The sequence below is a fragment of the Streptomyces sp. P9-2B-2 genome, from assembly GCF_030406865.1.
In the GTDB taxonomy this organism is placed as follows: domain Bacteria; phylum Actinomycetota; class Actinomycetes; order Streptomycetales; family Streptomycetaceae; genus Streptomyces; species Streptomyces platensis.
Genome location: NZ_CP129126.1, coordinates 8,689,932 through 8,743,146, shown reverse-complemented (window position 1 = coordinate 8,743,146; position 53,215 = coordinate 8,689,932). Strand labels below are relative to the sequence as shown.

Below are 53,215 nucleotides of genomic sequence, written 5' to 3'. Positions count from 1 at the left end.
CGCTGCGCGCTATGCAAGCGAACTACCGGGCTTCGCCCGGTAGTTGCGCTCCGCCCGCGGGAGCAGGAACAGTGCGCTTCGCGCACCGCGCCCGGCAAAGCCGGGCCGGCCCATCCGCTCCGCTCCAGGGCCAACCGCAGTGCACACGGCTCGCGTTGCGGAGCGGAGCCGCGCTCTGCACGGCCCGACGGCCTCCGCTCCGCTCCAGCCGCTCCCCTGCACCGCGCCATCGACAACCACTGCCCCAGCGGGGCGGCAACGGCCCTACGGGCCAAGCCGACTACAGGAGAGGGGTGGTGACGGGTGGTCGGGCGGGCGCGGAGAGCGCGGGCCCGCAACCCAGCGGAAGGGGGGCCATTACCACCAGACGGTACCGTGGAGAAGTTGGAGCGGCCTGACTGGGGCTGCCCATTTGCGTAGATCAAGGCACCCTATGAAGATGCTTCCGATTCTGGAAGAAATTCCAGCAGAAAACCAAGATTCGTTCCAACGCGCCTCCATCAAGAAACTGGCTGGGCATCTAGATCCTTCCCTGCGTGTGCCGTTGGCGCAGTACTTGTCCGGCTCACACCCTCTCCTTGCGGCCGGAAATGTGCAGGATCTGATGAGTGCAGACGAGGGTGCAGCTGTTCCCTTCGGGTACTGCACCGACGGGGAATGGGTATGGCCCACATACTGGGGATACTTCGTGAAGGAGTACGGGGTGGAGGTTCCCGAAGAATTTATCGAACATGCGCGGAGGCGCAACTTCATCCCGGTCGCCCTGTCTGGCGAGGAACTGGACTTGGCGGAGCAAGAGTTTGAGGAGCGGTTTTTCAACTGACCACTCTTCATCATGCACGAACGGAGTGTGAGGGTGAAGCTCGGCTTCATCTGCATCATTTTTTATTTCTGGATAGACTCTGGATTCAGAGCACCCCGCCGTCGGAGCGCTCCAGGGCTTTAGCCAGCTCCTCGCAGGCCCCGTCAGCGTAGCGATCAGCCGGAGCAGTCACCCAGCCACACCAACCCGACCGTAGCCCTCGCGGCTCCTCTACATGCGGGTTTCCCGCTTCCCAGCATCCGACCCAACCGGGTAGCACCCAGGAAAAGGCAGACGGACATGCCGACCACCAACCGCCCTGATCAGCGCGAGGCCGCCCAGCGAGAAGCCATTGATGCGGTTCTCCGTGCTCTCGAATTGCCTGCAAGATCTCTTGTGCCTGAGCGAGGGCTCCGGACTCAGGTGATCATGGCGACCGGTTCCGGGAAGACCCGGGTCGCGGTCCGCAGCGCGGAGGAGCTCCACGCGGGCCGTGTGCTGGTGCTCGTGCCCAGCTTGGACCTCCTGGCCCAGACCGAGGCCGCATGGCGCGAGGGAGGCCGCCGGGGCCCGATGATCGGGGTGTCCTCGCTGCGAGCTGAGGAGGCGTCCTTCCCCAACACCACCGACGTGGACGAGCTGGTGGAGTGGACGCGGGGCCTAGACCAGGTCACCGTGTACGCCACGTACGCCAGCCTGGGCCTGGGCACGCTGGAGCGGGCGCACGCTGCCGGCCTTGCGGCTTGGGACCTGATCGTCGTGGACGAAGCCCACAGGGTTTCGGGCCGCATCGGGAAGCCGTGGGCGGTCGTGCACGACAACCAGAAGATCCCGTCCCTGCGGCGGCTGTACATGACGGCCACGCCCCGGCTGTGGCAGCTCGGGGAGGACGACGACGCCGGGGCGCCCGGAGAGTTGGTCGCGAGCATGGAAGACGACCCCGACTCTCCCTTCGGCAGCAGGGCGTTCACTTTGACACTCTCGGAGGCCATCGACAGGGGAATTTGTGCCCCTTACCAGGTCGTATGCGTGGATGTCACCGACACCCAGCTCCAGGCGGCGCAGCTCCTGGGTGCGGAGGGCCGTTCCGAGCAGGTCCGCGGGGCCCGGCTCGCTGCCCTGCAGACCGCGCTGGTGAAGGCGTCCTCGGAGGAGAGCTTCCTGCAGGACGCTCGTCTTCCACCACCAGGTGCGGGAAGCCGAAGCTTTCGCGGCTGGCCTCCCTGTCGTCGCCGCCCAGCTGCACGACGCCGATCCCGAGCTGTATCCGGCCACGATCTGGGCGGACTGGCTGTGCGGGGATCACAAGCCGCTCCACCGCCGCCGCGTCCTCGGGGAGTTCGCCGACGGGATCGCGACGGACGGCACCGTGGTGGAGAAGGGATACCTGAGCTCGGTGAAGGTACTGGGAGAGGGCGTCGACACCCGCGACTGCGACTCCGTGTACTGGGCCGACGTCCGGGGCTCGATGCCGGACCTGGTCCAGGCGGTGGGGCGCGCGCTGCGGATGCAGCCGGGCGAGGGCAAGCTGGCCAGCCTGGTCGTGCCGGTGCTGCTCGGGCCAGGCGAGACGGCGGACAACATGCTGACGTCCCGGGCGTTCGGCGGGTTGGCGAAGCTTTTGGAGGCGCTCAGGGCGCACGACGCCAGGGTGGTGGAGGCGTTGGCCGAGCAGCAGGCGCCGAGCCGCTACAAGCCCGTCCAGAAGGACGTCGAAGCCAAGGAGAAGAGCGGGGGCGGGGACGGCTTCGGCGGTCCGTCCGCACCGGCGAAGGCTCTGTTGAAGTTCTCCACGCCGCGCGACCCGGCGCAATTGGCCACGTTCATCAACCTGCGTGTCCTCAACCCCGAGCACGAGCACTGGCGGCGCGGTGTTGAGGCCGCCGTCATCTACGCCCGCGAGCACGGCGACCTGCGTGTGCCGTTCACGTACCGCGTCCCGGCCCGGGAGGACGCAGAGGCGGAAGGCTGGCCGGCCTCGCTTGCGCAGTTCCCGCTGGGGCAGTGGACCGCCGACGCCCGCCGCTTCTACGCCCGCGGCGACATGGACGAAGACCGCGTCGAGCAGCTGGAGAAACTCGGCATGATCTGGTCCCACTTCGACGTCGCATGGGAAGAGGGCCTGACCGCCGCCCGTGGATGGGCCGCCGAACACGGGCACCTCCTGGCCCCGCTGGACGCCACGTTCCAGGGCGCGGCAGTGGGCATCTGGCTGAAGAACGCGCGGGCCGCAGCGAGGAAGGCCGTGGAGATCGAGCAGCGGCGTGCCGAGGGGCTGCCGGTGGAGACGTCGGCCGGGGCCATGTCGCAGGAACGGCGTGAGCAGCTGGAGGAGATCGACGCCTCCTGGTGCCCGGCCTGGCCGGTGACCTGGCAGCGGTGCTTCCACCTCGTCCGACTGCACCTGGACGAGGGCGGGACCCTGCCCACCGCCGCAGGCGACGTCGTGCGCCAGGGCGAGGATCTGGGGCGGTGGGTGACGTCGGTCCGGCTCGGCTGGGACAAGCTCACAGGCGTGCAGCAGTGGATGTGTGAGCAGGTTCTCGGCATCGAACCCGCGACGGAGGACGAGAAGCCGAAGCCGCGGACCAGCCAGGCCGACAAGTGGGCCGCCAACCTCGCAGCCGCCCGACAGTTCTTCGAGCGCGAGGGGCACCTCCAGGTACCCCGCAAGCACATCGAGTCGGTCGTGGTGGACCGGGTCGGCGGCGATGACCAGGAGCAACAGGACATCCGACTTGGTGCGTTCGTGAGCAACCAGCGGTCCCGGGCCGCGTCGCTGTCGCCGGAGCGGGTGGAGCAGTTGTCCGAAGTCGGGATGCGGTGGTCGTGATGGGCGTCGTCGTCACCGCGCCGCCGCACTCGCGGCCGGCTATCTGCAGCATCATGACCCGGGACAACGTTCCCGTGCCCGTCCAGCCGCCCAGCCCCGCGCCCGTCCCGCAGCAGCCCGCTGCCGGTGCCAGCCTGACCGCCGCGATAGCACAGGGCGCCGCACAAGGTGCCGCCCGGTCCATCACGGCCCGGCTGGTGGACAAGTTCCTCACCAACCCGCCCGACTGGCTCAGAGCCCTGTGGCACGCGCTACCGAGGCCCTGGGAGTAGCCACCGCAGCCGGGCAGGGCCGTCCTGCCCGGCACCGAGGTCGTCAGGCGGCGCTGAACTCATGGGCGGGGCCAGAAGTGCCGTTCCCATGACAGCGGAACACGGCAAGGTGTATCGGCCCCATGACAGCCCCGCCCACCGCACACACCACCCCGGGTCAGTGACCTGACTCCCCAGGAACCACTCCACCAGCACCGACACACGAAACTGACATGCCGTCACTGACACTCATCCACTGACACCAAACCGGCACATCGCACCCAGTGGGTCGCGCGGGAAGGCGCGGACCGACCGGTCCCTAGGGCCCACGGCGAGGAGATCGCAGTCGAGGGCGAGGCGGAGCCGGTGGTCGTGAAGCTGGGCGTATGGGTCTCCAACACCAAGAGCCGGCGTGACAAGCTCACTGCCGACCAGCTCGCCGCCCTCGCGAAGCTGGGCGTGGACTGGGCGTGACACGCCACCTCGCTCGTCGTTGAGCTGGGAGGTCAGCGAAGTGGAGGCCCCGGAACGTCGTGACCCCCGGGGCCTTCGTCATGCACGGTGGCACCGGGCGCGCTCCGACCTCTCCCCCAGTGATGCCCCCCGGTGGTCGTCGGCGGCGCCTTGACCAGAACAGTGGAGCCCGGATCAGCCTTGGGCTGGCTGCGGCACTTGAGGCGGACCGGCGGGTGGCCGGTCAAGGAGCGTGGCGAAGAAGCTGGCGAGCAGGGGCTGGGCGCGGTCGCGGTCGCGGAGTTCGTCGTGGCCGAACCGGAACACCTCGTAGCCGCGAAGCTTCAGGTCGCGGTCGCCGGCCATGGTGGCGGCGTATTTCGCGCTGTCGGGCTCGGTTCCTTCGTTGCGGGTGTAGTGCTGCATGCCGTCGACTTCCAGCACCACGCGCCGGGTGCCTGGGAGCAGCATGAGGAAGTCCATGCGCAGGTTCTGCATGGCGTGCGCGCCGCGTTCGCGGAGGGTCTTGGGGTCCCAGTGCAGCCATATCTCCGGCAGCAGGGCGGGAACGTCGTTCAAGTGGTCCCGGTTGGCGTGGTGGTAGTGCCAGAACAGGTTCTTCTGTCCTGGGGACTTTGGTGGCAGTGAAGCCTCCATGCGGCTGTAGAGGGCCCGCGCCGCCTGCTCCTGGTCAGTGATATTCCGGGATTCCTGCCACCAGGACAGGAGGTGCCGCCAGAGCAGTCCCTCTTTGCCGATGGGGCGGTCGTAGACCAGCACCTCGTCGGCGCGTTCGGCTACCTCGATGTCGTTGTCGAGGGCGCTGGTGAAGCGGATGTCGGGCTTGCCCAGGGTGGCGAAGATGAGGTTGCGGGGTCGGCGTGCGGTTCCGCGGCCGTGCTCGACGAGCTGGAACTGGGGGTAGCCGTCCGCCTCTGCGTGCTGGCTCAGCTGGGCGCCCGCGGGGTTCAGGTGCCGGTTGGCCAGCTCGACGAAGCGGCGCTGCGCGGGCTCGTCGGGCAGGACAGCGGGGGATGCCAGGCCCTCGAGGAAGTGTCCGAAGCGGGGGTGCGGGGCTTCGAAGGCACCGAGCTGCTCGAAGAAGTGCTCGGTTGTCCAGTCGTCCGGGAACCGGATCACGTGGCGTTCGATCTGGCTGCGCAGGCTGTTGGTCGTGGTGGTCCAACCGCCGAGTGGATCGTTGTCCAGGTGCCATAGTCGGCTCAGCAGAGCCATGAAGCGGTCCGGGTAGCCGAGGTGGTCGGCTAGATCGAAGTCTCTGGCCAGCTCGCGCCTGGTCCGGCTCGGGATCTGCACGTGGTGGCGGCCGAGCCACAGAGCATCCTGCAGCGCCATTCGTTCGGCCTGGGCCAGCTTCTCCTGCTCAAGAACCGCGTCGGCGACGTCTGGCAGGCGGTCGTCGGGGCAGGCGTTCAGGCTGGCCACCAGGCGCTCGTGCTTGGTGTTGCCCTCGCTGGGCACGGGAAGGCCGAGGCGCTCGCACAGCGCCGGCAGTTCCTTCGCGGTGTAGCGCGTGTACAGCGTGAGGAGCACGCCGTCGATCAGCCTCCGCAGCAGCGCCATGTCCATCTGTTCCCCCATCCCCTGATGATGAGCGATGCCCGGACACGATTCCACCCTGCCCGTTCACCTTGTGGCTTCGTTGCTCTCTAGGAACAGCGTTTCTCGACAAGTTCCGGAGTCACTTAATGATCAGTGGGCCCGTGAATGTCGATGAGAAATGATGGACTGACGTGGCGGCAAACGCGGGACGGCCAGTCGCCCGTCAGGCGGCTGACCGTCGGTGGCAGGTAGCGGCAGGTGTCAGAGCCTGTGTCTGCACCCCTGATCTGTCACTTACTGTGACTGATAGGAAGGTTCCTCCACGATCGGTCTGCGCGGGGCATGTTCGAATGTGGGGGATAGTGTCGGCGGTACGCGAGAGCACTCGGACTTCCCTGATGCACGCCTGCGTGGAGCTGAGCTTGGTACTCGCTGTTTGTCAGCCGTAGCAACGAGCGTTCGGACCGGCCTGGCCGTCCTACGGGACGACCAGTATGCGGCCCAGCTGTGCACGGCTCTCCAGCAGCCGGTGCACCTCGGTGGTCTCGGTCAGCGGCAGCCGGGCGTGGACCGCTGTGCGTAGCAACCCCTGGGCCGCGTACTCGGTAAGTTCAGCCAGGTCCTTCACGGCGCGCTCGGCGTCGGCCGCATGCGCGGCTATGAGGGAGAACCCCATGACGGACCTCAGCGCGAACAGGTCGGTGACGGGGATGCTGCCGAGCTCGCCGCTCGCGGCTCCATACGTCACGAGCCGTCCGTACGGGGCCAGTACGTCCAGGCTGCGGCGCAGGATGTTGCCGCCGGCCGCGTCGAGGACGACGTCCACGCCGCCGGGCACGGCCGTGCGGACCTGCTCGGGCCAGTCCTCATCGGTGTAGTTGACGCCGATGTCGGCGCCGTGGGCGCGGGCGAAGTCCAGCTTGGCGGGCGTACTGGCCGTGGCGATGACCGTACCCGCACCGAGTACCTTCGCGAGCTGTACGGCGAGGTGGCCGATGGCGCCCGCGGCGGAGTGAACCAGTACGGTCTCGCCGTGCGCCAGCCGCCCGGCGTGCAGCACGCCCAGGGCCACCGGTGCCACCATCGGGAGCGCGCTGGCCGTGCCCGCGTCGAGCCCGTCAGGTACCGGGACGAGCCACTGTGCGTCCGCGAGGATGAGGTCGCAGAACGCGTCCTCGGAGGCCGTGGCGACCTGCTGCCCGATCAGGGCCGGATCCGTGTCCGGCCCGACCGCCTCGACCGTGCCCACCACGTCGCCGGTGAGGGACCTGGGTAAGGGCCGCGGGTAGAGCTCGGTCTGGGCCATGCCGCGCCGGAGCTGGGTGTCCACGAAGTTGGCGCCGATCGCTTCGGCCCGGATGAGCACCTGCCCCGCCTCTGGGACGGGAACGGGGACTTGTTCCAGGGTGAGGACTTCGGGGCCACCGTAGGAGTGGTAACGGATTCGTCGCATGGCAGATCTCCTTCAACAAGAGGGTGCTCTAAACTGGACTGGCGGTCCATTCGACCGTACTGGACCGTCGGTCCAGTTGTCTACGGATCATGGTCCTGGGTGAGGAGCTAGCTGATGGCGGAAGTCCGTCGTGAACGCGCCGACGCGGCACGCAATCGGCACGCGATCCTGAAGGCCACCGAGAGCCTCCTCTCCGAACACCCTCCAGAGCAGGTCTCGATGGAGCGCATCGCTGCCGCGGCCGGGGTCGGGAAGGGCACGGTGTTCCACCGCTTCGGCAGCCGCGCGGGCCTGATGCGAGAGCTGATGCTGGAACGAGCCCACGCCCTGCGTGAATCGGTCACGGAAGGCCCACCGCCTCTGGGCCCGGGGGCCCCTCCCCGGCAGCGGCTGCTGGCCTTCCTCGACGCGGTCGTGGACGTGGTCGGGCGGAACAAAGGTCTGCTGGCCGCTCTCGGGCAGGCAGCGACAGCCCCCCGCGACGCCCAGGAGGACTCGCGCGAACAGCACTCGGTCTACGGGTTCTGGCACGGCCACATCAGCGAGCTGATCACCGAGGAACGCTCTGACCTGGACGCCGAGTTGCTGGCCCATATCCTGCTCGGTGCTCTGCAGAACGGACCGATCGTGCGTCTGCTGGGGCAGGGAGAGGCTCAACGGCTTGCGGTGTCGCTACGGCTGCTGGTCACCGGCATGCTGGAGGCGTGACGGCCCGCCGGGGGCCGCGCCATCTCACGGTCGAAGACCGGTCATCTCCCACTCGGTTGTCACTAGTGCCTGTGTCAGCAGGCATCACCCGTTGGTACTACTGTCCCGGGCTCTTCGAAGCCCTGGGTCAGGACACCTTGTTGAGCAGCGACCAATTAGGGCCGGGGACTGGAGGCGGAGCATCAGCCACGGCGCCAGTCCCCGACCTGCTCAGCCAGCCTTGGCGGGTTCCTCGGCCCGGGCCCGCGTGGACGCGAGGCGGTAGGAGTCGGTGCCGGAGTTCGTCAGGCTCCAGCGCCTCCACCTCCCACTGCACCGGGCGCTCAATGTCGAAGCCGTAGCGGCGGGCGAAGGCCGGCCACCCCGGGTCGCCGCGCTTGCCCTCGGTCGCCGGGAGCCCGTACGCGCGCATCTGCTCGTAGGTGAGCAGCACCCGGGTCACCGAGCTCCAGCAGCCGGTGCGCTCCACCCAGTCCCGCTCGATGTCCTCGCCCGAGCAGTCGAAGTCGCCGACATTTCTCCGGGGCGCTGCGAGCGTGCGGTTCGAGTTCACGCAGCTCAGAAGCGGTCGGGACGACAATAGCGGGTGCAACACCTGTGGTGCACGGACTCGCTTCAAGGATCACTCGGCAGGCGGCAGGCCGCATCTGGCTCTGGACGGCTTGCTGTTCTCCCTGTTCTGGGCGAAGGGCCGCAAAAATGAGCGACAGATCCTGGTGGAGTCGATTCCCGCTCGGATCAGGGTGCCTGGAGCTTGCGCAGGCAGCACCCAGTGACGCGTTGCGGTATGCACTTCGCAGGTTCACGCTGGAAGTATCGGTAGAGAGTCTTTCATCACCAGCGTTCGAACCAAGAGAGATCTATCGGAGACTAGACCATAGATATCGATCGGACATGCCGATGCAGCCCCTTCCGAGCTATCAGCTAATTCCGTTCCTCGATTGGCTCCACCAACGGAAATTCTCTACTCAGAGAGCAAGCATAGACCAGCTTGACCATCTCGCCCTGGAGTTCCTTCGGAGCGGCGGCCGTAATGGCATGGTCGGCATAATGATCCTCTTCCAGACGTGTCCTGTTCTCAGCGAACCCACGGTCGAAGCCCAGATGGATCACTTTTCTGGTTGCGGCCGATGCATTGAGATGCTCCACGAAGAGAGCTTCGAGGATCGCCCAGCGGAGTCATTCCTTCGACAGCGTGCAACAAATCACCAGAACCTACACCCCTTCTTGTCTGGATTCGTTGACCGAATGGCGGGAACGGCCCTTGATGTTGCCGCAGATTGGAACTCTCCTCACCGCCGCTTCCAGAGGGAGCGGCCGCCCTCGTTCCGTCAGATTATCCAGTATGAAATTGGGTCCGATCTTCGCCAAGAATTCCAGGACTACCTATCCGAGGTCCGGATGGCGAACCCCGGACTAGTAGAGAACTATGAATCTTGGCGCTCGGGATCTAATCGAGCATGCCCGCCAAGTTCCGATGCGGAGGAGCGCCGGAAAGATCCAACCATTGATATCGGAGACAATGAATCTCTTCGCTCCTTCGCTCAAAGACTCTCCGCGTCTGCGCAAATCGCGATCCAGGATGGCTTCTACGATGAACAGATAGCCAAAGATTCCCATTTCGCACACATGGTAGCTGCGATAGGCGACGGTTCTGCCGATAACGCTGCCCAGATTCTGGAGTTCCTAAACTGGCTGCATCAACGGGCGCCCGAGCTCACTCCACCAGGCAATATTCCCCACGAAGAACTGGAGGATCTCGCCCAGAAGTTCTGCGAAAACCGCGGCTACACCAACGGGCTGACTTTCTCCAAAGAGGCTCAACGCTGGCTTTCGGGCGCAGGGTCGAAGAAGATAACTCGGCGTATCGCCAGATTCCTCGGCACAGATGGAGGCCGCAGCAGGACAGGCTCCCCAAACCCTTTGGATAGATATGCGGCGATCCGCTTCCATGGGCTCTTTATGTTTCTATCTTCGGGAGACTTTCCGAGATTCATTAGCGATCACTGGCGCGACCTTCACCATCTCACCGGCGATGACATCGACATCTACTATAGTCAAAGTGATCTCACCCGCCGGACAAGCGGCTACGAAATAGCGAATCACTTCCGCAGCCTGCAACTCAGGGTCGACGCATTGCCTGCTCTTCTACTATGGGAGGAGCAAATAGAGGCCAGCGGCACGCTCCCACTGCGCGATCTTGACCACATCGGCATAGTTGAGGTCATGAAAACCGTAGTACAAGCAATCCGCGATGGTTGCACTTTGGAAAATATCATAGAGCGCGCCAGCTCCCGCACCAACCAACTCTCCCGCAGCGGGGAGAAGGGCCCCACAGTTGAGCATCACGGATTGCTCGTCATTGGCAATGGAGGAGTTGTGACACACGAGACTCATAACATTAGCGGGAGTACAATCGGCGCCGTCGGTTCCCATGCGGTCGCACACGACAATGTATTCTTCCAGGATGCTAGGTCGGCTTTGTCCGGTAGCGAGCTGACCCCCTCGGATTCTCCTGCAGTTTCACATCTGGCCGAGCTAATCGCGTCTCGCAAGATCGAGGGTCTTGGGCTAAGTGAACGTCTTGAGGGGGCGTATCACTTGTCAGCATTGGCGGATGCTGCAGCCCAGCATCAGGCTCAAGAAGAGCCATTGGCGGGTTGGAAGAAATGGATTACTACCTTGGGCGACCGTGGCCAGCGGGTACTCACCTTTCTCGCAAGTTCAACAACAATCGCCGCGCCGATCGCCAGGCTCTTGGGCGTGCCTGTGTGACGCCAAAGCCGGAGCCAGAGGTTTCACCGGCCTTTGCCGGTTAGCTCGGCCCCGCGGTTGAGCTGGGCCATCAGCTCGCGGTTGGCGGCGCGGGCAGCGGCGAGGTCGTCGTCGCGGTCTTGGAGCTTCAGTTCCAGGTCGACGACCTGCTGTTCGAGGGTGGTGATCCGGGCCTGGAGCTGTTCGGTGTCGTCGGGGCCGCCGATGCCCGACTCGCGCCAGACCTGTTCGCCCAGCACCTCGCTGAGCCGGCCTTCGAGGCGCCGGATGTGTGCGGCAAGCCGGGCGGTGCGGGCGTCAGCTGCTGCCAGGTCGGTCTGCAGCGAGGCCCGGCTGACGGCCGGTCCCCGGCCGCCGGGGACGGTGGGCGGCTCAGCGGCCTGCGCGTGGATCTGGCCGAGCAGGTCGCGGTGGCGGTAGAGGAAGGTGCGGTCGACGCCCGCGCGGCGGGCGATCGCCGCGACGCTGGTCTCAGATCCGTCCTTCGCGGCCTCGGCCAGGGCCGCGAGGACGCGCTGACGGCGTCGGCCGGTGTCAGCCCGGCGGCCTTCCAGCATGGCCTGGACGGCGGGGTCGGGTGGGGTCATGCGGGTCGCTCCGGTCGTAGGTCGGGCAGGGGCTGGGGAACGCGGGGCATGCCGAGGAAGCCCTGGCGGGTCTTGCGGACCATGGCCGCGGCCTGCTGGATCTCGGCGCGTTCGGCGTCGGTGAGCTGGTCGACCTCTTCGGTAACGCGACGAATCAGCCGCCGGACGCGGGAGATCTCTTCCTCCGACGGAGTGGCCTCGGCGCGGGCCCAGTCGTCGGCCTCGGTCATCGACCGCAGCCGTTCACGCTGCCGCAGCAGACCGTCGAGGTAGGCGGCTAGTTCGGGGAGGTGGGAGACGTCGGTGGAGTAGTGGTCGCAGCCCATGCAGCGGAACCGCAGGGGGCAGGCGCCGCCTCCGGCGGCGACATTGGAGGGCTCAGAGCAGGTGCCGAATGGGACCTGGACCGACCCGATCGCCAGGCGGACACGTTCGGCGTCCAGCAAGGTGGTGACCGCTCCCCAGACGCGCTGTCCATGGCGGTCGAACTGCATCGCGGTGACCTTGTCGACGGCCTCGCGCAGCCTTACTTCCTTGACCCGTAATGGTGGAGTCGGGTATTGGAACCGTCCGAATGCCTCAGCCGCTGCGGACCCCATCGCCCGGGCCGGCTGTCGAATCGCCTCACTTGGTGCCGAATGTGAGGACGTCTCCGGGTTGGCAGTGGAGTTCGCGGCAGATCGCGCTGAGGGTGCTGAAGCGGATCGCCTTGGCGCGGTCGTTCTTGAGAATGGACAGGTTCGCAACCGTCACTCCGACGCGTCCCGCGAGTTCGGCGAGGGTCATGCCGTGGTCGGCCAGCAGTCGGTCCAGGTGGCAGTGGATTTCGTGCGGGTCCTCCGGGGGCATCAGACCAGTCCCTCCGTGTCTTCGCGCAGTCGCGCCCCCCGGCGGAAAGCCGCAGCCGCGGCTGCGGTCAGCAGGGCCCCGAACACTGCTGCGGTGCTCATGGCATAGGGAGTGAGGACAGCCTGTTCCACCGGCGAGCCCTCGACCAGGAGTTTCGTCGTCAGGACATCCAGGGCCGGGGGGAGCGTACCGACCAGGAGAAGGGCCCCGGCAATGACGAGCAGGCGGCGCGTGTTCTGCGGGACGAAGAAGTCCCCTGCGTGGAAGGTGCGGGCCATGAGGAGGAGGACGTAGAAGATCACGACCAGTAGGACCGCGCCCGTCAGGCCGGGCAGGATCAGTAGCAGCCGATCTCCAAGGCCCGGGTCATGGAAGGCGAGGTCGGCCTGGCCGGTCCCACGCAGTGTCACCGGCCCCGAGGCCGTCGCGTCGGGCGCGGCTGCGGCGACGCTGACCGCGCGGGTGTCGGTGATGGGTGGGAGCGGGCCGACGACCCCGAGGATCGGGAACACGACCTTGAACAGGCCCACCAGTAGCAACCCCAACCCCAGGGCCGTCTCCAACACATGATTGTTGGCCCGCACCCACCAGGGCGATGTTTCGGACATGAGGATCCCCCTTGCTCAGCCAGTTACATATCGCTATTCGATACTATCGATAAACGATATGGGACTGTCAAGGTAGGCCGCGCCTCGCTCGGGTCAGGCCAGGGCGCCCGGGGGCGGTGTCTCGCCGGACCGCCTTGGCGAGTGCCTGCGCGGAAAGTCATGATCGGACGGGAGCCCCGCGTGGGCGTTGGCTGACGTCGGCGGCATAGGCGGCCCAGTCTCCGGCTGCGGCTCGCTGCCATTTGACGGCGACGGTGATGTCGATGCCGAGGGTCCGGGCGAGGACCGCAGCAGGCAGCTCCGTGGCGAGTTGGAAGAGAGCGGTTGAGCGGGTCTCGGCGAGGCGGATGCCGAGTTTGCGGAGCCGTTCGCCCATAGCCCAGGCACTGATCGGGCGGCCGGGTTGGCCGCCAGGGAAGAGCCAGGGTGACTCTGTCCGGCCGAGGACGGCATGGCTGCGGCGGGCCGCGACCTGCTGTCGGGCCAGGTCAGCGACGGGTGCGGGAAGCTCGACCGGAACGGCGCCGAGGCGGATGCGAACGGCTCCGTCCGTCTCCTCGATGTGGCCGATGGTGAGGCGAGAGATCGCCGCGGGCCACTGGGCATAGAGGAGCAACAGCAGTCCGGCCAGGCGGTCTTCAGGTTTGAGAGTGTCGTCGTGCAGCAGGCGACGGGCTGTGTCCCAGCGGGCCTCGTCGTCCATCGCCTGGGAGGGGCCGTTCCATCGCTCGGCAGGGAAGCTGAGATCGCGGGCGATCTTCTGGGAAAGGGCCCAGCGCACGAAGTGTCCTGCCTCCCGGCGATGGCGGACATCGTCGCTGGTCATCCAGCGTTCAAGGTCGGCCTGACGGCAGGTTGAAAGGGTCAGATTCTGCTCCTCGAGCCAGTCCAGGAGATGAACTGCCGCCCGCAGATGTTGCCGTGCGCCCGCGAGCTGGTAGTGCGTAATCTCCTTGCCGCGGCTGCGTCGGCGAAGCCGACGCAGGAGATGCCAAGTCGCGTACCGGTGCAGCATTTTCCGGCCCTCGGCCGTCGCATGGGAGGCGACGAGGTCCTTCACGTGCCGTTCGAGACGGACCATCTGCTCGTCCCGCCGGGGCAGGACTCCGGTGGCGACGAGAACGCTGCGGATGTGCTCGACGACCTTGCCTTCGGGGAGCACGTCCAGGGCCTCATGGGTGAGAGGCCGATGACCAGAACCAAGATCGGACAGGACGGTGGCGACGATGCCCTTGGAGAGCCAGCGCATCGCGGTGCCGGCCCGTTCGGTGTCGGCCAGGGCGTCGTGAAGGGACTGTAGCTTCGGGTTTATGGAGCCGGTTTCATCGGCGAGGAGTTCGTGGAGCCGCTGCTTGAGGGTGCAGCGGGGGCACGGTCCCGGCGCGTGCAGCCGTTCGGCTTGTCCGCAGGTGGGACAGGGGCGCCAGAGCTCGGCGTCCGGCGTGGTGCAGGGGCCGCAGACGGGGGCGTCGGCGGTGCCGGAGTGAATGCCGCGCATTCGTCCGCAGACGGTGCAGTGAGCTTGGCGCCTGTCACAGCCGCCGCAGCGGGGCAGGCCGGTGAGCTTCGAGAGCATGCAGGGTGCGGTGCGGCCGCAGATCGAGCAGAGCAGGATGGGCAGGGGACGGCAGTTCGGGCAGATCGGCCCGTCTGCGGTGCGGCTGCTGACCATGCGTGACTCGCCGCAGACGATGCAGGTCTCCAGGTTCGCCGGGTCCTTGACCAGGCAGCTCGGACACAGCGGTCGCCTCTCGGCGTCGCGGGTGGCCGGCTCGCGCCGGGCACCACAGCGTACGCATTCTTCGAAGCGGGACTTGGCGATGCAGTTGCGGCAGACCCGCTGCCCGTCGAGCGGCTTGTCGATGCGGACCACCCGGTGGCAGCGAGGGCATGCGGGCCGGACGATCCCGGCGACACCGGCCTCGTGTAGCAAGTCGATGAACCGCAGGATGGCACGATGCGGCGCCAGATAACCCTCCCCGGTCAGCAGACGAGGGTTGTCCTCCAGGGCCCAGACCACTCTCTGGCGATAGTGAGGACGGTGGGGCGCCGACCGGCGGAGGGCCTCAGCGACCGCATCACGGTCGACGCCCGGGGCGATCGTGGTGATCAGTTCGTGGACGACCGCGGCTGGATCACGATCGTCGTTGTCGGGACACATCGAACAGCGCGGCAGGCCCTTGCGGTCCCGGAAGCTGACACGTCGGACGTTTCCGCAGGCGGTGCACTCGGCTCTCTCCTGCCCGCAGACCGAGCAGTACCAGTCCTGGCCCTTGCGCTGGAGGGTTCGCAGCTGCTTGCCGCACTCCGCGCAGACCGGTGCCGCGATCGCCGAGGCGCCGGCCTTGCGGAGCTCGATGAGCAGATCGCCGATCGCCCGGGGTGCCGGGGACCGGCCGTCGGTCAGGACGGCGGACCGCATCGCCAAGGCCTTGGCCACCTGGCGCGACTTCGCTCGGCCGCCCGCGACCGCGGTGACCACGGCCCGGATCCTCTCGGCGCCGAGTTCCTTCTCGACATCGGTGACGAGGTCTGTGATCAGGCCGATCGGGTCCGTGACGGCGCGATCAAGCTGGTCAGCCGTGGTCAAGACCGGTCAACTCCTCTGATCCGAGCACGCTTTGGACGCAGTCCGCCGAGTCCCTCCGCATCGGGTGCCGAGCCGCCGGCGGCTGCCTTCTTCGGCTTCTTCACGGCCCCGGCCGCCACGATCGGCTCGATGAGGTCGTCCATGGTGCAGTCGAGGATGTCGAGCAGGGCCATGAGGATCTTCAGGCTCAGTCGCTCCGGTCGCTCGACGACGAGCCGGTAGACCTGGCTCGTGGACAGCGTGATGCCGCGCTCCTTCAGCGGCGGGAGGAGGTCGGTGGTGGAGAACATCCCGCGGTCGGCCATGACTTTGCGCAGGTGCCAGTGGTAGTCGAGCTTGGCGGCCATCGCCGGATCCCTCCTGTCAGGCCCCGGCGAACGCCGGGGCCAGTGCCTTGTGCAGGGAAGTGTTCATGAAGTCGTCGCTGACGTGCGTGTAGATGGCCAGGGAGCTGTCGCACTCGTGGCCGACCTGCTGCTGGATGAAGCGCCGGTCCACCCCGTCCTCGGTCAGGTGCGTGACGTACGAATGCCGAAGACTGTGCGGAGTCAGCTCTTTCGTCAGCCCGAGAGCGTCCCGGTATGCCTCGAACCGGTCGTTGATCGAGCCGGGCTGCAGGCGGCCCCCGCGCTCGGTGATCCACAGAGCAGAGTGATCGGGGAACCCGAAGCGCGGCCGGACGTTCTCGACGTAGTCGGCGACCGCCTCGACGGCCCAGTCCATCACCGACAGCACGTTCCGCCGACGCGGCGACTGGCCCTTCTTCGCCTTGCCGTAGCGGACGTTGAGCGTGCCGTATCGGCCGAACTGGCGGGCCTGTGGGTTGCGCCCGAAGTCGACCACATCGAGCTTGGACGTCTCGGTCCGGCGAAGTCCCCACCCGTAGATCACCTTGAACAACGTGGCGTCGCGGTAGGCCGCCAGGGCTCCCTTGCGTTTCGCCCGGACCGCTCGTTCCACTTGGTCGTCGGCGTAGTCGAGGAAGAGCTGCAGCTCTTCCCGCGTGAAGGGCCTCGCCTCCGGGTCTCCTTCGTAATCCTGCAGGTGAGGCAGGGTATTCCACTCGTGGCAGATCGCCACCGGGAAGGTGCCGAAGGCTTCCTCGCAGGCCGGGACCCAGCCGTAGCGGGCGTCAATGAGGAGCTCGGTGAACAACCGGACGATGCCCTGGTAGCTGCGGACCGTGGACGGCGCCAAGTGTCTCTCGCTCGTCAACGACGCCGACCACTCGTCCAGGTGGGCGGGCGTCCATCGCCACGGGTACTCGTTCGTGAAGTCCAGAAACCGGCGAATTAGCCGTTCCCTCGGGTCAATCGTGTCGTCCTTCAGGCCTCGCGACTTCTGCTGAGCACGCCAGCCCCGCAACATCGCGTCGAACATCGCGTCCTCGGGACGCAGCTGGACCACCCCGGAGACGAGCTCCAGTTGAGCCGACCCGGCCAGGGCCACCTTGCGCTGATGCACCACTCCAGACCCTCCCTTCTGGAGGGCAGATCATGCATCAGAAGGGATCAACTCGGCAACACGCCTGCTCAGGCGGCCAGTCCATAGACCCCACGAACTCGTTCCACTTCCCGCATCGACCACGCGACCTGCGGTTTCTCGCCCGTCTGATGCAATTCCCGAGGGTTGTAGTAGCAGCGGGTCGACTGGTAGGAGTCGTGGTCCATCAGGGGTGAGAGGACCTCGATAGGGACGCCGGCGTCCGCGTGGCGCTGGGCGAAGGAGTGCCGGTAGGTGTAGGGGAAGATCTTCTCCTTGTCGAAGACCGTGCCGTCGTCGAGTCGGAACTCCGGTAGGGCGGTGACCCATTCACGGTGCACCCCGCTGAAGTGGGTGGAGTCGATGCCCTTGGCCCCGAGCTGGTTCATCACCGATGACGGCAGCAGAGCCAGCTGGGACAGCGGCTGGCTCGGGTAGAGGAGGCGGACGCGTTCTTGCTGCTCGCGGATCACCTGTGCGGTGGGTTCGTGGATCGGCAGCTCACGGCGGATCCGCTGTTCCTTCCAGTTGTTGTAGACCAGGACGGGCTTGCCCTGCCGGTCCCGGTTCAGGCAGTGGAATTCCAGCTTGCAGATCTCCTCCGGGCGCCGGCCGGTGTCCATCATCAGCTCCACCGCGACGCGCAGCTCCCGGCACGTCATCTCCTCGAACAGGTCCAGGTGCGCGCAGAGCTGCCGCATCACCTCCGGCGGCAGGTCCTGGCTCTCCTCCGAGGGCTCTGGTGGTTTCGGGACGTCGTGCCGGGTGATCACGAAGTCGTCCGGCAGCCCGGCCATGGGCCCGGCTGCCCTGGTCAGGCCCATCACGCGTGCCTGCCGGAGGACGTTGCGGGCGGCTCTGACGTAGGTGGTGCGGGTGTCGGCGGCGATGCGGCCATTGGCCTCCAGGAACGTCATGCGGTTCAGATGGTTCTCGATGTCAGACCGCCCGAGCGCCGCCGTGTCCATGCCGTGGTCCTGGCGGGCGTAGAGGCTCCGGGACAGGAAGGCCAGTCCGGTCAGGTGCTGGCGGGCGTGGGAGGACGTGCTGCGCGAGCGAGCGCGGGTCAGGTAGTCGCGGGCCCAGCGCTTGGCGGTCTCCTTCAGCCAGGGCTGGTGGATGTCGGTGAACTCCACCGATCCGCGGTGCCCGAAGACGGCCAGGTCCCAGATGTCCTTGCCGTACTCGCCTTCCGGGGACTTGAACGCCCGCAGCGCGTATGCGGTCAGGCGGTTGAGCAGCACCTTCGCGGTGCTGTTCGCCTCCAGCCCGGGGACGTCCTCCAGGCAGCCTGCCAGGGAGGGACGGATGGTGCGGTCGATGAGCGAGCGCAGCCCGCCGATGTCGGTCTTTGCACCGCGCCGGCAGCGGTGCTGCAACCCGAACAGCAGCTGCGCGACGACCAGGTCCGCCAGGCCCCGGAAGCTGATCTCGGAGCCGCTGCATCCTGACGGCACGGTCCGCAGCCACAGCTGCTCGTCGAGGTCCGCCTCTGTCTTGCGGAGGTGGTTGAGCTGCTTGCCGTGTGGATGGCAGAGCCGGTGGCCCACGGCGGTCACGGCCTGCCGGGTGCAGGCGAGCACGCCGCAATCACCCAGACGCGGCAGGGCCAGGGCCGCGGGGCTGGCGAGGAACTCCGTCAGTGTGCCGCCGAACTGCTGGTAATGGTGCCAGTGCGAGCGACACAGCGGCTGGCTGCGGGAGTTGATCCAGGTTCGCTCGCATCCGCCGACCCGGCACGCGCCCGGACCCACCCGCGGGGCCGTGCGCGGGAGCGTGACGAACTCCTCCAGCGGCAGTCCCGACTTTCGGTGCTGGTCCTGGCATGTCCGGCACAGACCACGGCCCTTCGACGGCAGATCACACTCCGGCACCGGGCAGGCCCGCATGCCCAGCATGGGATGGTCGACCGGCGCGCTCAGGACGCGGCGCCCAGCGTCCCAGCCGACCTCTGCGAAGAACTTCGGCTCGATCAGCGACCACAAGAACGCCGCCCGCTCCTCCTCGCCGGCGCCCGGGGCCGGCGGCGCCGCCGGCAGCGTCACCGCCGCGGTCATCGCTCTCCTCCAGCCAGGTCGCGCGGCGAAGGCACCCGCTCCACGGCCCGGCGCAGCCGGTCCGGGTCCGGGTGCAGATACGGCTCGGCGCTGGACAGCCGCTCGTGATCGAGCAGGGCGGCCACCTCGTCCAGGCTGCCGCCGGCGTCCGCGACGTTGCTGGCCATCGCGTGCCGGAGCATGTGCGGGGTCACGATCCTCGACAGCCCTGCCCGCTTCGACAGCCGCTGAAGCAGCTCGGTGATGCCGTCCGGGGTCATCGGGGCGCCCAGCGGCTCGGCGAACAGGTTCACCAGCACGAAGTCGCTCGCCGCCCCGTGCTGTAGCGCCATCCGCTCGATCACGTACTGGTCGTGGGCCTGGACCACCAGGAAGTCGACCGGTTTGGCCTTCCCCGGCCAAGCGGACCGCTGGCGCTTGGCCCACGCCCCGTTGGCGTTCTCCCGCCGCAGGACGTGCAAGTGGGAGCCGGTCACCCGGCAGCCCAGCGCGGTGGAGTCCGGCATGAAGTGCATGTCCTCGCGCCGCAGGCCCGCCGCGGTGCCGCGGCGCAGTCCGGCCCGGGCGAGCAGCAGCACGATGAAGCGGTCCCGGGCGTTGCGGCAGGCCACGAACAGCGCGACCGCTTCGGCGTCCGTGGCCCGGTCCCGGCGCTTGCGCGGGACCTGCACGCGGTGGCGGGCCTTGAGCCGGTAGCTCATCCCCTCGCCGCGGGCCTCCTCGGGCAGGTCCCAGTCCTCGGCCACCTCGTAAAGCTGGACCAGGACCTCCGAGGGCACGGTCTTCGCGGTGATGCCGTGCAGCAGGAACTGCCGCACGCCGGTCAGCACGTTCCCGATCCGGCCTGGCTGCCGGCGGGGCTCCGTCCCGGGCCCGGCCATCACCACCCCGCGGCCTGCGACCGGCCGCTCGATCCCGGTGGCCTCAGGTGTCCCGTACTTCAGCCACACGGTGAACAGCCCGAGGTCCACTGCGGCGGTCCGCCAGTCGCGGCCGGTCCGGGCGCACCAGCGCAGGTACAGCGCGATGTGCCCGGCGTACGTACGCGTCGTCAGCTCCGCCTGGTCCCTGCCGAACCGTACGTACCGCAAGAATGCGTCCGCCGCCGGCACCACGGCCAGTTCCTCGTCCAGCACCGTCCAGTACCCGGCACCCGAGGGCAGCTGCACACGAAACGCCCGCAAGGTTTCCTCCACTCCATCTGCAACGTGTCGCAACGATCACGACAGCTCCAGAGATGCGAGGAAGAACCCCAGCTCACACGGTCAGACGCAGCGTCCTACGACACGTCGAAGCGCCAGGGAGAACGACCACCAGGAGCACGGCGTCGCGGGGGTCGGCGGTGACTCGGTCGCGGACGACGTCGGCGTAGGACTGGGAGCCGAAACCCACAACACACCAGGCCAGCCGGCACCCCACGCACCAACAAGCCCCCTCCGAGCGTCAGCATTTGACCATCCCTGCGGCGGGTCCTCAGGGGCAGCGGTGGCCCGGGGCGGGGTGGGCCATCCATACCGCGACATCGGCGACCCGTAGCGCGCTGACCGTCTCGGGCAGGCCCGCACTCTGCCGCAGGCCAAGGAGTCGGTGGTGCAAGGCCGCGTCGTCCTCGCGCAGGGCGGTGCGCAGATCGGTCCAGAACGACGGCGGGTGGCCGAGCGCACAGCGCACGACCCGGTCGTAGACCGGCAGCAGCCGCGGCCGCTTACGGGCTAAGAGCTTCCCGGCGATCACCCACCCAATCTTGTACTGGTCCTCCAACAAGCACCAGGCCCGGTACGCTGGCGAGCCGTCCGCGACGACCGAGGCATCGGCGTCGGACAGATCAGTGTCGGAAGGGATGCCTCGCAGCAGTTCGGACAGTTGGGTGCCCAGCGGGCCTTCCAGCAGGTCGAGGGCGACGGGCGCGGGGACGGTCACCGACAGGGTCTGCACCGCCACCAGGTCCTCTGCGGTGAACCTGTCCGCGACCTGCCGACGGTCACCCCCGCCCGCCAGGTGCTCGAACCGGCCCCCCGTGAACGCGCCGGCACCCGGGGGCAGACCGATCCCGAAGTAGCGGCGCAGGTCGTCCACCACCCGCTCCGCATCCAGAACGACGTGCAGGCGCTGCCCCACCACGGACGGCTCGCCGTCGGAGGAACCAGGCCCCGCGACGAGCTCGTTCATCTCAGATACCTGTGCCCTCATCTGTGTCAGTTGTGGCCGGTGGCGTCGACTGGGCCGCCCATACCTCGCTGATCAAGGTGAAGGACGTAGTGAGCATTCCGGCCCCCCAGCGTGGGGGCATGACGGAATGAGCCCTCTGGCCGTGGGCGATGCGGTTGCGGAGCTTGCGCCCCTCGTGGAGGAACTCCGTCTGCCGCTCGGTCAGGAGGCCACTCTCCTTGCCCTGCTTGATGAGAGCGTGGAGCGGCTTCGTGCCGGAGTCAGGGATCTTGGCCCGGAGGACGATCTCCATCGCGATCAGGGCGTGCAGGAGGGCCACGGCGGAGAACTCGTAGCAGAAGTACGAGTGGCGCAGGAGCTCGCGGGAGGTGTGCAGCACCGTTGCCGCGGACTGCGGGATACCGGAGGGCACCGTCAACCCGGCGACGACGTCGTGCATGTCAGCGTACTGGGTGACGAAGTGATGGGCCCGGGGGTCGGGCACGGGGAACGGCAGGCGCTGATCGGCGGCGGCGTTCCACGGCAACTGGGAGGTGGGGTTGCCGCCGTCCTCAGCGCAGCTATTTGGTGACGGTGGGGTCGATCCACGCTCCGTAGCCCTCATGGGTGCTGAAGGACTCCAGGGTGGTGAGCTTGATGCGGAAGGCTTCGCTGATGTCGATGGTCACCTTCTTCACGGTGTCCCCGGGGGCCATCGTGAACTCTTTGACGATGACGTCGTCGACCTGCACGGTGAAGGTGATGACGTCGCCGGAAGGCGTGCTGTCCGAGACACCGGCGCTGGCGGTGAAGGTCGAGTACTCGCGGTTGAGCTGCCAGGTGCGTTCGGCCTCGAACGCGTACAGGTCTTGGGGTATTCGCGAGTATTGACGGTCAGGGCGCCGGCAGTGAACGAGCGCTTGGTGCCCTCCGGGTAGACGTCCATCGGCACCAGATCCTCGATCAGCGACCAGCTGTGCTGCTCCGGCGCGGGCGTACTCGGCGTCGCGCTGGCCGAGGGAGCCGTGCGGGAGGGCATTGGCGCGGAGGACCTGGTGGTGCCGGGCGTGGCCGACACCGGCGACGCGGCCCGGTTGTTCGCGTCGTTGGTACCGGTCGCCCAGATGCCGACCGCGGCGCCGCCGCCCGCCAGGAGCACGACGGCCACCGCGACGCCGATCAGCACAGGAGCCCGCCGGCCGCCGCCGGACTTCGACGGCTCCGGCACCGTGGGCGGCTCGGGAGGCAGGGGCGGCACCGACGCCTGGTGCACTCCCGCACCGGCCCCGGTTCCCGCCGGCACCAGGTCGCCCGAGCCCTCGGCCGCCTCCACCACCGCCAGACGACCCCGGCAGTCGTCCAGCTCCGTGACCAGGGCACCGCGGCGGTGGACGAGCTCGTCCCTGCGTTGCGCCAGGGCCCGGCTCTCCTCCTCGAGCCGGTGCCGGCGTTCCTGGCCCCCGGCACCGGGCGAGGCCTGGACCCGGCGGGTCTCCTCCTCCAGGTCCAGACGGAGCTGGTTCTCCCGCGCACGGACCTCGGCCAGATCGTCGCGGAGCCGGCGCAGCGCCTCCTCGCCGTCCAGGAGGCGCAGCAGGAGGGAGTTCTGGTCGCTGCCGCGGACGTCGGCGCCGGTGTCGACGAGGACGGTGCGGTAGGCGGTGAAGAGTTCCGTGTGGCGTTGAGGGGCGGCGGGGTCGTCGGTGCGGCGGGCGACTTCGGTGAGCAGGTCGTGGAGGAAGTCCCACGGCGGCAGGTTCGTGCCCAGGGTGTACTTGCGGACCGTGGAGTCCTTGTATGCGGGGAACCGGGCCGCGAACTCGCGCGAGCTCAGGCCCGTGAGGTCCAGCAGGACCTTCAGCCGGGCGCCGAACTCGGCTTTCAACCGGTCCTTCTCCTCACGCGCCTGCCGACGCGCGAGGATCCCGTCCTCCCCGCCGCCGTCACCACTGTGTGCCACCTGTGCTCCCCCTCACCAGAATCCGGTGCCGCCCGGCACGGAAACAGTTGGTCTGGCGCAGTCGCCCACCACCAGGCCCAGCGGTCACTGTAGGGCCAACTCAGCACGTCGCAGGGCTGGTTGAAACGGCATGGGCCGTTTCGTCCTCGCCCTGGCCTGAACCCGCACCCCCGAGGTGCCCGGTTGCCCGCAGGAGGCCCGCCATGACCCACCACCCCCGCCCGGGGCGCACCCACGACACAGGAAGCGAGGCCTGACCATGCCCGTCTCGCCGAACCTCGTGCCCGCGTCCGTCACCGCCGTCTCCGGCCTGGCGACCGTCATGGCCGGCGCACCCTGGTGGGGCGTCGTGATCTGCCTCGTCCTCGCCCTCGCCGCCACGTCGATGCAGACGCTCTTCCCGCAGGACTCCCCCGACCGGCTCACCTGGTGGACCAACCACCGCGAGCACCGCCACCTCCGCCGCACCCAGCACCAAAACCGCCGTCGGTGTGTTCGTCCTGGACCACCCGCCTGACGGGCCGTAGCCCCGGCAGACAGGCCGCGCGGGGACACGGCCTCCCAGGTCGGCCTCCCAGCTCCACGACGAACACCACCACCAGGCAGGGCTTCGTGCGCGGACACGGCTGTACCGGATGGCGGCGGTTGCTGTCAGTCGTATGCCGATTCCGGTCAGTTGGGTGCCAAAAGGCTGGGATACCTGGAACCCGGACGGCAGACCGTGCTGTCCCGTACTCGGCGGAGAGGGGCCGCACATGCCGGGAAGCCGTGGCGAGGATCCCGTGGGCGGCCCCGCGAGCGTGTTCCCGCCCGAGTTGGGGCGGGCAGCGGCGATGCCCCGGCTGCTGGACCTCGACGGGCGCGGTGAACTGGCATCCGCGCACGTACGTCTGGTAGCCCAGGCGTTGGGGAAGTCAGAGCGGACGGTATGGCGGTGGCTGGCCGCCGCCCGGGAGGATCATCGCCTCGCCCGGGTGGAGGCGTCCCATTTCACGGTCACCACAGAAGTCCGGCGGCTGCTGGCACTGTGGGGCGGTAACGCCTCCCGGGTCCACGCCGAGCTGGTGCAGCGGGCGGCCGAAGATCCGAACGCGCCCGCGGTGCCGTCCCTGTCGACGTTGCACCGGGCGATCCGCCGGGACCTGACCCGCGGTGAGCGGGCCGGACTCAAGAGCGGGGAAGCCGCCCGCCGTGCTCACGACGTCTTCGGGCAGCGTCCGCCGACGCACCGCAACGCGGCGTGGGAGGGCGACCACAAGCACGTGCCCGTCGAGGTCGACGTGGAAGGTGAGCTGGCCACGCCGTGGGTGACCTGGTTCATCGACTGCGCCACCAAAGCGATCACCGGGGTCGCGGTCACCGCGCACGCGCCGAGCCGCGACGCGGTGCTGGCGTCCCTGCGGATCGCGATCACCCGCACCGAGCCATTCGGACCCGTGGGCGGGCTGCCCGGTCAGATCCGGGTCGACCGCGGCAAGGAGTTCCTGTGCGCAACGGTCACCGCGGCCATGGGCGCGCTCGCCGTCCCCGTCACCGATCTGCCCGCCTATACACCGCACTTGAAGGGCACCATCGAGGCGTTGAACGACGCGGTGGAGGAGATGTTCCTCGTCTCCCTCCCCCGCTACACCGGCCGACAGAAACTCACCGGTGGCCGGATCGCCGACCCCGATGCCCCGCCGCTGGCCTATGAGGCATTCGTGGGGCTGCTGCTGGACTGGGTGGCCTGGTGGAACACCCGCCACCACCCGTCCGCGTTGAACGGGAAAAGCCCCGTCGAGGCGTGGCAGGCCGATGCGACGCCGCTTACTGATGTGTCCGCGGGGCAGCTGGCGACGTTCGCTCTGGAGGACGACGGTCGTACTTACACGATCAGTACCAGCGGGGTGCGGTGGCGGCGCCGCGATTACCTCGCCCCGTGGATGAACGGCCGTACCGGCACCAAGGTGTCGGTACGGCATCTGCCCCATCACGACGACACCATCGAAGTCTTCGACGCTACGACCGGCCGCCACCTTGGTTCGGCGTTCCTGGCCACTGCGGCGAGCCGTGAGCAGATCCGTGCCGTCCAGGCGGCACGGACCGCGGCTGCCCGCCGTCTCAAGGCCGATCTGAAGGCCGCGGAGAAGCTGCGCCGCCGGCGCTTCGAAGCCTCCACCACCGCCGCCCCGCCCAGGCCTCTCACCTCCTCGACCTCCGCCCAAGCCGAAGAGGAGCTGGGCGCGGCTGCGCAGACGGACCGCCGTGCGCTGGCCCGTCCCGACTTCATTCCGCACGGCCCCGCGCCCGATACCTGGGCCCGCCCCAGGCCCCCGCGCACACCTACTCCTGATGAGGACCACCGCTGATGATCGCCGATCTGGACTACGGACTGCTGCCCGACGAGAGCGAAGACCACTTCCTGGGCCTGGAGCAGGCGCAGCTGGTCGGCACCGACACACTGCTCACCACGCGGGACAACATCGAGGCCGTCATCGAGGCCAAGGCCATGATGTGCGTCTACGGGCCGGCCGGATCCGGCAAGACGATGTCGGTGAACTCGGCCCTGCGCCACCTCGCCCCGGACATCACGCACCGCCTGGAACTGCGGGCCGGACCGACCCCGCGCGACATCCGCCATGGTCTCTTCCAGGCGCTGGGGCTGCCGGGAGAGCCGCCGGCCCGCCCGATCGAGTTCGACACCCTCCTCAAGGAGGCGCTCGCCGAGGAGTTCCGGGTCCTGGTCTGTGACGAGGCACAGTGGATGAAGAAGACCGGGTTCGAGTTCTGGCGCCACCTGTGGGACGACAAACGCACCAACATCGCGGTGATCTTCGCCGGGGGCGACGGCTGCTACAAAGTCCTGCGCCGCGAGCCCATGCTGGCCTCCAGGATCTTCATCTGGCAGGAGTTCGCCCGCATGTCCAAGGACGAGGTACGGGCCACGATCCCCGCCTTCCACCCCGTCTGGGCGGACGTCGACACCGCGCTGATCGACGCGATCGACAAACAGGCCGCCCACGGCAGCTTCCGCAACTGGGCCAACATCACCACCCACATCCTGACCGGCATGAAGAAACTCAACCTCAAACAGGTCGACGAAGACCTCGTGCGCTGGGTCTACAGCAAGATCGGCGGCATGTAGTGAAGGTCAGCAGCGCTACCCCGGTCACCGCCATCATCGACCAGGGCGACCACCCCGCCTGGACAGCTGCCGCACACGCCGCACACGATCCGGACCTGGGCCGTCTGACCATCGACCCCAGCCCCGCCAACGGCGCACCCGCCGCCCTCGCCCACGACCTGCTCTACGCCCTGGGCAAACGACTCCCCTCGGGCGGAGAAACGTACGGAACGTGGGCCGACTCCCAGCGCCCCGCCTGGGACGCAGTCGCCGCCTGGATACTCACCCACCACATCGGGCACCTCATCATCTGCCGCACCGACCGCCTCACCACCGCCCGCCAGAGACAACTACTCGCCCTGCGGGAGCGCTGCGGCACCCGCCTCACCCTCCTCTGGCACCGACCGGTCACCCCCGCCCTGAAAACGCTCCTCGAAGAAACCCCACACCACCTCATCGACAGCCTCCCCCAGGCCCGTATCGCTCTGGACCGGACGGAACACTCACCTACCGGCACACCAAGCGCCGGACAGAAGCGACCCGCCGAACCAGCCCCTTGCCAGGACGCCGGGCAGTGGATCACCTCCCCGGCACCGTCGGACGGTGAAGTGACAGACCGTCCGAAACGTGCCCGGTGCCAAGGCGCACCCGAGCTCGCCCTCACGATGAGCGACGCACCGGCCGCGCGAGGACATGACCGCATACCAGCAGACGTCCTCGCCGCCCGGCTGACCACAGTGGCGCACCCGCTCCACGCGACAGCCCTGACCATCCACGCGGTCACTGGGGCAGACATCAGCCGGCTCGCGCTTATCCGCGGTATCGACATCAACGAAACAGCGACCACCGTCAAAGTCCACGACAGCACAGCCCACCGCAGATGCCAGGTCTACCCACTACCCACCTGGACACGCCGCCTCATACGCGCGGCAGGCATTCACGGACAGCTCAAGGACCGTGCCCCAGACAGCCCGCTCTTCCCGCTCATCACGGTCCAAGACGGCGAACAACTCCGCCTCACCGCAACAGGAATCCGCTACAACCTGAAGCCCACACCGTAGAAGGCGACACCGTCCGCCCCGCCCCCAACTCTCGGCACCCAGCACCTGCCACCACAGCCCTGACCAGCGATTACACACCCCACGCTGTACCGATCGGCAACCAACTGACCTGCATAATCACCAAAAACGTCAGCACCAGCTCGGCATCCATGACAGCAGTCGAGCCGCCCACGACAACCCACTGAACGGCAGAGAGTTCGTTACTTACCCACTGACATCACAACGCCGAACTACCACCGACAAAAACCCGCAGATCATCAGACACCGCCTGTGACCAGGGACGGCTCTCCCCCACCTTCTGGACCCGCAAGCGCCTGACGGGGGTGACCACCGAGGTCCTCAAGGACGGTGCCCTCACCCCGGTCGACTCCTGGGCGCTGGCCCACCGCTGGGGCACGGCCGACGTCGACTACCAGCTGGAACTCGAGTCCATCCAGCACACCGGCTACACCGACACCACGCCCCTCACCCTGCCGAAGACCACCTTCGCCTACACCCAGCTCGCCAACCGCCTCGACAAAACCGGCGACGGCTACGCCCCCTACATAAAGGACCGCCTGTCGACCATCGACGACGAATACGGCGGCCAGACCGACGTCAACTACTCCAAGCCCGCCTGCGCGTTCAACAACCTGCCCACCCCGGAGTCCAACACCACCCGCTGCTTCCCCCAGTTCATCGGCGGCAGCTCCAGCGACGACATGGACAAGGAGTGGTTCAACAAGTTCGTCGTCGACTCCGTGACGACCACCGACCGCACCGGGGGCGCGCCGGACCAGGTCACCCGCTACGACTACCTCGATGATGCGGCCTGGCACTACGACGACGATGACGGGCTGACCAAGGAGAAGTCCAAGACCTGGTCCCAGTGGCGCGGCTACGGTCACGTCCGCGTCCGGACCGGCGGCCAGGGCACGGGTGCGGACGCCATGAAGACGCAGGAGGACAGCTACTTCCTGCGCGGCATGGACGGCGACCGCAAGACCGCGAGCGGCGGCAGCAAGGACGTCAAGGTCGCTCTGGAGGACGGTGAGGGAGAGCCGCTCACGGACGACGCCTCGGCGGCCGGCTTTCCCTACAGGACCGCCACGTACTCGGCTCCGGGCGGGAAGGTCCTCACCAAGACCGTCAGCCGACCCTGGCACCACCAGTCGGCGAAGAAGACCCGAGACTGGGGAACGGTCACCGCCAGCTTCAGCGGCACGGCCAGCACCCGCTCCTGGACCTCCCTCGACGACGGCGCCGGCGCGAAGTGGCGCACGACCACCACCGCTTCCACCTTCGACACGGTCGCCGGCCGCGTCACCGAGGTCAGCGACCGCGGCGACGACTCCACCACCAACGACGACCGGTGCACCCGCACCACCTACGCCACCAACACCGACAAGAACATCCTCACCCTGCCCGCCCGGGTCGAGACCGTCGCCACCGAATGCGGCAGCAGCCCGGACCGGTCCAAGGACGTCATCTCCGATGTCCGCACCGCCTACGACGGCGGCAACTACGGCTCCGCGCCCATCAAGGGTGATGCCACCGCCGTCGCCACGCTGAAGAAGCACGACGGCACCACGGCCACCTATCTGGAGACCGGTACCGCCTACGACAGCTACGGACGCCCGGAGAAGGTCACCGATCTCACGGCGAACGTGGTCGCCATCGGTGACAGCGCGCCGACCCGTACCGCCCGCGCCGACGGCCGCACCACCACCACGGTCTACTCCCCGGCCGCCGGCTTCCCGGCCAAGACCGTCGTCACCACACCGCCCGCCGTCGCCAAGGACAGCACCACCGCGCAGACCACCACGACCGAACTCGACCCGCTGCGCGGCCAGCCCCTCGCCATCGTCGACACCAACAGCAAACGCACCACGCTGAAGTACGACGCGCTGGGCCGCTCTGTGAAGGTATGGCTGCCCGACCGCGGCTCCATGCCCACCTACCAGTTCGCCTACTTTGTCGAGGAGGGCAAGCCGACTGCCGTCGCCCAGTACACCCTCAACCCCACCGCCCAGTCGCAGACGGTCTCCTACACCCTGTACGACGGCTACCTGCGCGCACGCCAGACCCAGGCCCCCGGCCCTGACGGCGGGCGGCTGATCAACGACACGTTCTACGACGAACGCGGCCTGGCCGCGAAGGCCTTCGCCCCGTACTACGTGTCCGGGAAGCCTGAACGTGTGCTCTTCAAGCCCGCCGATGCCCTGAAGGTCGAGACCCAGACCTGGAAGACCTACGACGGGCTGGGCCGGGAAACCGAGAGCCGGGACGTCGCCGGAAACGGCGAGGGCGGCAAGGTCCTGGCGGTCACCAAGACACGCCACGGCGGCGACCGAACCACCATCGTCCCGCCAGAAGGCGGCACCGCCACCACCACGGTTACCGACGCCCGCGGCCAGACCACCCAGCTCCTGCAGCACCACACCCGATCCGCCGACGCCCCAGCTGACACCACCCGCTACTCCTACACCCCGGCAGGCAAACTCGAAGGCGTCACCGACCCCGCCGGAAACAAGTGGGCCTACCAGTATGACCAGTTCGGCAACCAGGTCTTGTCCAAAGACCCCGACAAGGGCACAACCAAGGCGGCGTTCGACGACCGCAGCCAGCAGATCTCCAGCGAGGACGCCAACGGAGCCGTGCTGGCCACCGTCTACGACGGCCTCGGACGCAAAACCGAGCTGCACGACAAGACAATCGACGGCCCGCTGCGCGCCAAGTGGGTCTACGACACTGTCACCAAGGCCAAGGGACAGCTCGCCGAATCCACCCGCTACCTCGACGGCAAGCCCTACACCACCAAGGTCACCCAGTACGACGTCCTCTACCGGCCGCAGCGCACCGAGACCGTCATCCCCGACTCCGAGGGCGCACTGGCCGGCACCTACCAGGCCGGCACCTCGTACTACGAGAACGGCTTGCCGAAAGCGCGCAGCTTCTCCCGCATGGGGAACCTTGCCGGCAAGGGGTGGAACTACAGCTACGCCAACGACACCCTGCGGATGACCACCGTCTACGGCGAAGACATCCGCTCCGACGCCACATACACACTCGCGGGCCAGCCCCTCACCTACAAGATCGTCGGAAGCGGCGGCAAGCCCACCCAGGTGACCAACAGCTACGAATTCGGCACCCAGCGCCTGTCGAATTCCCGTGTCGACCGTCAGGACGTCGCCGGTGTCGACCAGTCCGCCACCTACGGCCACGACCCGGCCGGAAACGTCACCTCCCTTTCCGACGTCTCCCGCACCGGCACCGACACCCAGTGCTTCACCCACGACTACCTGCGCCGGCTCACCGAAGCCTGGACCCAGGACGAGAAGACCTGCGCCGACAAGCCCGCCGGCAGCCTGATCGCCGGGCCGGCCCCCTACTGGCAGTCATACGGCTACGACACCGCCGGCAACCGCACCATCCTCACCCAGCACGACCCCACCAGCGACGTGGCCAAGGACACCAAGACCGCCTACCGCTACCCCAAGCCCGGCACACCCCAGCCCCACACCCTCACCTCCATCGACACCACCGGCCCCACCGGCACCAGCACCTCCACCTACGGCTACGACAACACCGGCAACACCACCACCCGCACCCTCCACGGCGACAAACAAACCCTCACCTGGGACATCGAAGATCACCTCACCAAGGTCACCGAACCAGCCGGCGACAAGGGCACCAAGACCACCAGCTACGTCTACGACGCCAACGGCAACCGCCTGATCACCCACACCGATGACCGGACCACGCTCACCCTCGGTGACCACACCGAACTCACCCTCGACAAGGGCGCCGACAAACCCAAAGCCACCCGCTACATCCCCCTCGGCAGCGGCAACCAGGCCGTCCTGGCCGACGACGGCACCTACACCATCACCCTCGCCGACCGCCTTGGCACCGGCCAACTCGCCATCAGCGCCGCCGACCAGACCCTCACCCAGCGCCGCCAACTCCCCTTCGGTGGCCTCCGCGGCACCAAACCCACCAACTGGCCCGGCTCCAAGGGCTATGTCGGCGGCACCGACGACTCGGCGGACACCGGCCTCACCCACCTCGGGGCCCGCGAATACGACCCGGAAACCGGACGCTTCCTCTCCGTCGACCCCGTACTGGACCCGGCCGACCCCCAACAGATCAACGGCTACACCTACAGCAACAACAACCCGCTCACCTTCAGCGACCCCACCGGCCAGCTCTTCGCCGACCCCGATGGCTCCGGACGCGGAACCGGCGTCGTCCACAACCGCCACGGCGGCATGCGCCTTTCCGGCTCCAAGAACTACATCCCCGGCCCCGGCGCCTGCATCCAGCCCTACTGCCACATCCCCTACAACGGACCAACTCGCTACGAAATCTACCCAGGAATATCAGCACCGTTCAGCTGGGGCAAAGCTCCCGAATTGGAGCGGGAGTTCAAGGAGGTCACCAGCCTATTCAAGCCGTGGGGCAATCCGCGCTTCGAAGACGGCCCGCTGGCCGGCGTACGCATCATGCACGCCCTCAGCGAAGCCTGCTATCGGCTCGAGGGCGGCTGCCCCGACGACGTCTACAGCTTCACCAAACACATTGCCATGGCAGGGGTAGCTGCTGTAACCGAAGGAGAACTCCCCGGCAGGATCACCGGGCGTCCCTCCGTCAAGGCCAGCGACTGCTTACACAGCTTCACCCCGGACACCGAAGTCGCCCTCGCCAACGGCAAGCGAAAGCGCATCGAGGACGTAAAAACCGGCGACAAGGTCATAGCCACCGACCCGGCAACCGGCAAAACCACCACCCGCCCCGTCGTCGCCACCATCGTCACCAAGGACGACAAACACTTCACCGACCTCACCGTCAAAACCCCATCCGGCGACTCCAGCATCATCGCCACCGACACACACCCCTTCTGGTCCGTCGACAAGAAGAAGTGGATCAACGCCGGCGACCTGCGCCCGGGCACCGAACTCCGCACCCCCCAGGGCACAACCGCCAAGATCACCACGGTCCGACACTTCCGCAAGCAGCAGCAGACACACGACCTGACTGTCGCCGGCACGCACACGTACTATGTGCTGGCGGGGGCCACGCCGGTCCTGGTTCACAACAGCAACTGTGACGTAATTCTGGGGTCGGGCGAGGGAACTGCTGGCGCCTTGAGGGCTTTCACCTCAACGAAGCCTGAGACTGAGTTCGTGTTCGATTCCGGTGCCGGAAGGTTTCTGGCGGGAGACCGTGAAAGAATTCCCGGAGGCCTCAGCCCCCACGAGCAACTAGCAGAAAAGGCGGGCATGGACAGAGGGACAGTGCTGGGTGGCACACTCTTCCGAGATAACGGCCGCCTAGTGTTCACGGAAAATAGTGGTCACTATGGCCACAGGTGGACGGACGCTACACGCCAGCAGTTCCAGAAGTTTATGGGCGATCAAGGGATTGACTTCGACTACAGGCCGTGGGGTTGAGATGGGAAACTGGACTCCAGTAGTGTATCGGGGAGATGGGGCGTGGATTGGGGTCATGCCCGATGGCCGGATCGGCGTAGGCGTGGAGTCAGAAGGCCGGTCCTCCCTTGAGGGATCGGGATTCGTTCCCATGTGGCCATATTTGGAGCGTGACCTCTCTGCATGCTTGGCCGAATTTTCCCGCTCGTGGGAGCACCTCGGTCAGGGTGGCGTTCCAACCCCTGAGAAGCTCATCGAACTGACAGTGAAAACGGCGTGGAAGTCCGGCCGGCCATACTGGATGGAGCTAGCCGCGATTTGGGCGATCGAGATGGTTCGGCGAGAGGGTTTTGACCGAGAGACCACTCGAATGCTTCTCCTCGAAATGGCCGTCTCGGAGGTGCTGTCGCCAGAATTGCGGGATCGATCTCGGGGCGCTGGCGGGTAGGTGACCCGGTACCCGAAGGGCTCCCAAAACCGGGATTGATCAGCCCTGAGCGCATTTCGAAGCTTTTGCTTCGGAAAACCTGAAGCCCCACCAGAGGTGCTTCGGTTCTAGTGGTCGTTGCAACACCCCAGTTCAAGGGGTGCGATGGGCTTCGAGATCCGCAAGGTCCGTAAGGCTCAGGGGCCTGTGAAGCTCCGAGCCGAGCGGGAGGAATACTTCCGGCTCGTGCAGATGGGGCTGACCAACCGAGAGGCAAGCCGACGCGTCGGCGTCCATGAGCGGACTGGCCGCGAGTGGCGAAACGGCCGCTTGGACCCGAAGCGGCGGCGGGCTCCTGCTCTGCCAGAGCAGGAGCCCGTGCCCACGTCGACGAGGTATCTACGTGAAGACGAGCGCATCCACATAGCCGACCGGCTGCGGGAGAAGGCGTCCGTCCGTGCGATCGCCGCCGAGCTGGGCCGCAGCCCGTCCACGATCAGCCGGGAAATACGCCGCAACGGCCTACCCCTGCGCGGTGACCACGCCCGATGGGCCTACCGCCCCCACGCCGCCCAGCGCCGGGCCGATGCCCGCCGGCCCCGGCCCAAGCCCGGCAAGATCGGCCAGAACACCGAGCTGCGGGACTTCATCCAGGCCCACCTGGTGATGCGATGGAGCCCGGAACAGATCTGTCACGCTCTCCGCAAGAGGTTCCCCGACCGGCCGGAGATGCACGTGGTCCACGAGACGATCTACCAGGCCCTCTACGTCCAGGGCCGCGGCGAACTCCGGCGCGAGATGGCCAGAGCCCTGCGGACAGGGCGGGCCCGGCGCAAGCCGCACCACCAGGCCGCCGCCCGGCAGCCGCGCTTCTCCCACCCCATGGTCATGATCAGCGAACGGCCCGCAGAGGCAGACGACCGCGCCGTGCCCGGCCACTGGGAAGGCGACCTGATCATCGGCAAGGACAGCGCCTCCGCCATCGGCACCCTGGTCGAGCGGGCCACGCGCTACGTCATGCTCGTCCACCTGCCCCAGGGCCGCGGCGCGGAAGACGTCAGCACGGCCTTGCAGACCACCGTCCAGACCCTGCCACGGCACCTGACCAAGTCCTTGACCTGGGACCAGGGCTCGGAGATGGCCGCCCACCACGCCTTCACCGTCGCCACCGACATCCCGGTTTACTTCTGCGACCCGGCCAGCCCCTGGCAACGCGGATCGAACGAGAACACCAACGGCCTGCTGCGGCAGTACTTCCCCAAAGGCACCGACCTCTCCGCCCACGATCCCGAGCACCTGGCCGCCGTCGCCGCCGAACTCAACAGCCGCCCACGCAAAACGCTCGGCTGGGAAACCCCAGCCGAGCGCCTGCATAAACTGCTCGCGTCCTGATCAACACGACCACGTGTTGCAACGACCCCTGGAATCCGCCGGTGACTGGTGGGGCTTCAGGGACATTTGACGGCAGTAGTTGACGGCAACGTCAGCGGACACGTGAGGCGCACGGTGGCGGTTCTGCGCTGTCGGAGCGTGCCGTCTCGGCGCTCTCCCGGCCGACGAGCGTGGTGCCGAGGCCGACGGCATTCTGGTTGGCCTGGTAGTTCTCGTAAAGGCAGATGTATCCGTCGTGACAAGCCCCGATGCCGCTGACGTTGATCCAGGCATCCGCCGGCCGCTGCTCGGCGACTGCGGAGCCGCAGGTGAGCGCAGTCAGGAGCATGGCCCCGGCCGCCACGGCCGTGAAGGAGCGCTTCAACGCTTACTGGGCCGGAGGCGTCGGGATGGCGGTGCAGCAACTCCCGCCCATGGCTGTCGCTACCCGGTCAAGCGGCCTGCCCACGCGTGCATCGCGTGCATCGCGTGCATCGCGTGCATCGCGTGCATCGCGTGCATCGCGTGCATCGCGTGCATCGCGTGCATCGCGTGCATCGCGTGCATCGAGACCCTCCCTGCTGAAGCAACCACCGTGCCTACCGCCGGAGTTGGGGCGTAGGTCAGTGCCCTTGCCCGCTCACGCCCCCGCGGCGCACTCCGGGCACAGCCCGCGGTAAGTGACCTCGGCGGTCAGGACGGTGAAGCCGAAGCGTTCGTGGGTGGGGAGGGCGGAGAGGGGGTCGTCGGTGGGGTGGACGTCTCGGATGGTGCCGCAGGTGGAGCAGAGCAGGTGCTGGTGGGGGCGGTGGGCGTTCGGGTCGTAGCGCTTGGCGCGGGCGTCGGTGGCGACCTCGATCACTTCGCCGAGGGAGACCAGTTCGCCGAGGGTGTTGTAGACGGTCGCGCGAGAGATTTCCGGCAGTCGTGCGGTGGCGCGTGCGAGCACTTCGTCCGCGGTGAGGTGGACGTGCTCGCCGTCGAGTACCTCGGCGACCACCCGGCGCTGGGCGGTCATCCGCCAGCCGCGTCCGCGGAGCCGGTCCAGCAGGTCACTCATGCCCACCAGCCTAACTGTGCGTCGTTGGATGAACGGTTCCGTACGGATCTGACTGTTGTATTGACTTGGACTTGGTCCATCGTAAGATCGGCTCCGGCGGCAGCCAAGGGACAGGACAACAGCAGGGACACGCCCGTGATGCAGGAAACGGGTCCGCTCACCACCGCATCCGGTGCCCTGGTCGCGGACAGTCAGAACAGCGAGCCGGTCGGCGTCGGTGGCACACCTTCGCTCCGGGGTCGGGTCCTGCTGGAGACCCGCACCGGCCGGATCCGCCCTCGCGCCGCGCGGGCCGTGGATGCCGCCGTGCATGCCGGGTGTGCCGCCCACCGCCGAGCCGCATAGGTCGCGCATGAGGCATTGCACAAGCGCTCACCGCACCGCTCCCCCACCCCCACCAGGCCGCCCCCATCGGGCCCCGTGCCCGGCCGTTGACCGTACGCAGTTTCTGAGCAATGTGATCCGCCCAGCCCGGAAGGATTCCCATGTCTGAGAACCACGACGCCCTCGTCACCGACCCCAAGCCCGAGGAGGCAGGCGGCTGCCCGGTCGCCCATGGTCGTGCGCTCCACCCGACCCAGGGCGGTGGCAACCGCCAGTGGTGGCCGGAGCGGCTCAATCTCAAGATCCTCGCCAAGAACCCCGCCGTGGCGAATCCGCTCGGCGAGGAGTTCGACTACGCGGAGGCGTTCCGGGGCCTTGACCTGCCGGCCGTGAAGCGGGACCTCACCGAGGTGCTGACCACCTCCCAGGACTGGTGGCCGGCCGACTTCGGCCACTACGGCCCGTTCATCATCCGGATGGCCTGGCACAGCGCGGGCACCTACCGCATCAGCGACGGCCGCGGCGGCGCCGGAGCCGGCCAGCAGCGCTTCGCCCCGCTCAACAGCTGGCCGGACAACGCCAACCTCGACAAGGCCCGCCGTCTGCTGTGGCCGGTCAAGAAGAAGTACGGCCAGAGCCTGTCGTGGGCCGACCTGATGATCCTGGCCGGCAACGTCGCGCTGGAGACGATGGGCTTCCAGACCTTCGGTTTCGGCGGCGGCCGGGAGGATGTGTGGGAGCCGGAGGAGGACGTCTACTGGGGTCCCGAGACCACGTGGCTCGACGACCGGCGCTACAGCGGTGACCGGCAGCTGGAGAACCCGCTGGGTGCCGTGCAAATGGGTCTGATCTACGTCAACCCGGAGGGCCCAAACGGCACCCCCGACCCGCTCGCCGCGGCCCGCGACATCCGTGAGACGTTCCGCCGGATGGCGATGAACGATGAAGAAACTGTCGCGCTCGTCGCCGGTGGCCACACCTTCGGCAAGACTCATGGCGCAGGCCCTGCCGACCACGTCGGTCCCGACCCGGAGGCCGCCTCGCTCGAAGAGCAGGGCCTGGGCTGGTCCAACACCTACGGCACCGGCAAGGGCGGCGACGCCATCACCAGCGGCCTCGAAGGCATCTGGACGAACACCCCGACAGCCTGGGACAACAGCTTCTTCGAGATCCTCTTCGGCTACGAGTGGGAACTGTTCAAAAGCCCGGCGGGCGCGCACCAGTGGCGGCCCAAGGACGGCGGCGGCGCGGGTACCGTCCCCGACGCCCACGACTCCGCCAAGCAGCACGCCCCCACGATGCTGACCACCGACCTCGCGCTGCGGACCGACCCGGCCTACGAGGAGATCTCGCGCCGCTTCCTGGCGAACCCGGATGAGTTCGCCGACGCCTTTGCCCGTGCCTGGTACAAGCTCACCCACCGCGACATGGGCCCGGCCGTTCGTTACCTCGGTCCCGAGGTCCCCGCCGAGACGCTGCTGTGGCAGGACCCGCTGCCCGCCGTGACGCACCCCCTTGTCGGTGCCGAGGACATCGCCGCCCTCAAGAGCCAGATCCTGGCCTCGGGCCTGTCGGTGTCCCAGCTGGTGTCCGCCGCCTGGGCGTCGGCCTCGACCTTCCGCGGCAGTGACAAGCGCGGCGGTGCCAATGGCGCCCGTCTCCGTCTCCAGCCGCAGAACGGGTGGGAGGCCAACGACCCCGACCAGCTGGCCGCGGTCCTGCGCACCCTGGAAGGCATCCAGCAGTCTTTCAACGGCTCCCACCAGGGCGTCGTCCAGATTTCCCTCGCCGACCTGATCGTGCTCGCGGGCGGCGCGGCCATCGAGCAGGCCGCCAAGAGCGCCGGTCTCGACATCGAGGTCCCCTTCACCCCGGGCCGCACCGACGCCTCCCAGGACCAGACGGATGTGGAGTCCTTCACGGCTCTGGAGCCCGCCGCTGACGGTTTCCGGAACTACGTCGCCAAGGGCAACCGTCTGCCCGCCGAGCACCTCCTGCTCGACAAGGCCAATCTGCTGACCCTCAGCGCGCCCGAGATGACCGTTCTCGTCGGCGGTCTGCGCGTCCTGGGCGCCAACCACCAGCAGTCCTCGCTGGGCGTTTTCACCACCGCTCCCGAGACCCTGACCAACGACTTCTTCGTCAACCTGCTCGATCTGAACACGACGTGGAAGGCGACCTCCGAGGACTCCCACACCTTCGAGGGCCGCGACGCCGCCACCGGCGCCGTGAAGTGGACCGGCACCCGTGCCGACCTCGTCTTCGGCTCCAACTCCGAACTCCGCGCCCTCGCCGAGGTCTACGGCAGCGATGACGCCAGGGAGAAGTTCGTGCACGACTTCGTCGCGGCATGGAGCAAGGTGATGGACCTGGACCGCTTCGACCTCGTCTGAAGGTTCAGAAGGTGATGTCCGGGCCGGCCGGCCCGCAGCACTCCGGCCGGCCCGGACACACCCGTGGAACAACCTCCGGCACGCGGGCGCCCGCCACCCCGCAATCAGCGGCACTGGGCAACCCCGGTGGGGCGTGGCACGATCTCATGAGTGACCAGCAAAGCCGACCCGGCGCAGCAGCTGCGCGATCTCGCGCGGCTGCGCCGTGTGCGGGACCGGATCGACCGTGAGTACGCGCAGCCGCTCGACGTCGAGGCCCTTGCACGCGGCGTGAACATGTCAGCCGGACACCTCAGCCGCCAGTTCAAGCGCGCCTATGGCGAGTCGCCCTACGGCTACCTGATGACACGGCGCATCGAACGCGCGATGGCACTGCTGCGGCGCGGCGACCTGAGCGTCACCGATGTCTGCTTCACCGTCGGCTGCTCGTCGCTGGGCACCTTCAGCAGCCGTTTCACCGAACTGGTCGGCGTGCCGCCCAGTGTCTACCGGCGCCAGGCCGCGCAGGCCACCGCGGGCATACCGTCGTGCGTGGCGAAGCAGATCACCAGACCGATCAGGAATCGAGAAGCGCCGGCTCCGCCCCGGCTCTAGCGTGACTGCCATGGACATCACCATTCACGCAAGCTTCCTCCCGCACAACGACCCGGACGCCGCCCTCGGCTTCTACCGCGACACCCTCGGCTTCGAGGTCCGCAACGATGTCGGCTATCAGGGAATGCGCTGGATCACCGTCGGCCCGGCCGACCAGCCCGGCACCTCCATCGTCCTGACACCGCCGGCCGCCGATCCCGGCGTCACCGATGAGGAGCGCCGCACGATCACCGAGATGATGGCCAAGGGCACCTACGGCGCCATCCTTCTGGCCACCCCTGACCTCGACGACACCTTCACACGGCTGCAAGCGGGCGACACCGAGATCGTCCAGGAACCCACCCAGCAGCCCTACGGCATCCGCGACTGCGCCGTCCGCGACCCCGCGGGCAACCTCATCCGTATCCAGGAGCGGCCCGACGCCGGCTAGTCGTGCGCGCGCTGCCCCCCCCCACGAGCCGGTGTCGGCGCGGACGACGTAGCCGTGGGCGTGGGCGGCGGCACCGGGTCCCCCCAGTGCCGAGCCCGCCCCGGCCGAGTCCGCCCCTGGCCGAGCCCCCAGAAGCCCCACCAGCCGGAACGCAGGAAAACCTCACCACCCCTGCCAGACCGCGCACAGCGATCCACCCCCCGCCGACAACCACCGCCGAAGCGGCCCGCGTAACAGATGGAGACACGATGAGCATGGCCCCGAGGACGGACGCGCAGTCGCCTGCGGCCCACGTCGCCGACCGCCACGATCTGATCCGCGTGCACGGCGCGCGGGTGAACAACCTCAGGGACGTCAGCATCGAGATCCCGAAGCGCCGGCTGACGGTGTTCACCGGTGTCTCCGGCTCGGGCAAGAGCTCGCTGGTGTTCCATACGATCGCCGCTGAGTCGCAGCGGCTGATCAACGAGACCTACAGCGCGTTCGTGCAGGGCTTCATGCCGACGCTGGCGCGGCCCGAGGTCGACGTCCTCGAAGGGCTGACCACGGCGATCATCGTCGACCAGCAGCGAATGGGGGCCGACCCCCGTTCCACGGTGGGCACCGCCACCGATGCCAACGCCATGCTGCGCATCCTCTTCAGCCGACTCGGAAAGCCGCACATCGGCCCGCCCAGCGCCTACGCCTTCAACGTCCCCTCGGTCCGGGCGAGCGGTGCGATCACCGTCGAGCGCGGCGCCAAGAAGACGGTGAAGGCGACCTTTTCCCGTACCGGGGGCATGTGTGTGCGGTGCGAGGGCCGGGGCACGGTCTCCGACATCGATCTGACCCAGCTCTACGACGACTCCAAGTCGATCGCCGAGGGCGCGTTCACCATCCCCGGCTGGAAGTCCGACAGCTTCTGGACCGTGCGGGTCTACGCCGAGTCGGGTCTCCTCGACCCGGACAAGCCGATCCGCAAGTTCACCAAGAAGGAGATGCAGGACTTCCTCTACCGGGAGCCGACCAAGGTCAAGGTCGAGGGGGTGAACCTCACCTACGAGGGGCTGATCCCCAAGATCCAGAAGTCGATGCTGTCCAAGGACAAGGAGGCGATGCAGCCGCACATCCGGGCGTTCGTGGAGCGGGCGGTCACCTTCGCCACCTGCCCCGAGTGCGAGGGCACCCGGCTCAGTGAGGGGGCGCGGTCGTCGAAGATCAAGCGGATCAGCATCGCGGACGCCTGCGCGATGGAGATCAGGGACCTGGCCGCATGGGTCGGCGGCCTTTCCGAGCCCTCGGTGGCACCGCTGCTCACGTCGCTGCATCAGACCCTTGAGTCGTTCGTCGAGATCGGCCTCGGCTATCTCTCGCTCGACCGGGCGGCGGGCACGCTGTCCGGCGGCGAGGCGCAGCGCGTCAAGATGATCCGCCACCTCGGCTCCTCGCTCACCGACACCACCTATGTCTTCGACGAGCCCACCGCGGGCCTGCACCCCCATGACATCCAGCGGATGAACGACCTGCTGCTGCGGCTGCGGGACAAGGGCAACACGGTGCTCGTCGTGGAGCACAAACCGCAGACCATCGCGATCGCCGACCATGTCGTCGACCTCGGCCCCGGTGCCGGGACGGCGGGCGGCACCGTCTGCTTCGAGGGCACCGTCGAGGGGCTACGGGCCGGCGGCACCCTCACCGGCCGCCATCTCGACGACCGGGCGGGCCTCAAGGAGAAGGTGCGGACGCCCACCGGCAGGCTGGAGATCCGCAGCGCGACGACGCACAATCTGCGCGATGTCGACGTCGACGTCCCGCTCGGGGTGCTCTGCGTGGTCACCGGTGTGGCGGGCTCCGGCAAGAGCTCGCTGCTCCACGGCTCCCTCCCGTCCTCGGCAGGGGTGGTGTCGGTGGACCAGGCTCCGATCCGTGGCTCGCGGCGGAGCAACCCGGCGACGTACACCGGGGTCCTCGACCCGATCCGCAAGGCGTTCGCCAAGGTCAACGGCGTGAAGCCGGGGCTGTTCAGCGCCAACTCCGAGGGCGCCTGCCCCACCTGCAACGGCGCCGGCGTCATCTACACCGACCTGGCGATGATGGCTGGTGTCGCCACCACCTGCGAGGACTGTGAGGGGAAGCGGTATCAGGCAGCGGTGCTGGAGTACCGTCTCGGCGGCCGCGACATCAGCGAGGTGCTGGCGATGTCGGTGGCCGAGGCCGAGGAGTTCTTCGGTGCCGGCGAGGCGGGCACACCGGCGGCCCACCGGATCCTGAAGCGGCTCGACGACGTCGGGCTCGGCTACCTCAACCTCGGCCAGCCGCTCACCACGCTGTCCGGCGGTGAGCGGCAGCGGCTCAAGCTGGCCACTCACATGGCCGAGAAGGGCGGCGTCTACGTGCTCGATGAGCCGACCGCCGGCCTGCATCTCGCCGATGTCGAGCAACTGCTCCGTCTGCTCGACCGGCTCGTCGACGCCGGCAAGTCGGTCCTCGTCATCGAGCACCACCAAGCGGTCATGGCGCACGCCGACTGGATCATCGACCTCGGCCCCGGCGCCGGCCACGACGGCGGCCACATCGTCTTCGAGGGCACTCCCGCCGACCTCGTCGCCGCCCGCTCCACCCTCACCGGCGAGCACCTCGCGGCCTACGTCGGCAGCTGACCGGGGCCCCGCGGCTCTCGCGTCTGCCCGGCGTCGCAGCGTCTGAGGCCCAGCCATGGGGGTGGGCCTCAGTGTGCGGGTTTCATGATCATCAAGTGCTCGGGGTCAGGGACCGTGACGAAGCCGACCTTGGCGTAGACCTCGTGGGCATCGAGGGTGGCCAGCAGCGTCCGCTTGAGTTGGTACGGGGCCAGGTGGTCGCGGACCGCGGCAGCGAGCCAGGTGCCGAGACCCTGGCCGCGGTGCGTGGGGGCGACGTAGACATCGCAGAGCCACGCGAACGTCGCCAAGTCGGTGACCACACGTGCGTAGGCGACCTGGGCGCCGCCGGCGTCGTAGAGGCCGAAGTTGAGAGACCCGCGGATGGACTGTTCGACCGTTTCGCGGCTGCGGCCCAGGGCCCAGAACGCGTCGGTCGAGAGCCAGTGGTGCACCAGGTCGATGTCGAGCCGGTCCGGGTCGGTGGCGACCTCGTAGCCGTCTTCCCTGCGAGTGATCATGCTCGTGGATGGTAGAGCTGAGGGGTGCCGCGCAGCCATTGGTTTTGTGGCCTGCGGACGGTTGTTCCGGTGTGGTGGCGGTGTCTCGTGCCGGTCAGGCTGCGTCTCAGCGATCGCCATCGGACGTGCACGGCTTCTCACACGACGACCGACTCGACGAGCTTCGCCATGGCCTCCACGGCCGTCTGTTCATCGTGCCCGTTGGCGACGATGACGATTTCCTTGCCGTGGCTCATCTCCAGCATCTGCAGGCTGAACAGGCTCTTCGCGCTGGCTTCCTTGCCGTCGACCAGGAACCTGATGTCCGAGACGTAGCCCTTTGCTTCCTGTGCGATCCGCGACGCCGGGCGCACCCGCAAGCCGCCCGGCGAAGCGATGGTCACGGTCGTCTCCGCCATGAAAAGACTCCTCAAACCGACAGCTACGTGAGCCGGCGGCGCGATCTGTTCTCCCCCGGTCCGGGCGTATACCGCGTCCGGAGGATGGTCGCCCACCGGGCTCACCCTGGTACGAAGAAGACGGTAAGGCAACTCCGGTGAAACTGCGTGGCGTTCCGCTGCAAAGGCAAGGAGAAGGCTGTGGTGGGGCGGTGCGGGTTATGGGTACCAGGTATCGCCGGTGTATCCGGCGAGGTGGCTGTTCCCTTTGCCGGCTCGTCGGCGAAGTCGGTTCAGATGCTGTCGGCGAGGTCGGAGTGTCCTTGGATGCGTGCGCAATGAGCGCAGCAGAAGAACTTGCCGCCGGCTTGGAGGCCGTGGCCGAGCATGCGGCAGCCGCAGTTGTCACAGATGGGCGCGAGCTTGTGGGCGGCGCACTCGAAGCTGTCGAAGGTGTGCACGGCACCCGCCGCGTGGACCTCGAAGGCCATCTCATAGTCGTTTCCGCAGACCTCACAAACAGCCATCACGCACTCCTTCGTTGACTGGCTTCGACGGCTCCCGCACGAAGGCGGCTCTCCCATCACCTCATGGGGCCGGGCTCCCGGCGCGCCACAAGAGCCAGATGGCGCAGTGCGGGCACGGATGCGGAGGACTTGCCAGATGGAAACGCCGCGGGTTCCCCACGGGAATCGCCGCCGGTTCCCCACCGGCCATCAGCTCTGAGAGGATCCCGGGACTGTCCGCAGGCATAGGGGGGAACATGACCGTTCTGCTATTGCTCGGTGTCCTGGCGCTCGCCATCGGTGGGTGTATCTGTGTGGTGTGGGCGGAGCGCGGTGGGCCCCGATGGGTGCACATCGTGGCAACGCTGACGCGTATCGCGGGCGAAGTGCTGCGCAGCGCCGGGAAGCACCAGAGGGGGAGCCCGAACCGGAGCAGCGGCGGCGACGGTGATTAGGGGCCTTCGTATGTCGGCCGGTTTGCGGCCGCTTCGCGGTCGGTCAGCGGTCAGTTCGCCGTCAGGACTTCGCGGGCCGCCCGTTCGCCGGAGCGCACCGCGCCCTCCATCAGGCCGTGCATCAAGGTCGCCGATTCCGTGCTCGCCCAGTGGATCCGGCCCACGGGCTCGCGCAGCGCGCTGCCGTAGTTGGTGAGTGCGCCCGGCGGGAAGTGGGCGACCATGCCGCCCAGCGACCAGGGTTGCTCGGACCAGTCGGTCTCCAGATACGCGGTGGGACGGCGCGCCTCCGGGCCGAAGCGTTCGGCGAGAGCGTCCAGCCAGATGTCCCGCCGCTCCTTGGGATCCAGACGGCTCAGCCGTACGGCCCCGGCTCCGAACGCGTAGCTGCTCAGCACGCCCGGCTCTCCCGAGCGGGGAGTCTGGTCGATGGTGATCGGCACGGGCGACTGCGGCGCGAGCGTCTGGCCCGACAGTTTCTGGCCCCGCCAGAACGGCTCGGCGTATTGCGTGTGCACCCGGATGATCGCCCCGGGCACCAGGCGTTGCCGCAGGTGGCTGTGGGCGGCGGGCAAGGGCGGATCGAAAAGGATCCGGCCGGCGAGCACGGGCGGAGTGGCCACGATGACGCGTCGTGCCCGTACGGCGAACGCGTCGGAGGCGACCTCTACGTCGGTCGTGTTCTGGACGATCCGACGGACCGGGCTGGACAGATGGACCGCTGTGCCCAGGCGCGCGGCCATCCGCCGGGCCAGTTCGGGGGCTCCGCCGTCCACAAGGTGGGATTCGGTCTTCCGGGTGTCGGTGTAGTAGCCGAAGCCGCTGCCCCCGCCGCCGCGTGCCAGGACGAGTGCGCCCAGCAGTGAGACTTCCGCCGGGTCGGTGCAGAACAGCAGGTTCATCGTGGACTTGAGGAGGGTGTGGGCGGTGGCCGAGGGCACGTTGAGCGGGTGGGAGAGCCACTGGCCGAGCGTGCGGGCGTCCCAGGCCCGTGCGCGCCGGGCCTGCCAGGGGGCGTCCTTCGGCAGCCGCCGCGCCATCAGGTTCAGGCGCAGGAACGCCCACCCGAGGGTGGCGAGTGCCGCCGGGCCGGTCTTGGGGATGCCGCGGTGACGGCGGTTGCGCCCGTCGAGGCACAGGAGGTGATCGCCGTCGTCGTACTGCGGGTAGACCTCGAGCCCCAGCTCGCGGCAGAGCTGGAACATCCGTTCCTGGCCCTTGCCCAGCCAGGTGCCGCCCGCGGACACCACGGTGCCGTCGGGCAGCTCCCGGTTCCAGACCCGTCCGCCCACCCGGTCCCTGGCCTCGAGCACCACGACCTCACGCCCGGCCGCGGCCAGCTGCCGCCCGGCCGCGGCCAGCTGCCGCGCGGCCGCCAGCCCCGCGAATCCGGCGCCCACGACGCACACGTCCGCTGTCACCTGCTCCATGACCTACCTCCACAGAGCAGCCTCGCTTGCCGGGGCCCGCGGCGCCCGGTGGGTGACTCGGCCGGGCGGCGTGGGGGGGCCGGTCGAGTGACCCGCGGGGCGGCGTCAGCGGTGGAGGAACGGGATGAGGTGGTCGAGGAGAGCGTCGGGTTGCTCTTCGGGGTGCTCTTCGGGAACGTAGGGGTCGCAGTCGGGCAGGACGACGCTGTCGAGCCGATCGGTCACGGGGTCGAGGAGCGCGACGAGGCGTTCGCCCTGGCCGGGGGCGCCGACGGCTCCAGGAGAATCCTCGTCCCGCCGTTGCGCTCGATCGCCTGCTCGCTGTACAGCAGCGGGAAGTACTCCCCCGCGCTCCACTTGTCATGCAGGTCGCTGTAGTGCTTGCTGCGCTGATCGCCGGACTGGCCAGGGGCGTTGATGACGCGCGAGTTGTCCCATCCGCCGACGTCGATGGCCATCTTGAAGGTCGCGCCGACGACTTCCGCGTACGGATACTCGGGGTAGTGGAAGTACGAGGCGCAGACCGTGTCGAAGGTCCCGCCTCTCTCCGCAGGTCCCACGTTCGGGCCGCCGAGTGGGTGGATGAATACGTGGATGTGCATCGCGCCCCACCGCCACGCGCTCTCGTCGGCGCCGAGTTTCGAGGCGACCTCGGTGTAGGCCTTCGGGAGCGTGCCGAGCAGCAGTTCGTCCCGCTTCCGCGCTCCGTTGGCGCCGAACCAGTCGTCGGGGCGGACGAATGAGTCGTTCAAGAGGCGCAGATCGAGATCGATACTGATGCCCACGAGCTGATCGGCCGCCGGCTTGGGCAGCAGGAGCTGGGCCCACGCGGGATACAGGAACCGCATGACCCACGTCTCGAAAAGGGCCGCTGCCGCCGAATCCTTATCGGCGACGCCGTCATAACCGGACAGCAGCCGCAGCGCCTTGACTGTCGTCGGGTCGGTCGACCGCAGCTTCTTCACATACGGCAGGAACTGCCGGGCCACTCCCGACTTCACGTCGTTCTGAAGCGCCAGGGTGTCAGCGAGGGAGGTGCGTCGCTGCTGGGAAAGGACCTCATGGATCCGGTCCTTCCGATAGGCCGACTGCCACTGATATGTGGGCGTCGGATAGCCCGCGGGGAAGTTGTACTCATTGGCCGATACGAAAAAACCCGACCGCGGATTATGTGTGGTGGGCAGCTGCGCGTTCTTGTAGAAACCGTCCCATTCAAAGCGCCCGTCACCGGGCACCGGAAGCAGACCGTCATACCCGCTGCCCGTGCGCTGGGGAATGAGCGCTCCGGGGACCCAGCCAATGTCGCCCTTGGCATCGGCGTAGACCAGATTCGAGCCGGGAGTCTTCCACGTGCCGATGGCCTCGACGAACTCGCGCGAGTCCCCGGCACGCTGGTAGTTGAGACTGCCGAGATACGGCGAGGTGCCCGGTTCCGTCCAGACAGTGCGCACCGCATAGGCCTTGTGATTCTTTTCGTCAACCTTGACGACCGGGCCGTGTCGGGTGAACGAGAGCTGAGCCTGGCGGGGTTCAACACCGGCCACCGTGATTTGTTCCGTGACCGTGGTCAGCTTTTCCCAGCGATCGCGGTAGCGGTATCTGCTGTGGTCGTTCGGATCGAGCTCGTAGACGTAGAGATCGGCCTGGTCGGCGGGGAGATTGGTGAGACCGAACGCGACATGGCCGTTATGGCCCATGCTGATGCCGGGATTCCACGGTTCACCGGCACCGATGATGTTCAGTCCGGGAGCGCTGAGATGGGCGATATAGCGGTTGGCGGGCAGGGTGTAGTCTTCCCGGTGCGGATCGCCCGCGAGGATCGGCCGGCCGGTCGCCGTACGCGTCGGCGCGACCGCCCAGGCATTGCTGCCGGTCGCACTCTCCCGCAGGACGTTCTGCTCGTCCGACATCCTGCGCAAGGTGCCGTTCGCGAACACCATGGGGGATGTGGCCAGGCTGTAGACGCCGAGGACATCGGCGGGAATGAGGCTCAGATCGAGCCCCTCCGGCACCGTTACCGTGTGCTCGGGTTCCAGCTTGCGGAAGTAGCCGCTCGCCTTGTTCCCTCCGACGCTCATCAGCCGGGCACGGGCGACCTGCGAACTGAGATTGTTCCCGATTCCGTGGGTACGGATGCGCACCACGTCCTCCGGGCTCCAGCGCGCGGGCCGGTAACCCAGCTTCTGGAATTCGGCCGGTAGGGCGTCGGGGTGGTCATCGAGCCAGTCGAGGTAGCCGTTGATCCCGGCGACGAAACACGTTGCCGCCTCGCGCGCCTCGGGGCCGTAACTCGCCCACTCCGCCGCCATGTCACCGCGGTAGAGAAACAACCGCGCTGCCCTGTCCTGTTCGACATAGGAAGCACCCAGCACCTCGCTGAAACGGCCCAGACCACGCCGCCGCCAGGTGTCGATCTGAAAAAGCCGCTCCCGGGCGACATTGAACCCCTGCGCCTGGAACAGATCACCGACGCTCTCGGCAAAGATATGCGGCACACCCCAGACATCGACCGTCACCCGCACCGGCCGCTTCAGCCCGGGCACGGAATATCTCTGCCCCTCGTCCTCCTTCCACCGGGTACCCAATGACTGGGCAACAGCCGAATCACCAGCCGACAGCGTGCCGGTCAGCGCGGCAGCAGCGCCGACAAGCCCGGTGCCCAGCAGGGCCCGGCGGGAGGGAGGACGTGACATGGCATTCCTCGAAACGATTTCGGCGAACGGTGAGTGACCCGAAGCGGCATCACACGCACGGACAACACGACCATTCCTCAAAGGAGTTGAGCCCCATGCCCCCGCACGGGAAAGCTATCCGGCTCCCGAGTGCCGTCACACCCGTAACCGCCCCCTAGTCTCCGGGGGTTCGTTCGCTACCCCTAAGAGCTGTCCCGTAAGTGATCTTGCTGTGGGATGGCCGTGGCCGTGGCTGGTGTGATCACTGCATCGGAGCCTTCTTGGATGGCCCCCTTCACCGGGCTGAGCCCGCGCACCTTCGCCAAGTTGGTGACGATGCTGCGGCGCGAAGGTGCCGATGCGCCGGGGCGAGGCGGCCACGGAAGATGCCGCTGGAGGACCGCGTGCTGCTGGCGGCTGCGTACTGACGCACCAATTTGACGCAACGTCAGTTTGGCTCGCTGCTTGGTGGGTTAATTAAATTGCTAGCATGCTAGCATCGCGCTCGTGGGTGATAAGGAAGTCAAACAGTTCAACGTGTACCTGCCGATCGAGCTGATCAAGCAGGTCAAGTACCGCGCCATCGACTCCGGCATGTCGTTGTCGGCTCTGGTCGCTGACGCGCTGCGCACCTACCTCGACGACGCCCATGAACACGAACAGCGATCGACTGAGAAGGAGACCTGACATGGCGACCGAAGGAATCGAGGCCGTGTTCCTTACGACCCACAACTGGGGTAAGGCGGCGAAGTTCTTCCAGACACTGGGTTACGAGTTGGAGTTCTCGACCAACCACAGCTCCGGCCAGCTCCGCAACGGCGACGGGCCGTACGTCTTCATCGCCGAGATCCCCGAGGACCAAGCACCCCAGACCCAGATCGTGCTGAAAGTGCCGGACGCAGACACGTTCCGTCCCGACCCCACCGTCGAGGTCGTCACGCCGTTCGAGGACACCCATTACGGAACCCAGGAGATGACCGTCCTCGACCCCGACGGACGCCTATGGAGCCTCCAGGCTCCCGCCAAGAACTGACCGCCACGAACTGACCGCCGCGAAAGGGGAACGCCATGACAGACAAGCAGACCGGGGCGCCGGACAGCACCGCAGTGCGGACCGCCCTCTGGCGCGCCCTCCACGTCCAGGTCGACCCACCGCCGCACGTGCTCGACGACGAGATCGGCCTGCAGCTGGCCGCCCCCGACGGCAACTGGCGCCGCCGCCCCGACATGGACCCGCACGCCACCAGCGCGTTACGGGCGGCCATCGTGGCCCGCTCGCGTTTCATCGAGGACCTGATCGCTGAACAGGCCGACCGCGGCGTCACCCAGTACGTCATCCTGGGAGCCGGCCTGGACACCTTCGCCCAGCGCAGGCCGGAGATCGCCTCCCGCCTGCAGGTCTTCGAGGTCGACCAGCCCAGCCCTCAGGCATGGAAGCGCCATCGCCTGGTCGAACTCGGCTACGACATCCCCGACTGGCTGCACCTGGTGCCGGTCGACTTCGAGGCGAGCGGGGACTGGCTGAAGCAGCTGGGGGCTGCCGGCTTCGATGCCAGCCAGCCGGCGGTCATCGTCTCCACCGGCGTCACCATGTACCTCACCAAAGACGCCACGGCGGCCACCCTGCGCCAGATCTCCGCTCTCGCCCCCGGCTCGATGCTCGCCATGACCTTCCTGCTGCCCACCGAACTCCTCGACGACGCCGACCGCCCCGGCCTCCGAGCAAGCAAGGAAGGCGCGCGAGCATCCGGAACGCCATTCATCAGTTTCTACACCCCGCCCGAGATACTGGCACTGGCCCGCGAAGCAGGCTTCGAAGACGCCCGACACCTGTCGGGAGCTTCGCTTGCCCACCGCTACTTCGCTGATCGCACCGACGGCCTCCGCCCGACAAGCGGCGAGGACATCCTCCTGGCCGCCACCTGACTCTCGTCACGCGGCATACCCACCTGCACAACCTCAACCCCGCCGGACAGGTAAGCGAGAGGGGCCACACCTGACCACACCTGCACCAGGTCAGAGAGCATTTGCGGGACAGTCCTCAGGGCCTATGACCGAATCAAGACCTCGGCGTGACAGCGGTTGAAGGCCCCAACCACTGCATCATCTGCCGCATGTCGGCGACGGGAAGCGTCGGGTGACGGGCCGCCGCGCAATGTGGCCGCGTTCGCGAGGGCCCCGGCCGCCCTCTCGGGGATGGCGTCTGACCTGGACTGACCGGACGGCTCTTCGTGACGGTCCCGGTCGTGTCGGGGCGGGTGGTGGCGCCGGTACCAGTCGGCAGGTCCACGGATGGGAGCCGCCGCCACAGAACGGACCACGCTCCGGCGGCGGCCCCGCTTCCCCTCAGCTCAGCCGTGTCGTGGCGTATGCCTCGATGGCATCGCGCTGATACGCGGCCAGGCCGGGTGCGATCGCCTCGTATGCCGCGCGCCACTGTTCGTTGGTCACGCAGGAGCGGCCGATCGCGCGGTACTCCTCGGCGGAGGCGGACCGGAGTTCGGCCAGGGCCCGGTACTGGGCGTCGATCTCGGCCTGCACCGGGGCGGCGTCGGCCGGGATGCCGGCGGCCAGCAGTTCGGCCAGCCGGATCATCTGCGCCGTGCGCTTGCGGTGCCCGGCCTCGATCTCCGCCTCGCTCATCGCCGAGGTGCGCCGCTCGACCTCCTGCGCCAGTTCCGGGAAGGCACGCAGGCTCTCCTCGTACTGGGCGGGCTGGATCCCTTCGAAGAGGTTTTCCGGTCTGTTGATGCTGGTCATGGGGCTGCCGTCCTTCCTGGACTGTTCCAGTTCGGTGATCGTGCGGGAGACGGTGCCGGCCAGGGCGTCCAGCCGGTCGCGTTCGGCGAGCAGCCGGCGGTGGTGGCCGCGCAGGGCCGCCAGCTCGTCGATCTGCGCGGCCAGCACCCGGCCGATCTCGGTCAGCCCGAGGCCCAGTGCCCGCAGTACGAGGATCTGCTGCAACCGCAGCAGCTCGCGCTCCTCGTAGTAGCGGTGGCCGTTGGTGCCGATCCGGGCCGGCGGCAGCAGTCCGATCTCGTCGTAATGCCGCAGCGTCCGGGCCGTCACACCCGACATCCGGGCGACCTCCGCGATGGGCCAGGCCATCGCCGCCTCCTCACACGTGTGTCACCGGGCCGCTCTCTGCGGCCCTGTTCAGGACGGTAGAAGCTGCCGCAGGGGCAACTTCAAGCCCCGGATTTGACGATGACGGTAGCGACCCGGTGTACGGCGGCCGGACCACCGAACAGTTCGGGGCCCCGGCCGCCCGTCAGATACCTTCCGGCACGCGCCGGGGCGACAGGGCGTGCAGGAGCCCGGTGGCCGGCAGGTCCGGGTGGAGGTAGACGTGTTCGCGGCGCAGCTCGACCGCGGCGGCGAGTCGGCCGAAGGTGCGTGCGGCGGCCTCCGGGTCGCCGGCCAGGTATTCGGCCTGGCCGAGGAGGCCCAGGTGGAGCGGCAGGCGGAAGTGGGTCCGGGAGCGGGCCAGTTCGCCGAGGGCCGAGCGCATCTGGGCGAGGCCGTCGGCCGCATGGCCGGAGTGCGTTCGGGCCCAGCCCTCGGGGAGGCTGAGCATCGCCTTCCAGTAGAGCAACCCGTGGTCCTCGGCCAGGCCGGTGCCCTCGGCGCCGGATCGCCAGGCGGTGTCCACGTCGCCCTCCCATGCCGCGATGACCGCGTCGACGTACAGGGCGAAGGCCCGGTCGGAGGGCCGGCTGTCGAACTCCGTCAGGAGCAGCAGTTCGCGGCGGCGCTCGGCGGCGGCTGCACGGTCGCCGATGAGCCAGTGGGTGAAGGCGTCGTAGGAGCGGCACGAGACCCGGGGGTCGTGCTGGAAGGTGCGGGCGAGCGTGAGCGTCTGGTGCGCGAAGCGGTCCGCCGTCGCCACGCCCTCCTCCAGCTTCGCCAGCGCCTCGGGCAGCCGGCCCCGGACGTGCAGGACGATGCCCGAGCCGTAGGCGGCGCCGAGCAGGGCGACCGGATCGCCCGTTCGCCCGCCGATCTCGCGCAGCAGCCCCGAGTACCGCAGGGACCCGTCGTACCGGCCGGTGACCAGCTGCGCCGCGCACAGGGCCCAGAGCACCGAGGGGTCCTCAGGGGCGGCGAGCGCCGTGCCGAGCGCGCGGCCCCGGTTGAGCGCGGCCTCCGCCTCGGCATCGCCGTAGCCGCGGATGGTCGCCAGCACCTGGCCGAGCTGGATGTGCAGCCGCTGCTCCAGACGCAGCGTCTCCTGGTCGTCGGGCGGGAGGGTGCCGACGAGGTGCACGGCCCGCCGCAGCCAGATCTCCACCTGCTCGTAGGCGAGTTGGTGTTCGGCGTCCTCGGCCGCGCGCAGCAGGCGGGGCAGTACCCGGTCGGCCGGGAGCTCGGACCGGCCGTGCCAGGAGTGGTGGGCGAGGCGCTCGGCCTCCGCTCCCCCGGCCTCGTCTCCGGGACGCCGGGTGCCCAGCGCCTCGGCGACCCTGGCGTGCAGCCGGTGGCGAACCTGCCGGTCCAGTTCGTCGGTGAGGGTCTCCCGCACCAGCGCATGGGCGAAGTGCAGGCGGTCGGGGTGGTGCGGGTCCTCGGCCAGCAGGCCCGCCTCGATCGCCGACTCCAGGGCGGCGCTGATGGGCTCGTCGGGGCCGGCCGTGCGCGCCAGGAGGTGGGTGTCGACCTCGGTGCCGATGACGGCGCACAGGTACAGCACACGGAGGACCGGTTCGGGCAGGGCCGTGAAACGCTGCCGCAGCGCGTCCCGGACCCCGTCCGGCACGCTCGCGAGGAGTACGTCGATGGCCCCCGGTTCGTGCAGCCGGCGCACATCGCCGAGCAGGGTCAGCAGCTGGGTGACGAAGTACGGGTTGCCGCCGCTGCGCTCGTGGAGCACATCGACGACATCGGCGCCGACCCCGGGCCCGGCCTGGGCCTCGACGAGGGAGGCGACGGCCTGCCGGGAGAGGCCGCCCAGCCGCAGGGTTTCGGTGCGGGGCCCGCGCAGCACCTCCGAGAGCGCCCGGCGCAGGGACGCGTCGGACTCCATCTCGGGCTGACGGGTCGTCAGCACGATGCTCAGCGGCCGGTCGTGGCGCCGGGTGACGAGCAGCCTGAGCAGATCGAGCGAGGCGGCGTCGGCCCAGTGCAGATCCTCCAGGAGCAGCACCAGCGGGCGGGCGGCGGCCAGTTCCAGCAGCACTTCGCAGACCGCGTCGTGAGTGAGGAAGCGGGCATGGCCCCAGTCGCCGTCGGGCGCCGCCCGCTCCACGGTGCCGGCCGGATGGCGCGGCATCACCGGGGCCAGTAGCGCTTCGAACGGTGCGCAGGCGGTACGGAAGGCGTCCGGCCGGGTGGCCGACAGCCCGC

Annotated in this window: 43 protein-coding genes and 3 pseudogenes (1 of these 46 running past the window's edge); 21 read left to right on the top strand and 25 right to left on the bottom strand. The window is 68.1% G+C overall.

The features are described 5' to 3' along the window. The first annotated feature begins 439 nt into the window (after nt 1-439). The 4 genes and pseudogenes from QT196_RS38480 (at nt 440) to QT196_RS38465 (ending at nt 4,360) form a co-directional block, all read left to right on the top strand. Nucleotides 440-823 (top strand): hypothetical protein, encoded by a 384-nt coding sequence (locus QT196_RS38480; RefSeq protein WP_290354011.1) that lies wholly within the window; start codon nt 440-442, stop codon nt 821-823. 279 nt (nt 824-1,102) lie between these two features. Next, nucleotides 1,103-3,635 (top strand): annotated as a pseudogene (locus tag QT196_RS38475) (Helicase associated domain protein). A gap of 53 nt (nt 3,636-3,688) precedes the next feature. Next, nucleotides 3,689-3,907, top strand: coding sequence for a hypothetical protein (locus QT196_RS38470; protein WP_290354013.1), 219 nt, complete (start codon nt 3,689-3,691; stop codon nt 3,905-3,907). 345 nt (nt 3,908-4,252) lie between these two features. Next, nucleotides 4,253-4,360, top strand: a complete 108-nt coding sequence (locus tag QT196_RS38465; protein ID WP_290354014.1) for a helicase associated domain-containing protein — start codon at nt 4,253-4,255, stop codon at nt 4,358-4,360. Nucleotides 4,361-4,534: 174 nt separating this feature from the next. Here the strand turns inward: QT196_RS38465 and QT196_RS38460 are convergent, their stop codons facing one another. Next, nucleotides 4,535-5,941, bottom strand: coding sequence for a hypothetical protein (locus QT196_RS38460; protein WP_290354015.1), 1,407 nt, complete (start codon nt 5,939-5,941; stop codon nt 4,535-4,537). Between the two features lie 439 nt (nt 5,942-6,380). Next, a complete protein-coding gene (locus QT196_RS38455) occupies nt 6,381-7,355 on the bottom strand; it encodes a zinc-binding dehydrogenase (protein ID WP_290354016.1) in 975 nt (324 codons plus the stop codon). Between the two features lie 114 nt (nt 7,356-7,469). Here QT196_RS38455 and QT196_RS38450 point away from each other — a divergent pair, with 114 nt between their 5' ends. Further along, nucleotides 7,470-8,063, top strand: a complete 594-nt coding sequence (locus QT196_RS38450) for a TetR/AcrR family transcriptional regulator (protein ID WP_290354017.1) — start codon at nt 7,470-7,472, stop codon at nt 8,061-8,063. A gap of 127 nt (nt 8,064-8,190) precedes the next feature. Here QT196_RS38450 and QT196_RS38445 read toward each other — a convergent pair whose 3' ends face one another. Continuing rightward, nucleotides 8,191-8,616 (bottom strand): hypothetical protein, encoded by a 426-nt coding sequence (locus QT196_RS38445; RefSeq protein ID WP_290354018.1) that lies wholly within the window; start codon nt 8,614-8,616, stop codon nt 8,191-8,193. A gap of 341 nt (nt 8,617-8,957) precedes the next feature. Here QT196_RS38445 and QT196_RS38440 point away from each other — a divergent pair, with 341 nt between their 5' ends. Next, nucleotides 8,958-10,838 carry a hypothetical protein gene (locus tag QT196_RS38440; RefSeq protein ID WP_290354019.1) on the top strand — a complete coding sequence of 627 codons (1,881 nt, stop codon included), beginning with the start codon at nt 8,958-8,960 and terminating at the stop codon, nt 10,836-10,838. A 23-nt stretch (nt 10,839-10,861) separates the two neighbouring features. Here QT196_RS38440 and QT196_RS38435 read toward each other — a convergent pair whose 3' ends face one another. From QT196_RS38435 to QT196_RS38380, 12 genes are all read right to left on the bottom strand, one after another. Next, nucleotides 10,862-11,425, bottom strand: coding sequence for a hypothetical protein (locus QT196_RS38435; protein WP_290354020.1), 564 nt, complete (start codon nt 11,423-11,425; stop codon nt 10,862-10,864). Further along, nucleotides 11,422-11,919 carry a hypothetical protein gene (locus QT196_RS38430; protein WP_290354021.1) on the bottom strand — a complete coding sequence of 166 codons (498 nt, stop codon included), beginning with the start codon at nt 11,917-11,919 and terminating at the stop codon, nt 11,422-11,424. Before QT196_RS38430 ends, QT196_RS38435 begins: the two co-directional genes overlap by 4 nt. A 130-nt stretch (nt 11,920-12,049) precedes the next feature. Then, entirely contained in the window at nt 12,050-12,274 is a 225-nt protein-coding gene (locus QT196_RS38425) for a helix-turn-helix transcriptional regulator (protein WP_263268854.1), read from the bottom strand. Continuing rightward, nucleotides 12,274-12,882: a DUF2975 domain-containing protein gene (locus QT196_RS38420; RefSeq protein ID WP_290354023.1), complete on the bottom strand. Its 609-nt coding sequence runs from the start codon at nt 12,880-12,882 to the stop codon at nt 12,274-12,276. Before QT196_RS38420 ends, QT196_RS38425 begins: the two co-directional genes overlap by 1 nt. A gap of 157 nt (nt 12,883-13,039) precedes the next feature. Continuing rightward, nucleotides 13,040-15,472 (bottom strand): site-specific integrase, encoded by a 2,433-nt coding sequence (locus QT196_RS38415; protein WP_290354024.1) that lies wholly within the window; start codon nt 15,470-15,472, stop codon nt 13,040-13,042. After that, a complete protein-coding gene (locus QT196_RS38410; protein ID WP_290354025.1) occupies nt 15,469-15,819 on the bottom strand; it encodes a helix-turn-helix transcriptional regulator in 351 nt (116 codons plus the stop codon). Before QT196_RS38410 ends, QT196_RS38415 begins: the two co-directional genes overlap by 4 nt. A gap of 16 nt (nt 15,820-15,835) precedes the next feature. After that, the gene (locus QT196_RS38405) at nt 15,836-16,939 is read right to left on the bottom strand and encodes a tyrosine-type recombinase/integrase (protein ID WP_290354027.1); all 1,104 of its coding nucleotides are present in this window, start codon (nt 16,937-16,939) and stop codon (nt 15,836-15,838) included. A gap of 65 nt (nt 16,940-17,004) precedes the next feature. Continuing rightward, a complete protein-coding gene (locus QT196_RS38400) occupies nt 17,005-19,011 on the bottom strand; it encodes a site-specific integrase (protein WP_290354028.1) in 2,007 nt (668 codons plus the stop codon). Continuing rightward, nucleotides 19,008-20,195 carry a tyrosine-type recombinase/integrase gene (locus tag QT196_RS38395; protein ID WP_290354029.1) on the bottom strand — a complete coding sequence of 396 codons (1,188 nt, stop codon included), beginning with the start codon at nt 20,193-20,195 and terminating at the stop codon, nt 19,008-19,010. The genes QT196_RS38400 and QT196_RS38395 overlap by 4 nt, the downstream gene beginning before the upstream one ends. Before the next feature lie 289 nt (nt 20,196-20,484). Beyond that, nucleotides 20,485-21,180 carry a DUF6308 family protein gene (locus QT196_RS38390; RefSeq protein WP_290354030.1) on the bottom strand — a complete coding sequence of 232 codons (696 nt, stop codon included), beginning with the start codon at nt 21,178-21,180 and terminating at the stop codon, nt 20,485-20,487. Between the two features lies 1 nt (nt 21,181). Continuing rightward, nucleotides 21,182-21,619, bottom strand: a complete 438-nt coding sequence (locus QT196_RS38385) for a hypothetical protein (RefSeq protein WP_290354031.1) — start codon at nt 21,617-21,619, stop codon at nt 21,182-21,184. A gap of 121 nt (nt 21,620-21,740) precedes the next feature. After that, the gene (locus QT196_RS38380; protein ID WP_290356587.1) at nt 21,741-22,907 is read right to left on the bottom strand and encodes an NPCBM/NEW2 domain-containing protein; all 1,167 of its coding nucleotides are present in this window, start codon (nt 22,905-22,907) and stop codon (nt 21,741-21,743) included. A gap of 471 nt (nt 22,908-23,378) precedes the next feature. Between QT196_RS38380 and QT196_RS38375 the strand changes: the two genes are divergently transcribed. The 6 genes and pseudogenes from QT196_RS38375 to QT196_RS38350 all read left to right on the top strand — a co-directional run bounded on the left by QT196_RS38375 (nt 23,379) and on the right by QT196_RS38350 (nt 34,513). Beyond that, entirely contained in the window at nt 23,379-23,636 is a 258-nt protein-coding gene (locus QT196_RS38375) for a hypothetical protein (protein ID WP_290354032.1), read from the top strand. A 238-nt stretch (nt 23,637-23,874) separates the two neighbouring features. Then, the gene (locus QT196_RS38370) at nt 23,875-25,467 is read left to right on the top strand and encodes a transposase family protein (RefSeq protein ID WP_290354033.1); all 1,593 of its coding nucleotides are present in this window, start codon (nt 23,875-23,877) and stop codon (nt 25,465-25,467) included. Next, nucleotides 25,467-26,243, top strand: coding sequence for an ATP-binding protein (locus QT196_RS38365; protein WP_290354034.1), 777 nt, complete (start codon nt 25,467-25,469; stop codon nt 26,241-26,243). The genes QT196_RS38370 and QT196_RS38365 overlap by 1 nt, the downstream gene beginning before the upstream one ends. Further along, nucleotides 26,243-27,283, top strand: a complete 1,041-nt coding sequence (locus QT196_RS38360; protein ID WP_290354035.1) for a hypothetical protein — start codon at nt 26,243-26,245, stop codon at nt 27,281-27,283. Before QT196_RS38365 ends, QT196_RS38360 begins: the two co-directional genes overlap by 1 nt. Nucleotides 27,284-27,546: 263 nt before the next feature. Next, nucleotides 27,547-32,715, top strand: a pseudogene (locus QT196_RS38355) (polymorphic toxin-type HINT domain-containing protein); the annotation flags it as partial. A gap of 664 nt (nt 32,716-33,379) precedes the next feature. Next, entirely contained in the window at nt 33,380-34,513 is a 1,134-nt protein-coding gene (locus tag QT196_RS38350; protein WP_290356669.1) for an IS30 family transposase, read from the top strand. Nucleotides 34,514-34,604: 91 nt separating this feature from the next. Here the strand turns inward: QT196_RS38350 and QT196_RS38345 are convergent, their stop codons facing one another. From QT196_RS38345 to QT196_RS38335, 3 genes are all read right to left on the bottom strand, one after another. Beyond that, nucleotides 34,605-34,841: a hypothetical protein gene (locus tag QT196_RS38345; protein ID WP_290356586.1), complete on the bottom strand. Its 237-nt coding sequence runs from the start codon at nt 34,839-34,841 to the stop codon at nt 34,605-34,607. Between the two features lie 95 nt (nt 34,842-34,936). Beyond that, nucleotides 34,937-35,059 carry a hypothetical protein gene (locus tag QT196_RS38340; protein WP_290356585.1) on the bottom strand — a complete coding sequence of 41 codons (123 nt, stop codon included), beginning with the start codon at nt 35,057-35,059 and terminating at the stop codon, nt 34,937-34,939. Nucleotides 35,060-35,132: 73 nt separating this feature from the next. After that, nucleotides 35,133-35,552 (bottom strand): transcriptional repressor, encoded by a 420-nt coding sequence (locus QT196_RS38335; protein WP_168483353.1) that lies wholly within the window; start codon nt 35,550-35,552, stop codon nt 35,133-35,135. Between the two features lie 485 nt (nt 35,553-36,037). Here QT196_RS38335 and katG point away from each other — a divergent pair, with 485 nt between their 5' ends. The 4 genes from katG to QT196_RS38315 all read left to right on the top strand — a co-directional run bounded on the left by katG (nt 36,038) and on the right by QT196_RS38315 (nt 41,932). Then, on the top strand, nt 36,038-38,269 hold the full coding sequence (gene katG / locus QT196_RS38330) for a catalase/peroxidase HPI (RefSeq protein ID WP_266737126.1): 2,232 nt from the start codon (nt 36,038-36,040) through the stop codon (nt 38,267-38,269). A gap of 150 nt (nt 38,270-38,419) precedes the next feature. Beyond that, entirely contained in the window at nt 38,420-38,863 is a 444-nt protein-coding gene (locus tag QT196_RS38325; protein WP_168483347.1) for a helix-turn-helix transcriptional regulator, read from the top strand. Nucleotides 38,864-38,873: 10 nt separating this feature from the next. Beyond that, nucleotides 38,874-39,293, top strand: a complete 420-nt coding sequence (locus QT196_RS38320) for a VOC family protein (RefSeq protein WP_168483345.1) — start codon at nt 38,874-38,876, stop codon at nt 39,291-39,293. Between the two features lie 248 nt (nt 39,294-39,541). Beyond that, nucleotides 39,542-41,932 carry an excinuclease ABC subunit UvrA gene (locus QT196_RS38315; RefSeq protein ID WP_168483343.1) on the top strand — a complete coding sequence of 797 codons (2,391 nt, stop codon included), beginning with the start codon at nt 39,542-39,544 and terminating at the stop codon, nt 41,930-41,932. A gap of 68 nt (nt 41,933-42,000) precedes the next feature. Here QT196_RS38315 and QT196_RS38310 read toward each other — a convergent pair whose 3' ends face one another. The 3 genes from QT196_RS38310 to QT196_RS38300 all read right to left on the bottom strand — a co-directional run bounded on the left by QT196_RS38310 (nt 42,001) and on the right by QT196_RS38300 (nt 43,336). Then, nucleotides 42,001-42,432: a GNAT family N-acetyltransferase gene (locus QT196_RS38310; protein WP_168483340.1), complete on the bottom strand. Its 432-nt coding sequence runs from the start codon at nt 42,430-42,432 to the stop codon at nt 42,001-42,003. A gap of 137 nt (nt 42,433-42,569) precedes the next feature. Then, complete coding sequence (locus QT196_RS38305; protein WP_168483338.1) at nt 42,570-42,830, bottom strand: HPr family phosphocarrier protein; 261 nt, start codon at nt 42,828-42,830, stop codon at nt 42,570-42,572. Between the two features lie 272 nt (nt 42,831-43,102). Further along, a complete protein-coding gene (locus QT196_RS38300; protein WP_085926398.1) occupies nt 43,103-43,336 on the bottom strand; it encodes a hypothetical protein in 234 nt (77 codons plus the stop codon). Nucleotides 43,337-43,572: 236 nt separating this feature from the next. Here QT196_RS38300 and QT196_RS38295 point away from each other — a divergent pair, with 236 nt between their 5' ends. After that, complete coding sequence (locus QT196_RS38295) at nt 43,573-43,770, top strand: hypothetical protein (RefSeq protein ID WP_266737119.1); 198 nt, start codon at nt 43,573-43,575, stop codon at nt 43,768-43,770. Nucleotides 43,771-43,820: 50 nt separating this feature from the next. Here QT196_RS38295 and QT196_RS38290 read toward each other — a convergent pair whose 3' ends face one another. Together QT196_RS38290 and QT196_RS38285 are read right to left on the bottom strand one after the other, a co-directional pair. Next, on the bottom strand, nt 43,821-45,200 hold the full coding sequence (locus QT196_RS38290) for an FAD-dependent oxidoreductase (protein WP_290356584.1): 1,380 nt from the start codon (nt 45,198-45,200) through the stop codon (nt 43,821-43,823). 221 nt (nt 45,201-45,421) lie between these two features. Further along, entirely contained in the window at nt 45,422-47,893 is a 2,472-nt protein-coding gene (locus QT196_RS38285; RefSeq protein WP_266737116.1) for a penicillin acylase family protein, read from the bottom strand. A 228-nt stretch (nt 47,894-48,121) separates the two neighbouring features. On the opposite strand from QT196_RS38285, the pseudogene QT196_RS38280 reads away from it, so the two are divergent. The 4 genes and pseudogenes from QT196_RS38280 to QT196_RS38265 form a co-directional block, all read left to right on the top strand. Next, a pseudogene (locus QT196_RS38280) lies at nt 48,122-48,297 on the top strand (IS5/IS1182 family transposase); the annotation flags it as partial. Nucleotides 48,298-48,379: 82 nt separating this feature from the next. Beyond that, the gene (locus tag QT196_RS38275) at nt 48,380-48,559 is read left to right on the top strand and encodes a CopG family transcriptional regulator (protein WP_168483332.1); all 180 of its coding nucleotides are present in this window, start codon (nt 48,380-48,382) and stop codon (nt 48,557-48,559) included. A 1-nt stretch (nt 48,560) separates the two neighbouring features. Beyond that, nucleotides 48,561-48,905: a VOC family protein gene (locus QT196_RS38270; protein ID WP_168483330.1), complete on the top strand. Its 345-nt coding sequence runs from the start codon at nt 48,561-48,563 to the stop codon at nt 48,903-48,905. Nucleotides 48,906-48,940: 35 nt separating this feature from the next. Further along, nucleotides 48,941-49,798: a class I SAM-dependent methyltransferase gene (locus QT196_RS38265; protein ID WP_168483328.1), complete on the top strand. Its 858-nt coding sequence runs from the start codon at nt 48,941-48,943 to the stop codon at nt 49,796-49,798. A 420-nt stretch (nt 49,799-50,218) separates the two neighbouring features. Here the strand turns inward: QT196_RS38265 and QT196_RS38260 are convergent, their stop codons facing one another. Next, nucleotides 50,219-50,980, bottom strand: a complete 762-nt coding sequence (locus QT196_RS38260) for a MerR family transcriptional regulator (protein ID WP_168483325.1) — start codon at nt 50,978-50,980, stop codon at nt 50,219-50,221. 163 nt (nt 50,981-51,143) lie between these two features. Next, a protein-coding gene (locus tag QT196_RS38255) for a BTAD domain-containing putative transcriptional regulator (protein ID WP_290356583.1) crosses the window boundary here: on the bottom strand, nt 51,144-53,215 show its 3' portion. The gene runs 1,108 nt beyond the window's last position; only the last 2,072 of its 3,180 coding nucleotides appear in the window; its start codon lies off the right edge, out of view; it ends in the stop codon at nt 51,144-51,146.

What these genes read in the sequence shown, in the direction of transcription:
- QT196_RS38300 (WP_085926398.1), bottom strand. Translation starts at nt 43,336, where the DNA reads ATGGCTGTTTGTGAGGTCTGCGGAAACGACTATGAGATGGCCTTCGAG.
- QT196_RS38315 (WP_168483343.1), top strand. Translation starts at nt 39,542, where the DNA reads ATGAGCATGGCCCCGAGGACGGACGCGCAGTCGCCTGCGGCCCACGTC.
- QT196_RS38345 (WP_290356586.1), bottom strand. Translation starts at nt 34,841, where the DNA reads ATGCTCCTGACTGCGCTCACCTGCGGCTCCGCAGTCGCCGAGCAGCGG.
- QT196_RS38390 (WP_290354030.1), bottom strand. Translation starts at nt 21,180, where the DNA reads ATGAACGAGCTCGTCGCGGGGCCTGGTTCCTCCGACGGCGAGCCGTCC.
- QT196_RS38365 (WP_290354034.1), top strand. Translation starts at nt 25,467, where the DNA reads ATGATCGCCGATCTGGACTACGGACTGCTGCCCGACGAGAGCGAAGAC.
- QT196_RS38385 (WP_290354031.1), bottom strand. Translation starts at nt 21,619, where the DNA reads ATGCACGACGTCGTCGCCGGGTTGACGGTGCCCTCCGGTATCCCGCAG.
- QT196_RS38425 (WP_263268854.1), bottom strand. Translation starts at nt 12,274, where the DNA reads ATGCCCCCGGAGGACCCGCACGAAATCCACTGCCACCTGGACCGACTG.
- katG (WP_266737126.1), top strand. Translation starts at nt 36,038, where the DNA reads ATGTCTGAGAACCACGACGCCCTCGTCACCGACCCCAAGCCCGAGGAG.
- QT196_RS38430 (WP_290354021.1), bottom strand. Translation starts at nt 11,919, where the DNA reads ATGCAGTTCGACCGCCATGGACAGCGCGTCTGGGGAGCGGTCACCACC.
- QT196_RS38285 (WP_266737116.1), bottom strand. Translation starts at nt 47,893, where the DNA reads ATGTCACGTCCTCCCTCCCGCCGGGCCCTGCTGGGCACCGGGCTTGTC.
- QT196_RS38340 (WP_290356585.1), bottom strand. Translation starts at nt 35,059, where the DNA reads ATGCACGCGATGCACGCGATGCACGCGATGCACGCGATGCACGCGATG.
- QT196_RS38435 (WP_290354020.1), bottom strand. Translation starts at nt 11,425, where the DNA reads ATGACCCCACCCGACCCCGCCGTCCAGGCCATGCTGGAAGGCCGCCGG.
- QT196_RS38295 (WP_266737119.1), top strand. Translation starts at nt 43,573, where the DNA reads ATGACCGTTCTGCTATTGCTCGGTGTCCTGGCGCTCGCCATCGGTGGG.
- QT196_RS38440 (WP_290354019.1), top strand. Translation starts at nt 8,958, where the DNA reads ATGCCGATGCAGCCCCTTCCGAGCTATCAGCTAATTCCGTTCCTCGAT.
- QT196_RS38470 (WP_290354013.1), top strand. Translation starts at nt 3,689, where the DNA reads ATGACCCGGGACAACGTTCCCGTGCCCGTCCAGCCGCCCAGCCCCGCG.
- QT196_RS38270 (WP_168483330.1), top strand. Translation starts at nt 48,561, where the DNA reads ATGGCGACCGAAGGAATCGAGGCCGTGTTCCTTACGACCCACAACTGG.
- QT196_RS38460 (WP_290354015.1), bottom strand. Translation starts at nt 5,941, where the DNA reads ATGGGGGAACAGATGGACATGGCGCTGCTGCGGAGGCTGATCGACGGC.
- QT196_RS38450 (WP_290354017.1), top strand. Translation starts at nt 7,470, where the DNA reads ATGGCGGAAGTCCGTCGTGAACGCGCCGACGCGGCACGCAATCGGCAC.
- QT196_RS38410 (WP_290354025.1), bottom strand. Translation starts at nt 15,819, where the DNA reads ATGGCCGCCAAGCTCGACTACCACTGGCACCTGCGCAAAGTCATGGCC.
- QT196_RS38400 (WP_290354028.1), bottom strand. Translation starts at nt 19,011, where the DNA reads ATGACCGCGGCGGTGACGCTGCCGGCGGCGCCGCCGGCCCCGGGCGCC.
- QT196_RS38375 (WP_290354032.1), top strand. Translation starts at nt 23,379, where the DNA reads ATGCCCGTCTCGCCGAACCTCGTGCCCGCGTCCGTCACCGCCGTCTCC.
- QT196_RS38260 (WP_168483325.1), bottom strand. Translation starts at nt 50,980, where the DNA reads ATGGCCTGGCCCATCGCGGAGGTCGCCCGGATGTCGGGTGTGACGGCC.
- QT196_RS38265 (WP_168483328.1), top strand. Translation starts at nt 48,941, where the DNA reads ATGACAGACAAGCAGACCGGGGCGCCGGACAGCACCGCAGTGCGGACC.
- QT196_RS38305 (WP_168483338.1), bottom strand. Translation starts at nt 42,830, where the DNA reads ATGGCGGAGACGACCGTGACCATCGCTTCGCCGGGCGGCTTGCGGGTG.
- QT196_RS38335 (WP_168483353.1), bottom strand. Translation starts at nt 35,552, where the DNA reads ATGAGTGACCTGCTGGACCGGCTCCGCGGACGCGGCTGGCGGATGACC.
- QT196_RS38320 (WP_168483345.1), top strand. Translation starts at nt 38,874, where the DNA reads ATGGACATCACCATTCACGCAAGCTTCCTCCCGCACAACGACCCGGAC.
- QT196_RS38420 (WP_290354023.1), bottom strand. Translation starts at nt 12,882, where the DNA reads ATGTCCGAAACATCGCCCTGGTGGGTGCGGGCCAACAATCATGTGTTG.
- QT196_RS38310 (WP_168483340.1), bottom strand. Translation starts at nt 42,432, where the DNA reads ATGATCACTCGCAGGGAAGACGGCTACGAGGTCGCCACCGACCCGGAC.
- QT196_RS38455 (WP_290354016.1), bottom strand. Translation starts at nt 7,355, where the DNA reads ATGCGACGAATCCGTTACCACTCCTACGGTGGCCCCGAAGTCCTCACC.
- QT196_RS38370 (WP_290354033.1), top strand. Translation starts at nt 23,875, where the DNA reads ATGCCGGGAAGCCGTGGCGAGGATCCCGTGGGCGGCCCCGCGAGCGTG.
- QT196_RS38480 (WP_290354011.1), top strand. Translation starts at nt 440, where the DNA reads ATGCTTCCGATTCTGGAAGAAATTCCAGCAGAAAACCAAGATTCGTTC.
- QT196_RS38290 (WP_290356584.1), bottom strand. Translation starts at nt 45,200, where the DNA reads ATGGAGCAGGTGACAGCGGACGTGTGCGTCGTGGGCGCCGGATTCGCG.